The organism is Burkholderia diffusa (genome assembly GCF_902499115.1).
Taxonomy (GTDB): Bacteria; Pseudomonadota; Gammaproteobacteria; order Burkholderiales; family Burkholderiaceae; genus Burkholderia; species Burkholderia diffusa.
In genome coordinates, this window is the sequence record NZ_CABVPN010000019.1 from 1 (window position 1) to 55,396 (window position 55,396).

General features: G+C 68.6%; 53 protein-coding genes and 1 pseudogene. 27 read left to right on the forward strand and 27 right to left on the reverse strand.

What is annotated here, in order from left to right:
• The 3 genes from flgA to BTE28158_RS19730 form a co-directional block, all read left to right on the forward strand.
• Nucleotides 1–870 (forward strand): flagellar basal body P-ring formation chaperone FlgA (gene flgA / locus BTE28158_RS19720; protein ID WP_174920041.1); only part of this gene is annotated, 870 nt, incomplete at its 5' end.
• Between the two features lie 118 nt (nt 871–988).
• Nucleotides 989–1,321 (forward strand): flagellar biosynthesis anti-sigma factor FlgM, encoded by a 333-nt coding sequence (gene flgM, locus BTE28158_RS19725; RefSeq protein WP_059607369.1) that lies wholly within the window; start codon nt 989–991, stop codon nt 1,319–1,321.
• 85 nt (nt 1,322–1,406) lie between these two features.
• Nucleotides 1,407–1,847, forward strand: a complete 441-nt coding sequence (locus BTE28158_RS19730; RefSeq protein WP_039317824.1) for a flagella synthesis protein FlgN — start codon at nt 1,407–1,409, stop codon at nt 1,845–1,847.
• Nucleotides 1,848–1,970: 123 nt separating this feature from the next.
• Here BTE28158_RS19730 and BTE28158_RS19735 read toward each other — a convergent pair whose 3' ends face one another.
• On the reverse strand, nt 1,971–3,821 hold the full coding sequence (locus tag BTE28158_RS19735; RefSeq protein ID WP_151052513.1) for a M24 family metallopeptidase: 1,851 nt from the start codon (nt 3,819–3,821) through the stop codon (nt 1,971–1,973).
• A 454-nt stretch (nt 3,822–4,275) separates the two neighbouring features.
• Here BTE28158_RS19735 and BTE28158_RS19740 point away from each other — a divergent pair, with 454 nt between their 5' ends.
• The gene (locus BTE28158_RS19740; protein ID WP_174920043.1) at nt 4,276–5,094 is read left to right on the forward strand and encodes a helix-turn-helix domain-containing protein; all 819 of its coding nucleotides are present in this window, start codon (nt 4,276–4,278) and stop codon (nt 5,092–5,094) included.
• 45 nt (nt 5,095–5,139) lie between these two features.
• Here BTE28158_RS19740 and BTE28158_RS19745 read toward each other — a convergent pair whose 3' ends face one another.
• Genes BTE28158_RS19745 through BTE28158_RS19760 form a run of 4 tightly spaced genes read right to left on the reverse strand, consistent with a single transcriptional unit; the run spans nt 5,140 to nt 10,049 of the window.
• Nucleotides 5,140–6,381: a multifunctional CCA addition/repair protein gene (locus BTE28158_RS19745; protein WP_124626953.1), complete on the reverse strand. Its 1,242-nt coding sequence runs from the start codon at nt 6,379–6,381 to the stop codon at nt 5,140–5,142.
• On the reverse strand, nt 6,378–7,025 hold the full coding sequence (locus tag BTE28158_RS19750) for a glutathione S-transferase family protein (RefSeq protein ID WP_059607377.1): 648 nt from the start codon (nt 7,023–7,025) through the stop codon (nt 6,378–6,380). Before BTE28158_RS19750 ends, BTE28158_RS19745 begins: the two co-directional genes overlap by 4 nt.
• A 54-nt stretch (nt 7,026–7,079) precedes the next feature.
• Entirely contained in the window at nt 7,080–8,039 is a 960-nt protein-coding gene (locus tag BTE28158_RS19755; RefSeq protein ID WP_174909397.1) for a complex I NDUFA9 subunit family protein, read from the reverse strand.
• Between the two features lie 57 nt (nt 8,040–8,096).
• Nucleotides 8,097–10,049 (reverse strand): lytic transglycosylase domain-containing protein, encoded by a 1,953-nt coding sequence (locus tag BTE28158_RS19760; RefSeq protein WP_124902957.1) that lies wholly within the window; start codon nt 10,047–10,049, stop codon nt 8,097–8,099.
• Between the two features lie 8 nt (nt 10,050–10,057).
• Between BTE28158_RS19760 and BTE28158_RS19765 the strand changes: the two genes are divergently transcribed.
• Nucleotides 10,058–10,666: a 5-formyltetrahydrofolate cyclo-ligase gene (locus BTE28158_RS19765; protein WP_059607382.1), complete on the forward strand. Its 609-nt coding sequence runs from the start codon at nt 10,058–10,060 to the stop codon at nt 10,664–10,666.
• Nucleotides 10,667–10,734: 68 nt separating this feature from the next.
• Here the strand turns inward: BTE28158_RS19765 and BTE28158_RS19770 are convergent, their stop codons facing one another.
• Nucleotides 10,735–11,247, reverse strand: coding sequence for a winged helix DNA-binding protein (locus BTE28158_RS19770; protein ID WP_059607383.1), 513 nt, complete (start codon nt 11,245–11,247; stop codon nt 10,735–10,737).
• Nucleotides 11,248–11,395: 148 nt separating this feature from the next.
• On the opposite strand from BTE28158_RS19770, the gene pxpB reads away from it, so the two are divergent.
• Genes pxpB through pxpA form a run of 3 tightly spaced genes read left to right on the forward strand, consistent with a single transcriptional unit; the run spans nt 11,396 to nt 13,936 of the window.
• On the forward strand, nt 11,396–12,052 hold the full coding sequence (gene pxpB, locus BTE28158_RS19775; protein WP_059607384.1) for a 5-oxoprolinase subunit PxpB: 657 nt from the start codon (nt 11,396–11,398) through the stop codon (nt 12,050–12,052).
• Nucleotides 12,049–13,116, forward strand: a complete 1,068-nt coding sequence (locus BTE28158_RS19780) for a 5-oxoprolinase subunit C family protein (RefSeq protein ID WP_151049584.1) — start codon at nt 12,049–12,051, stop codon at nt 13,114–13,116. The genes pxpB and BTE28158_RS19780 overlap by 4 nt, the downstream gene beginning before the upstream one ends.
• 55 nt (nt 13,117–13,171) lie before the next feature.
• Nucleotides 13,172–13,936 carry a 5-oxoprolinase subunit PxpA gene (gene pxpA, locus BTE28158_RS19785; protein ID WP_124626961.1) on the forward strand — a complete coding sequence of 255 codons (765 nt, stop codon included), beginning with the start codon at nt 13,172–13,174 and terminating at the stop codon, nt 13,934–13,936.
• A 569-nt stretch (nt 13,937–14,505) separates the two neighbouring features.
• On the opposite strand, the gene BTE28158_RS19790 is transcribed toward pxpA, so the two are convergent.
• The 10 genes from BTE28158_RS19790 to BTE28158_RS19835 all read right to left on the reverse strand — a co-directional run bounded on the left by BTE28158_RS19790 (nt 14,506) and on the right by BTE28158_RS19835 (nt 25,837).
• Nucleotides 14,506–15,651, reverse strand: a complete 1,146-nt coding sequence (locus BTE28158_RS19790) for a TraB/GumN family protein (protein WP_151049582.1) — start codon at nt 15,649–15,651, stop codon at nt 14,506–14,508.
• The gene (locus BTE28158_RS19795) at nt 15,644–16,657 is read right to left on the reverse strand and encodes a peptide ABC transporter ATP-binding protein (protein WP_124626963.1); all 1,014 of its coding nucleotides are present in this window, start codon (nt 16,655–16,657) and stop codon (nt 15,644–15,646) included. The genes BTE28158_RS19790 and BTE28158_RS19795 overlap by 8 nt, the downstream gene beginning before the upstream one ends.
• Nucleotides 16,654–17,652 (reverse strand): ABC transporter ATP-binding protein, encoded by a 999-nt coding sequence (locus BTE28158_RS19800; RefSeq protein ID WP_059607392.1) that lies wholly within the window; start codon nt 17,650–17,652, stop codon nt 16,654–16,656. Before BTE28158_RS19800 ends, BTE28158_RS19795 begins: the two co-directional genes overlap by 4 nt.
• Nucleotides 17,653–17,654: 2 nt before the next feature.
• Nucleotides 17,655–18,572, reverse strand: coding sequence for an ABC transporter permease subunit (locus BTE28158_RS19805; protein WP_059607393.1), 918 nt, complete (start codon nt 18,570–18,572; stop codon nt 17,655–17,657).
• Nucleotides 18,573–18,576: 4 nt separating this feature from the next.
• A complete protein-coding gene (locus BTE28158_RS19810; protein WP_151049580.1) occupies nt 18,577–19,587 on the reverse strand; it encodes an ABC transporter permease subunit in 1,011 nt (336 codons plus the stop codon).
• 116 nt (nt 19,588–19,703) lie between these two features.
• Nucleotides 19,704–21,332: an ABC transporter substrate-binding protein gene (locus tag BTE28158_RS19815; RefSeq protein WP_151049578.1), complete on the reverse strand. Its 1,629-nt coding sequence runs from the start codon at nt 21,330–21,332 to the stop codon at nt 19,704–19,706.
• Between the two features lie 312 nt (nt 21,333–21,644).
• Nucleotides 21,645–22,952, reverse strand: a complete 1,308-nt coding sequence (locus tag BTE28158_RS19820) for an MFS transporter (protein ID WP_059607399.1) — start codon at nt 22,950–22,952, stop codon at nt 21,645–21,647.
• A 187-nt stretch (nt 22,953–23,139) separates the two neighbouring features.
• Nucleotides 23,140–23,451, reverse strand: a complete 312-nt coding sequence (locus BTE28158_RS19825) for a high-potential iron-sulfur protein (protein ID WP_059508331.1) — start codon at nt 23,449–23,451, stop codon at nt 23,140–23,142.
• Between the two features lie 172 nt (nt 23,452–23,623).
• The gene (locus BTE28158_RS19830; RefSeq protein WP_151049577.1) at nt 23,624–24,733 is read right to left on the reverse strand and encodes an NAD(P)/FAD-dependent oxidoreductase; all 1,110 of its coding nucleotides are present in this window, start codon (nt 24,731–24,733) and stop codon (nt 23,624–23,626) included.
• A 123-nt stretch (nt 24,734–24,856) separates the two neighbouring features.
• Entirely contained in the window at nt 24,857–25,837 is a 981-nt protein-coding gene (locus tag BTE28158_RS19835; RefSeq protein ID WP_059607402.1) for an AAA family ATPase, read from the reverse strand.
• Between the two features lie 227 nt (nt 25,838–26,064).
• On the opposite strand from BTE28158_RS19835, the gene BTE28158_RS19840 reads away from it, so the two are divergent.
• The 9 genes and pseudogenes from BTE28158_RS19840 (at nt 26,065) to BTE28158_RS19880 (ending at nt 34,284) form a co-directional block, all read left to right on the forward strand.
• The gene (locus tag BTE28158_RS19840) at nt 26,065–26,784 is read left to right on the forward strand and encodes a nitroreductase (protein WP_124902938.1); all 720 of its coding nucleotides are present in this window, start codon (nt 26,065–26,067) and stop codon (nt 26,782–26,784) included.
• A 146-nt stretch (nt 26,785–26,930) separates the two neighbouring features.
• Nucleotides 26,931–27,419, forward strand: coding sequence for a hypothetical protein (locus tag BTE28158_RS19845; protein WP_151049575.1), 489 nt, complete (start codon nt 26,931–26,933; stop codon nt 27,417–27,419).
• Between the two features lie 5 nt (nt 27,420–27,424).
• Nucleotides 27,425–28,240: an endonuclease/exonuclease/phosphatase family protein gene (locus BTE28158_RS19850; RefSeq protein ID WP_059607406.1), complete on the forward strand. Its 816-nt coding sequence runs from the start codon at nt 27,425–27,427 to the stop codon at nt 28,238–28,240.
• A gap of 71 nt (nt 28,241–28,311) precedes the next feature.
• Nucleotides 28,312–28,443 (forward strand): annotated as a pseudogene (locus BTE28158_RS19855) (LysE family translocator); the annotation flags it as partial.
• A 226-nt stretch (nt 28,444–28,669) separates the two neighbouring features.
• The gene (locus tag BTE28158_RS19860; protein WP_059535031.1) at nt 28,670–29,440 is read left to right on the forward strand and encodes a ferredoxin--NADP reductase; all 771 of its coding nucleotides are present in this window, start codon (nt 28,670–28,672) and stop codon (nt 29,438–29,440) included.
• Nucleotides 29,441–29,855: 415 nt separating this feature from the next.
• Complete coding sequence (rqpS, locus tag BTE28158_RS19865) at nt 29,856–30,671, forward strand: quorum system sensor histidine kinase RqpS (RefSeq protein ID WP_151049573.1); 816 nt, start codon at nt 29,856–29,858, stop codon at nt 30,669–30,671.
• 7 nt (nt 30,672–30,678) lie between these two features.
• A complete protein-coding gene (rqpR, locus tag BTE28158_RS19870; RefSeq protein WP_059607410.1) occupies nt 30,679–31,335 on the forward strand; it encodes a response regulator transcription factor RqpR in 657 nt (218 codons plus the stop codon).
• Between the two features lie 197 nt (nt 31,336–31,532).
• Nucleotides 31,533–32,939, forward strand: coding sequence for a branched-chain amino acid transporter BcaP (gene bcaP / locus BTE28158_RS19875; RefSeq protein WP_151049572.1), 1,407 nt, complete (start codon nt 31,533–31,535; stop codon nt 32,937–32,939).
• A 319-nt stretch (nt 32,940–33,258) separates the two neighbouring features.
• Entirely contained in the window at nt 33,259–34,284 is a 1,026-nt protein-coding gene (locus BTE28158_RS19880) for an XdhC family protein (RefSeq protein WP_059607548.1), read from the forward strand.
• A 79-nt stretch (nt 34,285–34,363) separates the two neighbouring features.
• Here BTE28158_RS19880 and BTE28158_RS19885 read toward each other — a convergent pair whose 3' ends face one another.
• From BTE28158_RS19885 to fliE, 6 genes are all read right to left on the reverse strand, one after another.
• A complete protein-coding gene (locus BTE28158_RS19885) occupies nt 34,364–35,098 on the reverse strand; it encodes a PepSY-associated TM helix domain-containing protein (RefSeq protein WP_151049570.1) in 735 nt (244 codons plus the stop codon).
• A 264-nt stretch (nt 35,099–35,362) separates the two neighbouring features.
• Nucleotides 35,363–35,683 carry an EscU/YscU/HrcU family type III secretion system export apparatus switch protein gene (locus BTE28158_RS19890; protein WP_151049569.1) on the reverse strand — a complete coding sequence of 107 codons (321 nt, stop codon included), beginning with the start codon at nt 35,681–35,683 and terminating at the stop codon, nt 35,363–35,365.
• Nucleotides 35,680–37,035, reverse strand: coding sequence for a flagellar hook-length control protein FliK (gene fliK, locus BTE28158_RS19895; RefSeq protein WP_174920044.1), 1,356 nt, complete (start codon nt 37,033–37,035; stop codon nt 35,680–35,682). The genes BTE28158_RS19890 and fliK overlap by 4 nt, the downstream gene beginning before the upstream one ends.
• 75 nt (nt 37,036–37,110) lie before the next feature.
• Nucleotides 37,111–37,443: a flagellar protein FliT gene (locus BTE28158_RS19900; RefSeq protein WP_151052763.1), complete on the reverse strand. Its 333-nt coding sequence runs from the start codon at nt 37,441–37,443 to the stop codon at nt 37,111–37,113.
• The gene (gene fliS / locus BTE28158_RS19905; protein ID WP_059535013.1) at nt 37,440–37,874 is read right to left on the reverse strand and encodes a flagellar export chaperone FliS; all 435 of its coding nucleotides are present in this window, start codon (nt 37,872–37,874) and stop codon (nt 37,440–37,442) included. The genes BTE28158_RS19900 and fliS overlap by 4 nt, the downstream gene beginning before the upstream one ends.
• A 208-nt stretch (nt 37,875–38,082) precedes the next feature.
• On the reverse strand, nt 38,083–38,427 hold the full coding sequence (gene fliE / locus BTE28158_RS19910) for a flagellar hook-basal body complex protein FliE (protein WP_059448462.1): 345 nt from the start codon (nt 38,425–38,427) through the stop codon (nt 38,083–38,085).
• A 250-nt stretch (nt 38,428–38,677) separates the two neighbouring features.
• Between fliE and fliF the strand changes: the two genes are divergently transcribed.
• Genes fliF through BTE28158_RS19940 form a run of 6 tightly spaced genes read left to right on the forward strand, consistent with a single transcriptional unit; the run spans nt 38,678 to nt 45,497 of the window.
• Entirely contained in the window at nt 38,678–40,441 is a 1,764-nt protein-coding gene (fliF, locus tag BTE28158_RS19915) for a flagellar basal-body MS-ring/collar protein FliF (protein WP_151052444.1), read from the forward strand.
• Nucleotides 40,431–41,426 (forward strand): flagellar motor switch protein FliG, encoded by a 996-nt coding sequence (fliG, locus tag BTE28158_RS19920; protein ID WP_059468597.1) that lies wholly within the window; start codon nt 40,431–40,433, stop codon nt 41,424–41,426. Before fliF ends, fliG begins: the two co-directional genes overlap by 11 nt.
• Entirely contained in the window at nt 41,419–42,102 is a 684-nt protein-coding gene (gene fliH, locus BTE28158_RS19925; RefSeq protein WP_059607427.1) for a flagellar assembly protein FliH, read from the forward strand. Before fliG ends, fliH begins: the two co-directional genes overlap by 8 nt.
• On the forward strand, nt 42,096–43,655 hold the full coding sequence (gene fliI, locus BTE28158_RS19930) for a flagellar protein export ATPase FliI (RefSeq protein WP_174920046.1): 1,560 nt from the start codon (nt 42,096–42,098) through the stop codon (nt 43,653–43,655). The genes fliH and fliI overlap by 7 nt, the downstream gene beginning before the upstream one ends.
• A gap of 5 nt (nt 43,656–43,660) precedes the next feature.
• Entirely contained in the window at nt 43,661–44,119 is a 459-nt protein-coding gene (gene fliJ / locus BTE28158_RS19935) for a flagellar export protein FliJ (RefSeq protein ID WP_059607431.1), read from the forward strand.
• A 31-nt stretch (nt 44,120–44,150) separates the two neighbouring features.
• Entirely contained in the window at nt 44,151–45,497 is a 1,347-nt protein-coding gene (locus BTE28158_RS19940; protein ID WP_174920048.1) for a flagellar hook-length control protein FliK, read from the forward strand.
• Between the two features lie 33 nt (nt 45,498–45,530).
• On the opposite strand, the gene BTE28158_RS19945 is transcribed toward BTE28158_RS19940, so the two are convergent.
• Complete coding sequence (locus BTE28158_RS19945; protein WP_151051094.1) at nt 45,531–47,174, reverse strand: GMC family oxidoreductase; 1,644 nt, start codon at nt 47,172–47,174, stop codon at nt 45,531–45,533.
• 720 nt (nt 47,175–47,894) lie between these two features.
• On the opposite strand from BTE28158_RS19945, the gene BTE28158_RS19950 reads away from it, so the two are divergent.
• A complete protein-coding gene (locus tag BTE28158_RS19950; protein ID WP_151051092.1) occupies nt 47,895–49,337 on the forward strand; it encodes a coniferyl aldehyde dehydrogenase in 1,443 nt (480 codons plus the stop codon).
• Nucleotides 49,338–49,409: 72 nt separating this feature from the next.
• On the opposite strand, the gene BTE28158_RS19955 is transcribed toward BTE28158_RS19950, so the two are convergent.
• A complete protein-coding gene (locus BTE28158_RS19955) occupies nt 49,410–50,432 on the reverse strand; it encodes a serine/threonine protein kinase (RefSeq protein WP_124626999.1) in 1,023 nt (340 codons plus the stop codon).
• Nucleotides 50,433–50,490: 58 nt separating this feature from the next.
• Nucleotides 50,491–50,703, reverse strand: coding sequence for a hypothetical protein (locus BTE28158_RS19960; RefSeq protein ID WP_011886311.1), 213 nt, complete (start codon nt 50,701–50,703; stop codon nt 50,491–50,493).
• Nucleotides 50,704–51,330: 627 nt separating this feature from the next.
• Between BTE28158_RS19960 and BTE28158_RS19965 the strand changes: the two genes are divergently transcribed.
• The gene (locus BTE28158_RS19965) at nt 51,331–52,212 is read left to right on the forward strand and encodes a DMT family transporter (RefSeq protein WP_151051090.1); all 882 of its coding nucleotides are present in this window, start codon (nt 51,331–51,333) and stop codon (nt 52,210–52,212) included.
• A 302-nt stretch (nt 52,213–52,514) separates the two neighbouring features.
• Nucleotides 52,515–52,700, forward strand: coding sequence for a hypothetical protein (locus BTE28158_RS19970; protein ID WP_014895742.1), 186 nt, complete (start codon nt 52,515–52,517; stop codon nt 52,698–52,700).
• Between the two features lie 119 nt (nt 52,701–52,819).
• On the opposite strand, the gene mgrA is transcribed toward BTE28158_RS19970, so the two are convergent.
• Nucleotides 52,820–53,863: an L-glyceraldehyde 3-phosphate reductase gene (gene mgrA / locus BTE28158_RS19975; protein WP_151051088.1), complete on the reverse strand. Its 1,044-nt coding sequence runs from the start codon at nt 53,861–53,863 to the stop codon at nt 52,820–52,822.
• A gap of 184 nt (nt 53,864–54,047) precedes the next feature.
• On the opposite strand from mgrA, the gene BTE28158_RS19980 reads away from it, so the two are divergent.
• Nucleotides 54,048–54,254 (forward strand): DUF3185 family protein, encoded by a 207-nt coding sequence (locus tag BTE28158_RS19980; RefSeq protein ID WP_059448449.1) that lies wholly within the window; start codon nt 54,048–54,050, stop codon nt 54,252–54,254.
• 149 nt (nt 54,255–54,403) lie between these two features.
• On the opposite strand, the gene BTE28158_RS19985 is transcribed toward BTE28158_RS19980, so the two are convergent.
• Nucleotides 54,404–55,177 carry a phytanoyl-CoA dioxygenase family protein gene (locus tag BTE28158_RS19985; protein ID WP_151051086.1) on the reverse strand — a complete coding sequence of 258 codons (774 nt, stop codon included), beginning with the start codon at nt 55,175–55,177 and terminating at the stop codon, nt 54,404–54,406.
• Nucleotides 55,178–55,396 lie beyond the last annotated feature (219 nt).

A 55,396-nucleotide genomic window follows, 5' to 3' on the forward strand; every position in this document is an offset into this window, starting at 1 on the left:
CCGCGCCCCGCCTACGCCGCCGCGCGCACGAACGCAGGCGATGACGCGCGGCGCGCCGCCGATCCGGGTGCCGTCGCGACCGTCGTCGCCGGCACGGCCGAACCCGCATCGAATCCCGCGCGAGCGGCCATCGCCGCGCGCATGGCGGCGGCCCGGGCCGCTTCAGCCGCGCCGGCCTCTCGCGCGCCGGGCGCTGCCGTGAACCCGGCCCAGGCCACCACCGCGTCCCAGCCGGCCACGCTGCCCGGCCAGCAGGACCCCGACACGATCCGGCGCACGGCCCTCGCGTTCCTGCAGCAGCAGGTCGCGGGCCTGCCGGGCAAGACCACCGCGACCGTCGCGGCCGCGTTTCCGCGCGGGCTCGCCGCGTGCACGACGCTCGAGCCGTTCCTGCCGACCGGTGCGCGCCTGTGGGGCCGCACGACGGTCGGCGTGCGCTGCGCCGGCGAGCGGCCGTGGACCGTCTATCTGCAGGCGAAGGTCGCCGTGCAGGCCACCTATTACGTCGCCGCTCGGCAGATCGCGCCCGGCGAGCCGCTCACCGCGGCCGACCTCGTCGCGCGCGACGGCGACCTGACGGTGCTGCCGCTGGCGGTGATCACCGATCCCGCGCAGGCGGTCGGCGCGATCGCGCTGGCCCGGATCTCGGCCGGGCTGCCGTTGCGCCAGGACATGCTGAAGAGTGCCGCGTCGGTGTCGGCCGGCCAGACGGTGCGGGTCGTCGCGGCCGGACCCGGCTTCACGATCTCGGCCGAGGGCAGCGCGCTCGCGAATGCGGCGCCGGGCCAGTCGGTGCGGGTCAGGATGGCGGCGGGCCAGATCGTCACGGCGATCGTCAAGGACGCCGGGACCGTGGAAATTCCGCTATAGGGACGGATCGCGCCGCAAGATTGTAAAGAATTGTTTATTCGGAGGATTTCGGGCTCACGATGCTAAAGTTCGGGCCGACCCGGCCGTTATCTGGGTCATACCGTACAGGAAACCCATCGTGAAGATCGATTCCACTCCGAACCCGAGCCCACTCGCGTCGACCGGCAACGGCGCGACCCGCGCGCAATCCGGCGCGGCATCGTCGTCGTCCGCGCAGGTGGCCGACGCAGGATCGACCGGCGGCGACACGACCGTGAACCTGTCGGGTCTGTCCGGCCAGCTGCGTTCGCTGTCGGCCTCCGGCAGCGCCGACATCGACACGGCCCTCGTCCAGTCGATCAAGGACGCGCTGAACAACGGCACGTTGACGATCGACGTGAACAAGATCGCCGACGGCGTACTGAATACCGCCCGCGACCTGCTGCAAAAGCAGCGCCCGCAGGGCAACTGAGCCGGCCCGGGGCCCGTCACGCCCTGACCGGTCCCCTGGTTTGCCGGCATGCGGACACGCGTGCCGGCGCGACGAGCATGACGCGATGAGAGAAGAGCTGCTGGCCACGGTCAACGACGAACACGCGACGGTCGAAGCGTTCGCGTCCCTGCTCGCCTACGAGGAAAAGGCACTGACGACGCCGGAGCCGCTTGAAATGCTGCCCGGCATCGTCGAGAAGAAAAGCGCGCTGATCGACCGGCTCGCGCAGCTCGAGCGCACGCGCGACACGCAGTTGTCCGCGCTCGGCTTTCCGGCCGGCAAGAAAGGGATGGACCAGGCCGCCGAGCGCGATGCCCGCCTCGCCGGCCGCTGGCAGTTGCTGCTGCAGGCCGCCGAACGCGCGCGCCAGGCCAATGCGACCAACGGGATGCTGATCCGGATCCGGATGGACTACAACGAGCGCGCGCTCGCGGTGCTGCGCTCGGCGCCCGCGCCGGCCGGGGTCTATGGCCCGGACGGGCGTGTGTCGGCGCTGATGCGTTGATGCCCCGACTGCACCGACTTCACCGATTGCCCCGATTCCACTGACGTACCGATCACGCCGGCGCACCGACGCGCCGGCTGCGCATCGCGCGACCCTGCCGCGGCCGCGCGCACTTCCCCCGTCTTAAAGCAGCGGACACGCGGTGACCTGCGTGCCGCGTTCCACGCAAAGCCGTTCGTAGTCGCGCAGGTACGCGCGCTCGTCGTCGTTCAGCAGCTCGACGTCGATCAGGTCCCAGTCGTAGCCGACCGTGACGATGTTCTCGAACGCCACGGTGTCCGATGCTTCGTCGTCCGCGCGCACGATCACGATGTTCTCGATCCGCACGCCGCCCTTGCCCGGCAGGTAGATGCCCGGTTCGACCGAAATCACCGCGTTCGGCACCAGCCCGTACTGCGCGCCCGGCGCGAACCGCACACCGCCCTCGTGCACGTGGATCCCGACGCCGTGCCCGGTGCCGTGGCCGAAATCGTAGCCGTGGTCGCGGCACACCTGGCGCACCGTCGCATCGACGTCGCCGCCCGTCGCCGTCTTCGGGAAGCGCGTGACGAGCCCCTTGATGCACGCCTTCAGCGCGACCGTGTAGATCTCGCGCTGCCACGGCTGCGCGACCGTCTCCGGCTGCGTGCGACGCAGCACGACGCGCGTGCAGTCCGTCGCGAAACCGGCGTCGTAGTAAGCGCCGCTGTCGAGCAGCACGAGCTCGCCTTCCGTCAGCTCGACGTCGGCGCTCGCCGCCGTGTAGTGCGCGAATGCGCTGTTCGCGCCGTTCGCCGCGATCGACGGGAACGTCAGCGCGACCGCCGAGCGGGCGCCGTACGCGTCGTTGATCGTGCGGGCCAGGTCGTACTCGGTATGGCGCTGCCCCGGCTCGCCGGCCTTCGCCCAGCGCATCGTTTCGGCGATCGCCGCCGAGCTGCGCGCGAACGCGTCGCGGAACCGGTCGAGCACCGCCGGCGTCTTGCCGGCCCGCAGCGCCTCCACCGGGTTGAAATCGGCGTGGCGCGCATGCGGCCACACGCGGCGCACCGACTCGACGAGCGCCCAGTTGACCGATTCGAACCCGTAGCACACGTGGTCGACCGCGAATTGCGCGAGGAAACGCTCGAGTTCGGCGAAGTCGCGCCGGATCACGTGCAGCGCGGGATACGACGCCAGCTCGACCGGACATCGGTCGCAGCCTTCCGGCAGGAACAGCGCGACCTGCTCGCCGACCGCGAACAGGAAGCCCAGGTGCGACGATGCATTCGGGATGTGATAGCCGCGGCTGTTCAGCAGGTAAGCGAGATCGTCGGACGCGCATGTGAAGAACGCGGTCTTGCCGGGCGCCGCGCCGGTGTGCGCGGCGAGCCGCCGGTTCAGCGCGTCGAGGTTGTCCGCGACGCTCGCGCCGGTCATCGCGTCCGGCAGTTCGAAGATCGGCCGCTCGACCACCCAGCCCGGCAGCCCGATCGCGCGGTCGATTTCGCGCTCGACGAGGCTCGTCCAGTCGAGCGACGCCGCCTGCGTGCGCTCGACCAGCCGGTCGCGCTGCGCGACGCTGATCCGCAGCGCGTCGTAGCCGACGCGCGCGAGCCGGCTCGCGTGCGCGAGCAGCCAGTCGGCCAGCGCCTGCCAGATCGTCACGTTCATCCCGAGCTTTTCGATGCGCACGCGCGCCGGGTCGCACTGCTGTTCGGCCTGCAGGTGATAGCGGCCGTCGACGAACAGCACGAACGGCGGCACGCCGAGCGCCTGCGCGGTCGCCGCGCTCAGGAAAATCCCGCAGCCGGCCGAGCCGTCGAAGCCCGACAGCGCGTAGCGCGGGTTGTTGCGGCGCGGCAGGTATTCGGTGATGTATTCGTCCTGCGACGTGACCACGACCGCGTCGAGCCGGGCGGCGTCGAGCAGTCGCGACAGGCCGGCCTGCGTGTCGGCGACGGACGCGTCGTACGAGGGAAGGCCGGAGAAGCTGTATTTCAGTCGATCGATCATCGGATACCCGTTATTGATTGTTGTCGGCGGCCGGCGGCGTCACGCGCCGGCGCATGCCTGGCGCGGCACGCCGCCCGTGCGGGGACGAAGCGCGGCCCGGCGGGCAGCCGTGCCGCGGTGTCGTTCCGTCGACGGATTTTCGGGGAAATTTTTGTCTCACTTAACTTTGTTTGATGCGAGCGACAGAATCTAGTGCACGCTGAAATCGAGGTCAAGCCAAAATTTTCGTAGGGCTAAAATTGCCGGCACCGCGCGCGACGGCGGCGCGGCCCCGCGCGGCCCTGCATGACGCGGGGCGCCTGGCGTCCTGGCGTCCGGGCGCCGGCGTGCGCGGTACAATGCGCCGGCATCGTCGTCCCGACGGCCGTGCTTCGTGCGATTCGCGGAAAGCCGCATCCCGGCGACGGCACCGCCCCTCCGCTCGCCTTGCGACTCGTTGCCACGAAAGAGATTCATGGATTCAGACATCATGCGTATCGGCCAGCGCATTCGCCGCCTGCGCCGGGAAGCGAAGAAGACGCTGCTGGAAGTCGCGACCGAAGCGAACCTGTCGGTCGGGTTCCTGTCGCAGGTCGAGCGCCACCTCACCGGCATCTCGCTGTCGTCGCTCGTCAACGTCGCGAAGGCGCTGAACGTGCCGCTCGGCACGCTGATCGACCAGCCGCGCCAGGCGCAGCCCGACTCGCACGCGGGACGCCGCGAACCGTACGCGGTCGATGCCGCGTCGCAGTGGTACGAGCGGCTGTCCACCACCTTCGACGGCAGTCAGATCAACGCGCTCAAGGTCCGGATGATGGAGGGCTACCGATCGGAATGGGTCGCGCATGGCGGCGACGAGTTCGTGTACGTGCTGACCGGCCGGCTTTGCTACACGATCGGCAAGAAGGATTACCCGCTGTCTGCCGGCGACTCGCTGCACTTCGACGCGAGGAAGCGCCACCGCGTCGCGAACGTTGGCGACGGGGCCGCCGAAATGATCGCGGTCGGCACGCTGCCGCTCTTCGACGACAACGGCGCCGAGCTGGGATCCGAGGCGATGAAGATCAGACTGCTCGCACGCGATGCCGGCGCGGCGCCGGGCGAACCGCGCGTGAGCCGCCGCAAACCCGCACCGAAGCGCGAGCGCGACGCGGATTCGATCGCGGCCGCGCCCGTCGACACGCCGACCCGCCCGGCGGCCAAGCCAGCGGCCGGGAAGCCGCGCGCGGCCGCCGGCAAACGTCCGGCCGCCGCCACCCCGGCCCGCCGCGCCACCGCCCGCACGAAACAATGACGGCAGCCGGCCGGGCGGCGCACCACGCCACCCGGCGCTTGCGCACTATTCCCCGATCGCCAGTGCCTGCTTGACGGCCTCGATGCGCGCGCGATGCACGGCGTCCTTGATCTGCATCGCATCGTTGGCGAAGCCGCGCGCGATCGCGCCCGCGTCGACGCTGCGCGCCGCCACCAGCGCCACGCGCAGCCGCTCGGCCTGCGGATACGGCTGCGTGTCGAGCCCGAGCCGGCCGCGCGCATCCGATTCGCACGCCTGCAGCATCTCGGCGAAGCGCGCGGGCTTGCGCAACGCGTCGCTGCGCTCGAAGAGCCGCACCAGCGCGGCTGCGCCCATTTCCATCACGCGATGCAGGTTGCCGTGCTCGCGCGCGACCACCAGCGCGAGATCGCGGCACTCGTTCGGCACCCGCAGCCGCTCGCACAACGGCTTGATGAGGTCGACGCTGCGGCCTTCGTGGCCGACATGGCGCGGCAGCACGTCGGCGGGCGTGGTCGCCTTGCCGAGATCATGCGTGAGCGCCGCGAAACGCACCGGCAGCGAGTAGCCCTGCTTCGCTGCGTAGTCGACGACCATCATCACGTGCACGCCCGTGTCGACTTCCGGGTGGTAGTCGGCGCGCTGCGGCACGCCCCACAGCGCGTCGACCTCGGGCAGGATGCGCGCGAGCGCGCCGCACTCGCGCAGCACCGCGAACATCCGCGACGGCTTCACCTCCATCAGCCCGCGCGCGATCTCCTGCCACACGCGCTCGGGTACCAGCGCGTCCGCTTCGCCCGCGTCGACCATCCGCCGCATCAGCGCGAGCGTATCGTCCGCGACCGTGAAATCCGCGAAGCGCGCGGCAAAGCGCGCGATCCGCAGGATCCGCACCGGATCCTCGACGAACGCGTCGCCGACGTGTCGGAACACCCGTGCACGCAGGTCGGCCTGCCCGTCGAACGGATCGATCACCGGGCCGACCAGCGCGCCCTCCGGGCTCACTTCACGCGCCATCGCGTTGATCGTCAGGTCGCGCCGCGCGAGGTCCTCGTCGAGCGTCACGTCCGGCGCGTAGTAGAACTGGAAGCCGTGATAGCCGGCCGCCGTCTTGCGTTCGGTGCGCGCGAGCGCGTATTCCTCCTGCGTATCCGGATGCAGGAACACGGGGAAATCCTTGCCGACCGGCCGGAAGCCCTGCGCGGCCATCTGCTCGGGCGTCGCGCCCACCACCACGTAGTCGCGGTCCTGCACCGGCACGCCGAGCAATTCGTCGCGGATCGCTCCGCCTACTGCGTAGATGTTCATGGCGTCGGTTCGTATTCGGCGATCACGTGGGTTTCGCGGCGCGCGGCATCGATCCAGCGCTGCACCGCCGGCAGCGCCGTCACGCGCGCGGCATACCCGGCCGCCTCCGGCGACAACTCCGGCGCATACGTGTTGAAACGCATCACGACGGGCGCATACATCGCATCGGCAATCCCGAATTCACCGAACAGGAACGGTCCGCCCGATGCCTCGATGCATGCACCCCACAGCGCGTCGATGCGCGCGACGTCGGCAAGCGCATCGGGCGTCGCACCGCGCCCCGGCATCGACGCGCGCACGTTCATCCCCATCTGCGTGCGCAGCGCGGCGAAGCCCGAGTGCATCTCGGCCGAGATGCAGCGCGCATGCACGCGATCGAGCGGATCGGCCGGCCACATCGGGAACTGCGGATAGCGCTCGGCGAGCGTCTCGGCGATCGCGAGCGAATCCCAGATCGCGACGCCGTGGTCGTCGATCAGGCACGGCACCTTGCCGGTCGGCGAATACTCGCGGATGCGCGCGGCCGTGTCGTCGCGGCGCAGCTCGATGGCGATCTCGTCGAACGGGATGCCGAAATGCGCGAGCAGCAGCCACGGCCGCATCGACCACGACGAGTAATTCTTATCTCCAATGATGAGTTTCATGGCGAGGTTCCGAAAAGCGCGAAAGTGAATGACGGAAGCGACGGCCCGCGACGCCTAGCGGCGCGAGCGGAACCAGTCGAAGCGGGAGCGCCGCGCGGCATGGCCGAGATACGCGGGCGCGATGCTCTCGAGACTCGCGGGCGCGATCCCGAGTTCGGGCGCGAGCGGCCCGGACAGCACGTTCGGCACCGACATCGACGCGAGATTGTCGCGCGTGATCACCGGCTCGCCGGGCAGGCATTCGAACACGCTCGCCTGCAGCCGCGCGAGCGCGTCGGGCAGGCGCACGATGCGTGCCTGACGGCCGACCAGCGTGCCGCAATAGCGCACCAGTTGCTCGAGCGTGTAGACGGTCGGGCCGCCGAGTTCGTAGGTCTTGCCGTGCGCGGCCGCGAGATCGAGCGTGTTGACGAACGCGCGCACGACGTCGCCGACGAACACCGGCTGGAAGCGCGCGTCGGGCATCGCGAGCGGCAGCACCGGCAGCGTGCGCTGCAGGTTCGCGAACGTGTTCAGGAACGCGTCGCCGGGGCCGAACACGACCGACGGGCGGAAGATCGTCAGCGCGAGCGAATCGGTCGCCGCGACCGCATGCAGCGCGGCCTCGCCGTCGCCCTTCGAGCGCTGGTACATGCTCGGGCCGTGCGAATCGGCGCCGAGCGCGCTCATGTGCAGCACGCGCCGCACGCCGACTTCGACGCACGCGGCGGCCAGCGCGGCCGGCAGCGCGACGTGCGCGCGCTCGAACCCGGGCCCGTACGGCGTGCCGCGGCCGCCGTGCAGCACGCCGACGAGGTTGACGGCCGCATGCGCGCCGGCAACGAACCGCGCCAGCGTGCGCGTATCGAGATCGTCGAGCTCGACGATCTCGATCGGCAGCATCTGCAGGTGGCGTGCATGCTCGCGCCGCCGCGTGCCGATCCGCACCTGCTTGCCGGCGTCGATCAGCGCATTGACGAGCCGGCTGCCGATGAAGCCGGTGCCACCCAACAGCGCGACGGTCTGACGATCCATGATGGTGACCTCAAAAGCACACTGCCGCGTCTCGCGCGGCAGTGTGAAGATGGCGGATCAGGGCGAGATCATGCCTAGGCGTTTCTTCAACGACTGCGGTTTGCCTTCGAAGAGCGCCGCGTAGTAAACGGTATTCGACAGCACGTTCTTCACGTAGTCGCGCGTCTCGTTGAATGGAATCGTCTCCGCGAAGATCGCGCCTTCGACCGGCTGCGTCAACACCTGGCGCCACTGGCGCGGCCGGCCCGGGCCCGCGTTGTAGCCGGCCGTCGCCAGCACCGGCGAGCTGTCGAAGTTGTTGTAGATGTCCGACAGGTACCAGGTGCCGAGCTGGATGTTCGTATCGATGTCATGCATCTGCGCACGCGTGATCGTGCCCATCCCGAGCTTCTTCGCGACGATCTGCGCGGTGGCCGGCATCAGCTGCATCAGCCCGCCCGCGCCGACCGACGAACGCGCGTTCGTGATGAAGCGCGATTCCTGGCGGATCAGCCCGTACGCCCATTCGACGTCGAGGCCGGTCGACTGCGCGTAGCGCTCGACGATGTCTCGGTACGGCGACGGGTAGCGCAGCGTGAAATCGTGCTCGGCCTTCGTGCGGTCGGCCGTGTTGACCGTGCGGTCGAGCAGGTCGATGCGCTTGCCGTATTCGGCGGCCGCGAGCAGCTGGCGATCGGTCATCCCGCGCAGCGGCCAGTTCCATTCGCGGTTGCCTTCGAGGCGCAGGTTCAGCCCATAGAAGCGTTGCGCGAGCGCGAAGCCCGGGATCTTGCTCATCGCGTCGACGTCGGCGTCGCTCACCTTCGTGCGCGGCGGGATCGACGTGCGCTGGCCGAGCTCCTCGCCGGCGAGCTGTCCGTAGAAGTTGAACTGGCCCGCGACCTGCTCGAATTCCTGGTTCGCCTGCAGCGTGTCGCCGCTCTGCTTGAGCGCGCGTGCATGCCAGTAGATCCACGCCGGATCGCTGCGCAGCGACGGCGGCATCTGTTCGATCGACCAGCGCACCATCGGCCAGTTGCCGACGAGCAACGCGGCGCGCGTGCGCCATTCGTAACCCGGGTTCGACAGCGGCGCGTTCGCGGATTTCGCATACCAGACCGAGGCGAGCGCCGAGCGCTTGATCGCCCCCTGGTAGCCGATCGCACCCCATGCGATCGCCTGCTCCTGCTTCGTCAGCGAGCCGGCGATCGACGTCAGCATTCCCGCCGCGGCGTCCGGATCGTTGCGCGCCATGCGGCCGAGCGCGATCAGCGCGAGCTGGTGCGATGCCGCGTCGGGGCCGACGCCGCGCGCGAGGTACAGCGGCGGCGCGCTGGTTGCCTGGTCGAAGCCGACCGGCCGCGGCCCGAGCGCGTCGACGATCTTCCCGCCGAGTGTCGTGTAGTTCTGCTCGTACGCGAGGCGTGCCTGCAGCCACACGTCGTCGCTCGTGAACTGCTGGTTGACGGTAAGCGCCGTAATCAGGTCGACACAGGCGTCGCCGTAGTATTTCGGCTCGACGAGCAGCGCGCGCGCCGCCTCGGCGACGTTCTCGCCGCGCGCCGCGCGCGATTCGAGCGCGTAGCACTTGACCTGCGTGTCGTCGTCGAGCACGAAGCGCTTGTACTGGTCGTCGAAGCTGCGCCAGTCGTGGCGCGCGCCGAGCACGAGCAGGTAGTCGTTGCGCAGGCGGTCGGCGATTGCCTGGCCGTCGTAGCGCTGCAGGAACGACTGCACGGGGGCGTCGGGAGCGTCGACACGTGCGCGGCCCGTCGAATCGAACAGTTGCGGCTTGATCTGGAAATACTCGACGTAGGACGGGACCGGATAGTTCGGAATCATCGCCGCGAGCTGCGCGGCCTTCGCGGCGTCGTTGCGGCGCGCGGCTTCGCGCAGCTGCACGAAGATCTGGTCGTCCCCGGCGAGCGTGTCGTCGTTCGGTGCGGCGCACGCGGCCGTGCCCGCGACGAGCGCGGCGGCCGAAAGCGCGAACGCGACCGCGCGATATACTCGGAAAAGGCTGTTCGACATCGTTTTGAATGGAGCACGAAGTGAGCGAAAGCATAGCATGCAACCCTGTGCCGAACCCGAAGGTTGCACTGCGCAAAGCGCTGTCCGGCGCGCGTCGCGACGCCGCGTCGCAGCCCGCCGCGAATGCCGCGCTCGACGCGCGGCTGCGCCTGTTGCTCGAACGGCTCGCACCGCGCACGGTCGGCTTCTACTGGCCCCTGCCGGGCGAATTCGACGCACGCGACGCGGTGCTCGCGTGGTCCGCGGCAGGCTCAGGTCGCCGCGCCGCGCTGCCGGTGATCGGCGAGAAGCACACGCCGCTCGCGTTCCATGCGTGGGATGCGCACACGCCGATGCGCGAAGGGCATCACCGGATTCCGGAGCCGGCGTCCGGGGTCGTCGTCGTGCCCGATCTGTTGCTGATTCCGTGTGTGGGATTCGATCTGCAGCGCTACCGGCTCGGCTATGGCGGCGGCTATTACGACCGCACGCTCGCGGTGTGGCCGGGCGAGACGCTGCCGGTGACGGTCGGCATTGCGTATGAAGCGTGCCGCGTGGATGCGCTGCCGGCCGAAGCGCACGATCTCGCGATGCGCTGGATCGTGACCGACGGCGCGCTTTACCCGGCCGCCGGATGACGGGGCGCGCGACGCGGCGTCTGCGGCATGCCGCGCGTCACCGCGTCGACCGTCCTGTCCGCAATCGTTTACAGCGACGCCGCCGCGCGCGCGGCGGTGTCGTAGAGGCCCGATGCGTGGCGCAGCAACTGCGCCGCGTCGCCAATCTGCTCGTTGGTGAGGCCGCTGTCCTTCAGCGTCTCGATCAGGCAATGCTCGCGCACCTCCCGATACTTCATGCACAGCTCGCGGCCCGCGTCGGTCGCGAAGAAGAACACTTCCTTGCCGCTCTTCTCGCTTTTCACATAGCCGCGCGCGATCAGTTTTTTCAGCGCATAGGTCGCGACGTGCGTATCCTCGATATTGAGCACGAAGCAGATGTCGGCGAGCTTCTTCTTGCGTTCGCGATGGCTGACGTGATGCAGCAGCGACACCTCGACCGCCGTCATGTCCTTCGCACCCGCGGCCGACATGCAGCGCACCATCCAGCGGTTGAAGGCATTGCCGGCCATGATGAGCCCGTATTCGAGTTCCGACAGCTCCGCGCTCGAATCGGAAACGAGGTGTTCGGATGACACGATCTTGGTCGGGGGACGCTTCATGGAAAGGCGGCGCAAGCAGGATGTCAGGGTGTGCCGAGTGTACGTCAGAAGCCCGGGTATACGGGCTAGGCGAAAACGCTTATTGGTAAGTTATCGATATGTTATTGACAATGTGCGCTAACATTGCCGTCCGAACCGTGCCAGTCCGATGACGCAACCCCGCATTTATCCGCTCGGCGATGCCGCCCTCGTCTGCGAGGTGCCGCCGCCCGCCACGCTCGATTGCCAGCGCCGCGTCTGGGCCGTCGCCGAGATCGCGCGCGCATGGCCCGACGTGATCGACGTCGTGCCGGGCATGAACAACCTGACGATCGTGTTCGACGCGCTCGCCGCGACGGCCGAGTCGCTCACGCCCGCGCTGCGCGACGCATGGGAAACCGCCGACGTCGAGCATGCGGACGGCCGCGAGATCGAGATCCCGGTCGAATACGGCGGTGCGGCCGGCCCCGACCTGGCGGCCGTCGCCGCGCATACCGGGCTGCCGGCCGACGAAGTCGTCGCGCGACACGCAGCCGGCGAATACGTCGTGTTCTTCGTCGGCTTCCAGCCGGGCTTCGCCTATCTCGGCGGCCTCGATGCGTCGCTGCACACGCCGCGCCGCGCGGCGCCGCGCCTGGAAGTGCCGGCCGGCTCGGTCGGCATCGGCGGTGCGCAGACGGGCATCTACCCGGCCACGTCGCCCGGCGGCTGGCAGCTGATCGGCCGCACGTCGCACGTGCTGTTCGACCCGGTGCGGCCGCAGCCGACGCTGCTGCTGCCCGGCGACCGCGTGCGCTTCACCATTGCCGGAGTCGACCCGACATGAGCCAGAACACCGCACCGGGCACGATCGAGGTGGTCCGCGCCGGCCCGCTGTCGACCGTGCAGGATCTCGGCCGCCGCGGCATGCGCCATCTCGGCGTTGCGCAGGGCGGCGCGCTCGACGGCCTCGCGCTCGAAGTCGGCAACCGGCTGGTCGGCAATCGCCCCGAAGCGGCGGCCGTCGAAATCACGATCGGCCCGGCCGCGTTCCGCTTCACGCGCGCGACGCGCATCGCGATCACCGGCACCGAATTCGGCGCGACGCTCGACGGCAAGCCCGTGTATTCGTGGTGGAGCCTGCCGGTCGACGCCGGGCAGACGCTCGTGCTGCCGGCCGCGAAACGCGGGATGCGCGGCTATCTGTGCATCGCGGGCGGCATCGACGTGCTGCCGATGCTCGGCTCGCGCAGCACCGATCTCGCATCGCGCTTCGGCGGCCTCGGCGGCCGCGCGCTGCGCGATGGCGATCGGCTTCCGGTCGGTGTGCCGCCGGCCGGCGCCGGCTGCCTCGCAGCCGATGCGCCCGAATTCGGCGTGAAGGCGCCTGCGTGGTGCGCGTTCGTGCGCGTCGACGAACCGCCGCGCCGCCACCGGCCCGCGCATGCGCCGTGGGCGATGCCCGTGCGCGTGCTGCCGGGCCCCGACTACGCGTCGTTCGCGGCCGATTCGCAGCAGGCGTTCTGGGACGAGGAATGGCTCGTCACCGCGAACAGCAACCGGATGGGCTATCGTCTCGCCGGCGCCGAGCTGGTGCGCGAGCGGCCGGTCGAGCTGCTGTCGCATGCGGTGCTGCCCGGCACGATCCAGGTGCCGCCGAACGGCCAGCCGATCGTGCTGATGCACGACGCGCAGACCACCGGCGGCTATCCGAAGATCGGCACGGTGATCCGCGCGGATCTCTGGAAACTCGCGCAGGCGCGGCTCAACCTGCCGATCCGCTTCGTGCGCACGACACCCGACGCCGCGCGCGCCGCCCTGACCGCGGAACGCGCCTATCTCCGGCAGATCGACGTCGCGATCGAGATGCGCGAGGAAACCCGCCGCCGCGTTCAATCGCGCGCGGCGTGACAATGGCGGAAGCAGGACGAAGGACGCGCCACGCCATCAGTGGACGAGGAACATCATGGAAATCGATCTGAATGCCGATCTCGGCGAAGGATGCGGATCGGACGAGGCGCTGCTCGACCTCGTCACGTCGGCGAACATCGCGTGCGGCTGGCATGCAGGCGGCGCCAATGCGATGCGCGACTGCGTGCGCTGGGCCGTGCAGAAAGGCGTGTCGATCGGCGCGCACCCGAGCTTTCACGACCCGGAGAATTTCGGCCGCAAGGAGATGCAACTGCCGGCCGGCGACATCTACGCCGGCGTGCTGTACCAGCTCGGCGCGCTGTCGGCGATCGCACAGGCCGAGGGCGGCCGCATCGCGCACGTGAAGCCGCACGGCGCGCTGTACAACCAGGCCGCGCGCGACCCGATGATCGCCGACGCGGTGGTGTCCGCGATCCACGACTTCGATCCGTCGCTTGCCGTGTTCGGGCTGGCGAACAGCGTGTTCGTCGCGGCCGCGCGGCATGCGGGGCTCGCCGCAGTGGAGGAAGTGTTTGCCGATCGCGGCTACCGCGCGGACGGCTCGCTCGTGCCGCGCAGCCAGCCCGGCGCGCTGATCGATGACGAGGAAGCGGTGCTCGCGCGCACGCTCGACATGGTGCGCGATCGGCAGGTGCAGTCGGTGAGCGGCGAGTGGGTGCCGCTCAATGCGCAGACCGTCTGCCTGCACGGCGACGGCCCGCATGCGCTCGCGTTCGCGAAGCGGATCCGCGCGGCGCTCGAAGCGGCCGGTATCGATGTCGTCGCCCCGGGCGCGCTGGAGGCCGACGAAGGCGCCTGACCGGCGCGCAAGCCGCGCTGCCGCCAGATGAAAAACCGCCGCACCAAAGAAAAAAGCGCCCTCGTGGCGCTTTTCTGTTGGCGCAATCGCCGCGGCCTTCGCCGTCTGTCGATTCGCCCCCCGAAACCGTCTTTCGACGGTGACCGGAAAAATGCTCCGGAATAAAAAAACGTCCGCCGCCACCCGATTGCTGCTTCCCCCGGTCGGACGACGGAACGTCGCTTATCCGCAAGTCTGTCGCATGCATTTGTTGTACCGACGATGTTTGGCCCCGCCGTGCATGCAGACACTACGCGGCCGGCACGACATCACGTGCCGGCTACGCTAACCCCGCGCATTGTTTTCTGCTACCCCGTAGAACTTTTTCTATTCTTTTCATTTTTTCAACTTGTGGGATGAAGAATAGAGATCGGCAGAACCGGATGTCAATCGTTTTAAACGCTATTTTCTGAGGATTCAAGGGTTTTCCTTATCGAATCGAGCGGCGGCACGGGCACCCGCCGGCACCTCGCAGCGCGTGCGTGTCGTCGATCAAGCAGGGGAGGATCGGTGCACGGCGCCCGGCGCGATCAGTTCGCGTCGACCTGATACCCTTGCTGGCGCAACAATTCGAGCACCCCGCGCGGGCCGCCCAGATGCAGCGCGCCGATGGCGACGAATACCGGCCGGTTCGGCGCGGCGATTGCCGTCATCCGTGCAACGAAGCGCCGGTTGCGTTCGTACAGGATCTTGTTGTCGATCGACGCCGACAGCGCCTTCGAACGGGCCAGCCGCTCGCTCTTCGCGACCGCCCACGCCGAGATCGCATCGGCGTCGCCAATTTGCCACAGCCGGTGCAGCGCCTTGATGTCGTCGGCGTTCTGCGCCGGCGTCTGCACCATGTCCTGCGCGAGCATCTCGCGCTGCTCGGCGAGCGTCAGCCCGGTGAACGCACGCATCTGCTCGGCGAGCGTCTCGAGCCCGATCACGCGGCCGCCCTTCTTCTTCAGGAACACGTTCTGCAGTTGCGCCTCGGTGCCGTACTCGGTCTGCAGGCCGGCCGACAGCGAGTCGTAGGTTTCGACGACGAGCGCCGCGAGCCACGGCCGCATCTTGCGGATCTCGGCAAGCGCCGCCGGATTGCCGCGCAGGCGCCCCGCGAGGCGCTGCCACAGCGGATCGGGCAACAGGCGCTGCAGGCACGGGTAGCGGCACACGCCGTACTTCGACACGTCGTCCTGCGATTCGAGCAGATCGTCCGGCGACAGTTCGAGCGCGAGCGTCGGCGACGCCGCGAGCGCCCCGAGGATGCGCGGCCGGAACGGCTGCGCGGGCGGATAGTCGGACGGGTCGCCCGTATGCAGCGTGCCGAGCACGTACAGCGTGACCCTGCCCTTGGTCGCAACGTAGAACGGCATGCGCGCGGGCTGCACGCGCACGGTGCCGCGCGACACCGTGCCGTCCGACACGGCGGGCGCGTGGAAGCCCGGCAGGCTCATGCCGGGCGGCGGGACTTGCGACGGATGGATCGGTGAAGTGGCCGGCGCGCGCCCTTCGGCGCGCGCGGATTCGACGGGAACAGCAACGCTGGCCGCCACGCACGCGCCGGCCAGCGCCGCGCCCGTAACGGTACGCACGCTCCAGCGCCGCGCGTAGCGGTACGCGCGCATCACGCGCGCGCTGCTTGCCCCCGCACGGCGCACGCCGGACGCGCGCGCCGCCAACGCTTCAGGCATTCGCCTCCCCTACCTCCTCGGCCCGATGGCAGGCTACACGCCGGCCGTCCACTTCGCGCAGTTGCGGCTCCTCGACGCGGCAGCGCTCGACCGCGTACGGGCAGCGCTGGTGGAACGCGCAGCCCGACGGCGGATTGAGCGGCGACGGCAGCTCGCCCTGCAGCTTGATCTGCACACGGCGGTCTTCCTCGAAGATCGCCGGCGTCGCCGACATCAGCGCGCGCGTGTACGGATGGCGCGGCCGCGCGTAGATCGTCGCCTTGTCGCCGAGCTCGGCGACGCTGCCGAAGTACATCACCATCACGTCGTCGGCGACGTGCTCGACCACCGACAGGTTGTGCGAGATGAACACGTAGCTCGTCTTGAACTGCTCCTGCAGATCCATGAACAGGTTCAGGATCTGCGCCTGGATCGACACGTCGAGCGCGGACACCGGCTCGTCGGCGACGACGATCCGCGGATCGAGGATCATCGCGCGCGCGATCGCGACCCGCTGGCGCTGGCCGCCCGAGAACATGTGCGGATAGCGCTTCGCGTGCTCGGGCCGCAGGCCGACCGTGCGCATGATCTGCGCGATGCGCGACGCGCGTTCGGCGGCCGTCAGGTTCGCGTTGATCTCGAGCGGCTCGGAGAGCGTCTGCTCGACGGTCTTGCGCGGGTTCAGCGACGCGAACGGGTTCTGGAACACCATCTGCACGCGGCGGCGCAGCTCGGCGACCCGGTGGCGGTCGGCGCCCGCGACGTCCTTGCCGTCGATCGACAGATGGCCGGACGTCGGCGTCTCGATCATTGTCAGCTGCCGCGCGAGCGTCGACTTCCCGCAACCGGATTCGCCGACGACGGCGAGCGTCTTGCCGCGCTTGAGCGAAAACGACACGCCGTTGAGCGCCTTCACCGTGCCCTGGCCGAACATGCCGCGCTTCACCGTGTAGTGTTTCGCGAGCTGGTCGGCGACCAGCACGACGTCGTCATCGTGCGGCGCACGCGTTTCGTGGACTGCATTCATCGTGCGCCTCCCGTCAGGTCGAGGTTGGAAACATTAAGTGGCTTGATGCAGCGCGCACGCATCGCATCGTTGGCCGGCACCAGCGTATCGAGCGCCGGCCGCGCCTTGCGGCAGTCGTCGACGACGTACTTGCAGCGCGGCGCGAACAGGCACCCGGACGGGCGATCATCGCGGCCCGGCACCATGCCCGGCAATGCGGCAAGGCGACGCGCCCCCTGATTGTGCTCGGGAATCGCCGCGAGCAGCGCTTCGGTGTACGGATGATGCGGCGCACGGAAGATGTCCGGCACGCGGTTGGTCTCGATGACCTCGCCCGCATACATCACCGCGACGCGCTGCGCGACCTCCGACACCACGGCCAGATCGTGCGAGATCAGCACGAGCGCCATCCCGCGCTCCTTCTGCAGCTTCACGAGCAGGTCCATGATCTGCGCCTGGATCGTCACGTCGAGCGCGGTGGTCGGCTCGTCGGCGATCAGCAGCTTCGGGTTGCACGCCACCGCCATCGCGATCATCACGCGCTGGTTCATCCCGCCCGACATCTGGTGCGGGAACGCCGTGATGCGGTTCTTCGCATCGGGAATGCCGACCTGGTCGAGCAGCTCGAGCGCGCGCCGATGCAGCGCGTCGCCGCGCAGGCCCTCGTGCAGCTTCAGCACTTCCTTGATCTGGTAGCCGACCGTGTAGCTCGGATTCAGGCTCGACAGCGCGTCCTGGAACACCATCGCGATGTCCTTGCCGACGATCTTGCGGCGCGCCTTCGGCGACGCCTTCAGCAGGTCCACGCCGTTGAACGTGACTTCATCCGCCGTCACCTTGCCCGGCGCGTCGATCAGGCCCATCAGCGCCATCATCGTCACGCTCTTGCCCGAGCCCGATTCGCCGACGACGCCCACCACCTCGCCCGGCGCGATCGACAGGTTGATCCGGTCGACGGCGGGCAGGCCGTTGAAGTTCACCGCGAGATTGCGGATGGTCAGAAGATCTTGGCTCATGTTCACGCCATCCGTTTCAGTTTGGGATCGAGCGCGTCGCGCAGCCCGTCGCCGAGCAGGTTGATCGCGAGCACCGAAATCAGGATCGACAGGCCGGGCATCGTCACGATCCACCATGCGTTGTCGATGTAGTCGCGCGCGGAGGCCAGCATCGCGCCCCACTCGGCGGTCGGCGGTTGCACGCCGAGGCCGAGGAAGCCGAGCGCGGCCGCGTCCAGGATCGCCGACGAGAAGCCGAGCGTCGCCTGCACGATCAGCGGCGCCGTGCAGTTCGGCAGCACCTGCGAGAACATCAGGCGCAGCGTGCCGGCACCGGCCACGCGCGACGCCGTCACGTACTCCTTCTGCAACTCGCCGAGCGCCGACGCGCGCGTCAGGCGCACATAGGCCGGCAGCGCGACGATCGCGATCGCGAACATCGTGTTGGTGAGGCCCGGGCCGATGATGGCGACGACCGCGACCGCGAGCAGCAGGGACGGCAGCGCGAGCAGCACGTCCATGATGCGCATCACGGGCGTGTCGGCCCACTTCTGGAAGAACGCGGCGACCAGCCCGAGCACGATGCCGGGGATCAGCGCGAGCACGACCGACACGAAGCCGATCCAGAACGACATCCGCGCGCCGAACATCAGGCGCGAAAGAATGTCGCGGCCCGCTTCGTCGGTGCCGAGGATGAACTGCCAGTTGCCGCCCGCGAGCCATGCGGGCGGGATCTTCACGTAGTCGCGGTATTGCTCGACCGGGCTGTGCGGGGCGATCAGCGGCGCAAGGAGCGCGACCAGGATCAGCACGAGCACGACGATGCCGGCGCCGACGGCGCCGCGGTTGCGCGAGAAGTTGGCCCAGAACTCGCGCAGCGCGAGCGCACGGCCGCCGGCCGGCGCGGATTCGCTCGGCAGGGTGTTTTGCAGATTGCTCATGGAATTACCTCGTGTGGCGGATGCGCGGATTCAGCACGCCGTACAGCAGGTCGACGACCAGGTTCACGACGATCACGAGCGTCGCGATCAGCAGGATGCCGCCCTGGACGACCGGATAGTCGCGACGGCCGATCGCATCGATCAGCCACTTGCCGACACCGGGCCACGAGAAGAGCGTCTCGGTCAGCACGGCGCCCGCGAGCAGCGTGCCGATCTGCAGGCCGATCACGGTGACGACCGGGATCAGCGCATTGCGCAGCGCATGCACGACGACCACGCGCGCGGGCGACAGCCCCTTCGCGCGTGCGGTGCGGATGTAGTCCTCGCGCAGCACTTCGAGCATCGACGAGCGCGTCATCCGCGCGATCACCGCAAGCGGGATCGTGCCGAGCACGATCGCGGGCAGGATCAGGTGGCTGACCGCCGACCTGAACGAGCCTTCGTCCGGCGCGAGCAGCGCATCGATCAGCATGAAGCCCGTCGGGTGCGGGAAGTCGTATTCGACGGCGATGCGCCCCGACACGGGCGTCCAGCCGAGATACGACGAAAACACCATGATGAGGATCAGCCCCCACCAGAAGATCGGCATCGAGTAGCCGGTGAGCGCGGTGCCCATCACGCCGTGGTCGACGACGGAGCCGCGTCGCAGCGCGGCGATCACGCCGGCCGGCAGCCCGACCGCGAGCGCGAACACGAGTGCGCACAGCGACAGCTCGACGGTCGCCGGGAAGCGTGCGAAGAATTCGCCCGCGACGCTCGTGTTGGTGATGATCGACGTGCCGAGATCGCCATGCAGCGCCCGGCCGATGTAGTGGAGGTACTGCATGGGCAACGGCTGGTCGAGCCCGAGGCGTTTCATCGCCTCCGCATGCATCGCGGGATCGACGCCGCGCTCGCCCATCATCACTTCGATGGGGTCGCCCGGTATCAGGTGAATCAGCGCAAACGCCAGGATGGTGATGCCGATGAAGGTCGGGATCACCATCCCCACGCGGCGCAACACGAATGTGAACATGATGCGTCTCGTATTTTCTTGTGGGAAATGTGCGACCGGCGACGGGAAGCTTTTGGCCTCCCGCCGCCGGATGAATTACCGGTCTCGGTCTTCGGGGACAGCTTACGCCGGTCGTATTACTTCACGCCGACACCGTCGAAGCGTGCGTAGCCGAGCGGCTCGATGCGCATGTCGACCACGTTCTTGCGTACCGGCTGGTAGACCGTCGAGTTCGCGATCGGCGAGAACGGCAGCTGCTGCGCGAAGATCTGCTGGGCCTGCGTGTAGATCTTCGTGCGCGCGTCCTGGCCCGTCGTCGTGCGGCCCTTCTGGACCAGCTCGTCGAACGGCTTGTAGCACCAGTGCGAGAAGTTGTTGCCCTTGATCGCCTCGCAGCCGAGCAGCGTGCCGAGCCAGTTGTCGGGGTCGCCGTTGTCGCCCGTCCAGCCGATCAGCATCGTGTCCTGCTCGCCCGTGTGTGCGCGCTTGATGTACTCGCCCCACTCGTACGTGACGATCTTCGCCTTCACGCCGATCTTCGCCCAGTCGGCCTGGATCATCTCGGCCATCAGGCGGGCGTTCGGGTTGTACGCGCGTTGCACGGGCATCGCCCACAGCGTGATCTCGAAACCGTTCGGATAGCCTGCCTTCGCGAGCAGCGCCTTCGCCTTCGCGGTGTCGTTCGGCGCCATCTTCAGGTTCTTGTCGTACGACCATTGGGTCGGCGGCATCGGTGCGGTCGCGGCCTGGCCAGCGCCCTGGTACACGGACTCGAGGATCGCCTTCTTGTTGATCGCCATGTCGAGTGCCTGACGCACTTCGAGCTTGTCGACCGGCTTGTGCTCGACGTTGTACGCCAGGTAGCCGAGGTTGAAGCCCGGCTGCGACGGCATGTCGATGCCCGAGTCGGCCTTCAGCGTCGCGATGTCGGCCGGACGCGGATAGCTCATCACCTGGCATTCGTTGCGCTTGATCTTCTGCACGCGCACGCCCGGGTCGGGCGTGATCGAGAAGATCAGCTTCGAGATCTTCACCGCGCCCTTCTTCCAGTAATCAGGATTGCCGTCGAAACGGATCGTCGCGTCCTTCGTGTAGCTGCGGAAGATGAACGGGCCCGTGCCGACCGGCTTCTGGTTGATGTCGGCGGCCTTGCCTGCCTTCATCAGCTGATCGCCGTATTCGGCCGACAGGATCGACGCGAATTCCATCGCCATGTTCTGGATGAACGGCGCGTTCGGCTCGGCCAGCGTGAACTTTACGGTGTACGGATCGACCTTCTCGACCTTCGTGATCAGCTTGTCGAGGCCCATGTCGGTGAAGTACGGGAACGACACCGGGTAGGCCTTGCGGAACGCCTGGTTCGGATCAAGCATGCGCTCGAACGTGAACACGACGTCGTCCGCGTTAAATTCACGCGTCGGCTTGAAGAAGTCGGTCGTGTGGAACTTCACGCCATGGCGCAGGTGGAAGGTATACACCTTGCCGTCGGACGATACGTCCCACTTCTCGGCGAGGCCCGGCTCGACCTTGGTGCCGCCGCGCTCGAATTCGACGAGGCGGTTGTAGACGGTGAATGTGGCGGCGGTGAAATCGACGCCGGTCGTGAATTGCGCGGAATCGAAACCCGCCGGGCTGCCTTCTGAGCAGTAGACGAGCGTTTTGTTCGGGATCTGTGCGATTGCAGAACCCGCGACGCCGAGCGATGCCGCTGCCACGCCTGCAATGGCGGTAACACGCAGGGTGTGCAACAGACGGTTGTATTCCATGTTTCCTCCAGGTCTCCAGATCGGAACCGGTCCCCCCAGGGGCCGGGTACGCGGATATTACTTGAGCTAGCGATTTTGCAACAAGCTGGAGAAAAAACTCTTCTAGACGCATTCACGCGGGTTTTTGCGGATGTCTCGCGCACGCGAAAAGTGCGTCCGCGCGCACGGGCGACGAATTCGTTCATCCCGCGCGTGTTTCCTTCGACAACTAAACAATTCGTTCGCGGACGCGAACGATCGTTGCACCGATTTCGGGGCCAAGGCCCGCATCGTTGCGGATTTCGAAACGATGATCGCGCTGCAGTGCAGCCGTCAGGCCGGCGCGTCGAGATCCGCGCTGCGCGCGGGCACGAACGCGACCGCGACGATCGACAGCGCGAGCCCGGCCATCACATAGTAGGTCGGCGCCAGCGGCGAACCCGTCGCCTTGATCAGCCACGTGACGATGAACTGCCCGAAACCGCCGAACAGCATCACCGCGACGTTGTACGCGATCGACAGCCCCGTCGAGCGCACGTTGGCCGGGAACAGCTCGGCGATCATCGCGCCGAACGGCCCGTAGTAGCCGGCGAGCGTCACCGACAGCACGGCCTGCACCGCGATCAGCCGCCCGATGCTCGGCGCCGCGTCGAGCCACGCGAACAACGGATACATCAGCGCGAGCGTCAGCACGAGCGACCACAGCGACAGCCCCTTGCGGCCGATGCGATCGGACCACGCGCCCGCGACCGGCGACAGCACCATCAACAGCAGGTTGCCGACGATCACCGCATAGAACGATTCCGCGTACGGCAGCTTCAGCTGCTTCACCGCGAAGGTCGGCAGATAGCTGATCAGCACGTAGATCGTCACCGTCAGCGCGATCACCGAGCCGAGCCCGCACAGCACCTCGCGCGGGTGGCGCGTGAACACTTCGCCGAGCGTCGCGCGGCGTGCGCTTTGCTGCGCATGCAGGAACGCTTCGGAATCCGCGAGATGGCGGCGGATGTAGAAGCCGATCGGGCCGATCACGAGCCCGAGGATGAATGGCACGCGCCAGCCCCAGCTGCGCAGCGCATCGGGCGACAGCCCGCGCGTGACGGCCGCGCCGACGAGCGCGCCGATCAGCAGCGCGGCCGCCTGGCTCGCCATCTGCCAGCTGCCGTAGAAACCGCGCTTCGAGAACGGCGCGGCTTCGATCAAGAGCGCGGTCGCGCTGCCGAATTCGCCGCCCGCCGAGAAACCCTGCAGCAGGCGGCCAAGCACGATCAGGAGCGGGCCGCCGATGCCGATCGCCGCATAGGGCGGTGCGATCGCGAGCAGGAAGATGCCGGCCGTCATCAGCAGGATCACGAGCGACAGCGCGGCCTTGCGGCCCGCGCGGTCGGCGTACAGGCCGAACACGATGCCGCCGATCGGGCGCATGAAGAACGCCACGCCGAACGTCGCGGTGGTCAGCAGCAGCGACGAGTATTCGCTGGTCGTCGGGAAGAACAGCTCGGCGATCACGACCGTCATGAAGCCGAACACCGTGAAGTCGTACCACTCGAGCGCGTTGCCGATCACGGCCGCCACGACCGCGCGCCGGTTCAGCGCACGCTCGGGCCGGATCGTTTTCGTTGAATTCGCAATCGTCGCCATGCGTGCCTCATCCTCGTGAATTCGCCGTGTCGGGCGACGCGGAGCAATGTGCCGCGGCGCGCTGGTTTGCAGCGAGTGTAGAAAGCGACGGAACCGTTTTCAAGCAATAAAAACGCCCGCCATCTTTCGACGGCGGGCGTTTTGCGGTTTTCGCCACATTGCGGCATCGCACGATGCCGCACGGGCCTCAACCCATCTTCGTGAATGCGCTGCACCAGCCCTTCGCCGACACCTGCTTGCCGGGGAAGGCGCCGCACGGGCCCGAAGCCGAACCCTTCTTGCCCTGGTACAGCATGCAGGCCGCGCAATCCTGGCCCGCCGCGTATTTCGGATACTTCGCCTTGTCGACCTTCGTGGCATCGGCCTTGTAGCCGAGTGCCACCGCGGCCGGATCGGTTTCCGACAGCATCGGCGCATCGGCCAGCGCTTCACGCGAAAGCGCCAGCGCGGACACGGCACCAATGCTCGTAATCAGGAAACTCCGACGGGATGTTTTCATGGGGGACTCGCTCCAACGTTATCGGTTTGAAAGCTGTTCTGGCGACAGCCGTTCGACAGAATAACGCTCAAGCGAATGAATGTGCGCGCCGAAATGCCGGAGATAAGGGATTTCACACGGGAGCTCACACGGAATTCACACGGCTGGTCCGCACGAATGCGGGCCGCGTGCGTCACCCATGCGACGTCATGTCGCCGACGCGCTGCGCGAGCGCGAGCGACGCGGTCAGCCCCGGCGACTCGATGCCGAACAGGTTCACGAGCCCGCGCACGCCGTGCTGCGCCGCGCCCTGCACGATGAAGTCGGCCGGCGGCTCGCCGGGCCCCGCGAGCTTCGGCCGGATCCCCGCATAGGCCGGCTGCAGCGCATCGTCGGGTAGCCCTGGCCAATATGTGCGGATCGACGCGTAGAACGCCGGCGCGCGCGCCGGATCGACTTCGTAGCGCAACGCATCGACCCACTCGACGTCCGGGCCGAAACGGGCCTGCCCGGCCAGGTCGAGCGTAAGATGCACGCCGAGCCCGGCGCGGTCGGGCATCGGATAGACGAGGTGCGAGAACGGCGCGCGCCCGGACAGGCTGAAGTAGTTGCCGCGCGCGAGATAGAGCGGCGGCACCCAGCGCGGGTCGAGCCCGCGCGTGCGGCGCGCGAGCGCCTGCGCGCCGAGGCCCGCGCTGTTGATCACGCACGCGGCCTCGATTTCGGTCGGCGCGTCGCCGCCGGTACGCACCACGAAGCGGCCGCCGCGCAGCACGTCGATCGATTCGACCGGGGATTTCACCGCGCACATCGCGCCGTCGCGCTCGGCGTCGCCGAGCAGCGCCAGCATAAGCTGGTGGCTGTCCACGATACCGGTGCTCGGCGAGAACAGCGCCTCCGCGCATTCGAGCGCGGGCTCGAGCGTCTGCGCCTCGGCACGCGTGAGCGGCATCAGGTCGAGCACGCCGTTTTCCGCCGCGCGCGCGGCGATCGCCTTCAACTGCTTCACCTGCGCGGCGCTCGTCGCGACGAGCAGCTTGCCCACGCGCCGGTGCGGCACGTGGCGTGTCTCGCAGAACTCGTACAACAGGTCGCGCCCGTGCACGCACGACAGCGCCTTCAGCGAACCGCGCGGGTAATAGAGCCCCGCATGAATCACCTCGCTGTTGCGCGAGCTCGTGCCCGTGCCGATCGCGTCGGCCGCCTCGAGCACGATGGTTTCGCGCCCGCGCGCGGCCAGTTCCCGCGCAATCGCAAGGCCGACGACACCCGCGCCGATCACCACACAGTCCATCTGCTCCATGGCGTTTCGCGCCGCTTGCGCATCGAGGGGAGAGAAGGGAATTGTACGTCCCGGTCCGCCCGCTTGCCGAACGTCTCCGTATCGGCCTGCACGCGCCACGCGGCGAGGCGCGTGCAGGCCGGCTCAGAATCCGATCGGCCGGCGCTTCGTCGCGCCCTCGTCGGCGCGGATGTCGGACGGCGCGATCACGTCGCGGCCGCCGAGCCGCGCGGCGCCGAACGCATGCAGCAGCGCACGGCGCATCGTGCGCGGCGGCGTCGCGGCCAGCACGTCGAGCGCGTCGTCGTCGAGCGTGTCGGGGAAGCGCCGCCCCCACGCGTGCGACGTGCGGATCTCGTCGTAGATCGTCTGCGCGATACGGCGCGCGCCGGCCGCGTCCGGCGGCGCGATCTCGTACACGTTCATCCGGTTCAGCAGCGGCTCCGGAATCGCCTGCGCATCGTTCGCGGTCGCGACCCAGATCACGTTGCCCGCGTTGATCGGCACTTCGGCGAATTCGTCGACGAACGCGCGCGCGGTGTCGTGCTCGAGCAACGCGTACAGCGCGCCGAGCGGATCGTATTGCGCGTCGCTGCCGGCCTTGTCGATCTCGTCGACCGCGATCACCGGGTTCGCATAGCTGCCGTTGACGAGCGCCTCGAACACCTTGCCGGGCTTCGCGTTCTTCCATTGCGACGACGCGCCCGACAGGATCCAGCCGGCCGTCAGCGAACTCATCGGCACGTAGTGATACGCGGTGCCGAGCAGTTGCGCGAGCGCCTTCGCGAAATGCGTCTTGCCGATGCCGGGCGGCCCGAGCAGCAGGATCGGCATCAGTTCGAGCCGGTCGTCCGTCTCGAGGCACAGCGCGACCTGCTTGCGCACGTCGTCGAGCGGCTCGGTGAAATTGGGCAGCGCGCCGCCGAGTTCGTCGAATGACGGCATCCGGTTCGGCTTCACGCAAAAGCGCAGATTGCCGGTCTTGAGCATCCGCTCGTAGGTGGCGCGCAGTGCGTCGCTCGCGCTCTCGTTCAAGTCGTTCAACGCGGTCTCGACCTGCTCGAGGTCGTACACCGTGCTCAAGGACGCTACCGCCAGTTCCTGTTTCACCATCGCCGTCGTCATACCAACCTCGCTACCGCTGCTGTCACACGATCATCAGACCCTTACGATTTCAGTGTAGCGATGCCGCAGCGGCGTGCAAGCAAGCAGCCGCCCCGGTCTGCTGCTAACACCACGGGCACACTGCAGCGCCGCGCGGTGCGGCGTATGATCGATGATTCACCGGCCGCCGCGCCGGCCATGCCACGGCGCCCGCGCGGCGCCGTGCGCTTCGTTTCGAAGGTATGCCGATGTCCATCCCTGCTGCCGTCCCGCGCGCCGACACCGATGCGATCGACGCCGTCGACTCCGCGCTCAAGTCGCGCCGCGCGATTCGCGCGTTCCTGCCGACGCCCGTGCCGCGCGACACGCTCGAGGCGATCCTCGAAGCCGCGAGCCGCGCGCCGTCGGGCACCAACATCCAGCCGTGGCGCGTGTACGTCGCGACCGGCGCGACCCGCGACGCACTCGCCGCGGCCCTGAGCGCCGCGTACGACGATCCGGCGCGCGACGAGAAATACGTCGCCGAGTACGACTACTATCCGCGCGAATGGGTGTCGCCGTATATCGACCGGCGCCGCAAGGTCGGCTGGGACCTGTATGGTCTGTTGAACATCGGTCGCGACGAAAAAGCCCGCATGCACGCGCAGCATGCGCGCAACTTCCGCTTCTTCGATGCGCCCGTCGCGCTGTTCTTCACGCTCGACCGCGTGATGACGCACGGCGCATGGCTCGACTGCGGAATGTTCCTGCAGGGCGTGATGACGGCCGCGCGCGCACGCGGCCTCGACACCTGCCCGCAGGCCGCGTTCGTGCCGTTCCACCGGATCATCGCCGAGCATCTCGGGATGCCGCCCAATGAGCAGCTCGTCTGCGGGATGTCGCTCGGCCATGCGGACCCGGATGCGATCGAGAACCGTCTCGTCACCGAGCGCGCGAGCGTCGCCGAGTTCGCGCGCTTTTTCGCTTGAAAACGCGTGACGCGGACCTACCTTTCGATCAGGACCGGATCGTGCTGCGAACCTGCGGCGATACGTCCTGTCACACCATCGTCCCGATCCATCGGGCGTAAGATGTGCGTCCGTTCCCCGCTACCCCGCGTTTCCGGAGAAGTTTCATGCTGAAACACGGCCTGGCCGTCCTGCTCGCGAGCGCCGCGCTCGCGGCCCATGCGCAGAGCCCCGCACCGGCCATCGTCGCGTGGGAGATCCAGGTGGTGCGCGACGGTCAGACGATCGACACGTTCCAGCAACGCACCACCGTGGGTCAAACCCGTACCGACACCCATCGCTATCCGTCCGCCGTGCCCGTCGGCTGCGGCAATTCCGCGCGCGTCGTGCCGACCGAGCGCTCGCGCTCGGTGACGGTCGCGCCGCTCACCGTCGACGACGCCGCGCACACGGTGTCGCTCGCGCTCGACGTGCAGGAAACCCTCGACGACGAAAACGCGACGCGCAGCGATCCGTGCCTGCCCGCGTCGCCGCGGCAGATCGTCGCGAGCCATCCGGGCCTGTCGGTCGGCGGCGACGCATGGACCGACTGGACGCTCGTCGAGCAGCGCCCGCATCTCGTCTACCGCGTGCGCGCGCACGTCACGAAGGACTGAGCGCCATGTCCGCCGACGCCCTGTCCTTGCCGTTCGCCGAACCGCACGCCGCGCCCGACGAAATCACCGCGGTCAGCTGGAACCTGCACAAGGGCCGCTCGCCGCTCGGCTTCACCGCATGGAACGCGATGCGCAACTGGATGCAGTCGACGCACGCGGACGTGTATTTCCTCCAGGAGGCGATGGCGCGCCGCATGCCGCGCCCGATGCTCGCCCCCGGCTTCGGCGCGCCGATGGACGACACGGTCGACGACGTGTGGCACTGCCAGGCCACCGAGATCGCGCAGGCGCTCGACTGGCAGATCGCGCTCGGACCGAACGTGTTCAAGCCGTCGTGGCGGCACGGCAACGCGATCCTGTCGCCGCATCCGCTCGACCTCGGCGGCCGCTGGGACATCTCCGCGCACCGCTTCGAGCGGCGCGGGCTGCTGGTCGCGCGCGCGACGCTCGCGGGCGCACGGCCCGTCACGCTGCTGTGCGCGCACCTCGCGCTCACGCGCGCGGCGCGGCTGCGCCAGATGCACTGGATCGCGCACTGGATCGTGCGCAACGCGGGCGACGACCCGCTCGTGCTCGCCGGCGATTTCAACGACTGGCGCAACGATTCGGTCGCGCTGTTCGGCGAGATCGGGCTGTCCGAGGTCGCGACGCTGCTCGGCCAGTCGGGCCGCACGTTCCCCGCGTTCTCGCCGGCGCTCGCGCTCGACAAGATGTTCGTGCGCGGGCTGACGCCGCTCGAGTGGCAGGCGCCGTCCGGCGAAACCGCGTGGCTGTCGGACCACCTGCCGTATATCGCGCGGCTGCGCCTCGATCCGCAGTGACGCGGTAGCGCGGCAGCAGGGCTGCGCGCTAGAGTAGCGATTTGCCGGCCCGCCGCCGCGCCCGCCATGAGTATTCGTGCGTCGCGTTCCTGTTCGCGAGCCCGCGCGCGCAGCGCGGCTATCGCCGCGCGCGGCGTCCACTCGACGCGCTGTGCGGCGCCGCACTCGTCGGCCTGGGCGCGAAGCTCGCGGCCGATCGCTGAAAGCCGGTTGCAAGATTTCGTTGCGCCAAATCCGCGCAGCCGCGCGGGTCAAGCCCGCATCTGCCCCAAGCAGGGTAAAATAACCAGTTCCTCAATCGTCTGTCATCGAGAAGGCGCGTGTCCGACGCGCCGGCCGGCCGATCCGCGATCGGGCCGACGCACTCGGTTTTTTGCCCGTTTTTGGGCCCGTTACACGCGTCCGCTACGCGCGTCCGTTTTCAAAGCCATGAGCAAATACGACACCGCCACCGTCCAATCCGTCCATCACTGGACCGACACGCTTTTCAGCTTCACCTGCACCCGTGAGCCGAGCCTGCGCTTCAACAACGGCGAATTCACGATGGTCGGCCTCGAGGTCGACGGCAAGCCGCTCGCGCGTGCCTACTCGATCGTCAGCCCGAACTACGAAGAGCACCTCGAATTCTTCAGCATCAAGGTCCAGAACGGCCCGCTGACGTCGCGCCTGCAGCACCTGAAGGTGGGCGACTCGGTGCTGATCGGCAAGAAGCCGACCGGCACGCTCGTCGCCGACAACCTGCTGCCCGGCAAGACGCTGTGGATGCTGTCGACCGGCACGGGCCTCGCCCCGTTCATGTCGATCATCCGCGACCCGGACATCTACGAACGCTTCGACAAGGTCATCCTGACGCACACCTGCCGCCTGAAGGGCGAGCTGGCGTACATGGACTACATCAAGCACGACCTGCCGGGCCACGAGTACCTCGGCGACATCATCAAGGAAAAGCTCGTCTACTACCCGACGGTCACGCGCGAGGCGTTCGACAACGAGGGCCGGATCACCGACCTGATCGCGACGGGCAAGCTGTTCACGGACCTCGGCGTGCCGGCGTTCTCGCCGGAAAACGACCGCGTGATGCTGTGCGGCAGCACCGCGATGCTGAAGGACACGACGGACCTGCTGAAGCAGGCCGGCCTGGTCGAAGGCAAGAACAGCGCGCCGGGTCACTACGTGATCGAACGCGCATTCGTGGACTGATCGATCCCCGAATTTGTGCAGCATCAAGAACCGGAGCAAAAGCTCCGGTTTTTTTTCGCCCCTACTTGGCGAATTCGTAACAAACCACGATCATTCCATGGCAAATCGTTACATTTTGATACGCACCATCCAGGTGCTTCCGTGTCAGTGTTTTTCCTACAACAGCTTCACTCGGATTATTCACATTTACCCTTAAATGTCCGCCTGGCATGACGTTTTCCAAATTTTTGAGATATTATTCGCCCCGCGCGGTCGCCGATTCGGCGACCATTGGAGGGTCGGACTCAAACGTTACAAGGTGTAACTTTTGTTACCTCGGTACGGGGCGATTCTCTGGCGGCTGCCGTCATCGAAACGGCAGCCGATCCAGGCAGCCTGCCGGTGTCCGAACCGCTTTCTGATAGCAGGGAGAGTCATGGTTACGTCGCTCAATGCGCCCACGGGCGCTCACGCCCCGTTCCCGTCGCAGCCGCTCGACTGCGACGCAGCCGCGCCCGCGCCCGTGGCCGAAGCCCTGCCCGAACACGACACGTCCGCCGCCCGGATCGCGGCGCTGTCCCTCCAGCTGATGGTTGCCGACGAGGCGGCCCGCCGCCATCTCGCCGGCGAACTGCATGACGGACTCGGCGCCGAACTCACCGCCGCGCGTTTCGCGCTGGCAAACGTTCAAACGTGGCTGCCGGCCGATGCGCCGGACGGCTGCCTGCGCGCGCTCGAGCTGGCCCAGCAGGCGCTCGACTCCGCCACCGACGCCAACCGCCAGCTGATCGACGAGCGCGACACGCCGGCACTCGACGGCGGCGTCGTCGGCGCCCTGTCGGCGTGGGTCGACAGCCACACGGCCCGCACCGGCCTGCGCACGAGCTTCGTCTGCGCGGCCGACGCGCGACTCACGCAACTCGGCGGCGCCGGCGCGCTCGCCATCTTCCGCGTCGCGCAGGAAGCGCTGTCGAACGTCGCGAAGCATGCGCGCGCGACATCCGTCGACGTGCAGATCGACACCGACGACTCGCATATGTCCCTGATCGTCACCGACGATGGGACCGGTCTTGCACGTAGCCGGCGCACCGGCTACGGTCTCGCCGGAATGCGCGCACGCTGCGAGGCGTTCGGCGGCAGCTTCGACGCGAACGCACCGGAAGCGGGCCGCGGCACGCGCGTCACCGCGCGCTTCGCGTGGGACTCGCTGTTCGCGGAGCCGGCGGCCGCGCGCCGCGCATCGCTTTCGTGAGGCCCTCATGAGCCTGAACATCCTGCTCGTGGACGATCACGCGATCGTCCGGCAAGGGATCCGCCATCTGCTGATCGACCGCGGCATCGCGCGTAACGTGACCGAAGCCGAGACCGGCAGCGATGCGGTGGCCGCCGTCGACCGCCAGGCCTTCGACGTGATCCTGCTCGACATCTCCTTGCCGGACACGAACGGCATCGAGGTGCTCAAGCGCATCAAGCGCAAGCTGCCGGGCGCGCCGGTGCTGATGTTCTCGATGTATCGCGAGGACCAGTACGCGGTGCGCGCGCTGAAGGCCGGCGCGGCCGGCTACCTGTCGAAGACGGTGAATGCCGCGCAGATGATCGGCGCGATCCAGCAGGTCGCGGCCGGCCGCAAGTACGTGAGCCCGGCGATGGCCGAGGCGCTTGCCGAATACGTGTCGTTCGAGAACGAACCGCTGCCGCACGAGAAGCTGTCCGACCGCGAATACCAGACGCTCTGCATGCTGGCGTCGGGCAAGCGCCTCACCGACATCGCGAACACGCTGTCGCTGTCGGTGAAGACGGTCAGCGTGTACCGGTCGCGGCTGCTCGAGAAGATGCGGCTGTCGAACAACGCGGAACTGACGTTCTACGTGATGAGCAACCGGCTCGTCGACATGGCGCCCGCGTCGGGCGCCTGATTCATCGTCCTCGCCGCGCCGGCCGGCTCCGCGCCGGGCCCGGTGCGCCGAACGACGCACACAAGCGCTTGTTTTATCGGACGATTCCCGAGCGCGCCGCTGCGCCGCAGCGGGTCTTCCACGCCACATCGGCTAAAATTACGGGTTTTCACTCACTCGGCGCCGCCGCGCTCGCGCGCGCTGGAGACTCATCCGCAATGTCCCTCTTCCGCAAGAAAAACGTCGATCGCATGATCGCCGGCGCACACGGCGCCGGACTCAAGAAAGCGCTCGGCGCAATCGACCTCACCTTCCTCGGCATCGGCGCGATCATCGGCACCGGCATCTTCGTGCTGACCGGCACGGGCGCCGTGCAGGCCGGCCCCGCGCTGATGCTGTCGTTCGTGATCGCCGCGATCGCGTGCGGCCTCGCGGCGCTGTCGTACGCCGAATTCGCGTCGACGATTCCGGTCGCGGGCTCGATCTATACGTACTCGTACGCGACGCTCGGCGAGCTCGTCGCCTGGATCATCGGCTGGGACCTGATGCTCGAATACGGCCTCGCGGCGTCGGCCGTGTCGGTCGGCTGGTCGGGCTACCTGCAGTCGCTGCTGCAGGGCTTCGGGCTCACGCTGCCGACCGTGCTGACGGCCGCGCCCGGCGCGATTCCGGGCGTCGTCACGTGGTTCAACCTGCCGGCGTTCCTCGTGATGGTGGTGATCACGACGCTGCTGTCGATCGGCATCCGCGAGTCGACCCGCATCAACAACATCATGGTGTTCATCAAGGTGTCGGTCGTGCTGCTCGTGATAGCGGTCGGCATCTTCCACGTCACGCCCGCGAACTGGAAACCGTTCATGCCGCACGGCTGGAACGGCGTGTTCGGCGCGGCGGCCGTGATGTTCTTCGCGTTCATCGGCTTCGACGCGGTGTCGTCGGCGGCCGAGGAAGTGAAGAATCCGAAACGCGACCTGCCGATCGGCATCATCGCATCGCTCGCGGTGTGCGCGGTGCTGTACGTGACGGTCGCGGCAGTCGCGACCGGCATCGTGCCGTCGGCGCAGTACGCGAACGTGTCGCACCCGATCTCGTATGCGCTGCAGATCGCCGGCGAGAAGTGGGTCGCGGGCTTCATCGATCTCGGCGCGGTGCTCGGCATGCTGACCGTGATCCTCGTGATGAGCTACGGCCAGACGCGCATCATCTTCGCGATGTCGCGCGACGGGCTGCTGCCGGCGGCGCTGTCGCGCGTGCATCCGCGCTACGCGACGCCGTTCCTGACGACCTGGCTCGTCGGCCTGTTCTTCGGGCTGATCGCCGCGCTCGTGCCGCTCAACGTGCTCGCCGAGCTGATCAACATCGGCACGCTCGCCGCGTTCTCGATGGTGTCGATCGCGGTGCTGGTGCTGCGCCGCACGCACCCGGAACTGCCGCGCGCATTCCGCTGCCCGGGCGTGCCGGTGGTGCCGATCCTCGCGGTCGGCGCGTGCCTGTTCCTGATGCTGAACCTGCAACCCGTCACGTGGGCCGCGTTCGGCATCTGGCTCGTCATCGGCCTCGTGATCTACTTCCTGTATTCGCGGCACCACTCGAAGCTCGCGCACGGTCAGCACGACGCGCATTGACCGCCGTCGCTGCGCGCGCACGCCGCGCGCAGCGGCACGACGCCACGCCGGGTCGTCACCGGCCCCGTGCGCGCCCCCTCCCCGCCCGAACCTGTCCGGCCATCGGCGCCCCTTGAGCGTGGCGCACCACACGCACCACACGCGCCGCCGCGCCCCGCCCGCACCCGATCGCTGTCCGATCGTCGCGATTTCTTGCCCGATCGTCCGGATTTGCCCGCACGATTTGCACGCTGCCAGCACGCGCGCGCCGGGCGGTTCATAATCCGGCCATCGAACGACGGCCCGGCCCGGCGGGCCGTCCGGCAACAGGAACGGAATGATGGAAAGCGTCGATCTCGATGTACTGAAATCCAGCGCGCGCTGGCTCGACGAAGGGCGCCGCGTGCTGCTCGTGACGGTCGTGAAGACGTGGGGCTCGTCACCCCGCCCCGAGGGCGCGATGCTCGCGGTGCGCGAGGACGGCCTCGTGGTCGGCTCCGTGTCAGGCGGCTGCATCGAGGACGACCTGATCGCCCGCGTGCATGCGAGCGGGATCGCGGCCGATGCACGCCCGGAAGCCGTCAAGTACGGCGTGACGGCCGAGGAAGCACACCGCTTCGGGCTGCCCTGCGGCGGCACGATCCAGCTCGTGCTGGAGCCGCTCACGCCCGACAGCGGGATCGCCGCGCTGTGCGCGGAAGTCGAGGCCGGCCGTCTCGTCACGCGCACGATGACGCTCGCGACCGGCCGCGCGTCGCTGTCGCCCGCGCAGGCGACCGACGGGCTCGCGTTCGACGGCGACCGGCTCGTGACGATACACGGGCCGCGCTACCGGATGCTCGTGATCGGCGCGGGGCAGTTGTCGCGCTATCTGTGCCAGATCGCGGTCGGGCTCGATTATCAGGTGACGGTCTGCGATCCGCGCGAGGAGTACACGGATGCGTGGGACGTGACGGGCACGCGCGTCGTACACACGATGCCCGACGACACGGTGCTCGACATGAAACTCGACGCGCGTTCGGCCGTGATCGCGCTCACGCACGACCCGAAGCTCGACGATCTCGCGCTGATGGAGGCACTGAAGACGCCCGCGTTCTACGTGGGCGCGCTCGGCTCGCGGCGCAACAACGCCGCCCGGCGCGAGCGGCTGCTCGAATTCGACCTGAGCGAGGCGGAACTGGCGCGGCTGCACGGGCCGGCCGGCATCTACATCGGCAGCCGCACGCCGCCGGAAATCGCGATCTCGATCCTCGCCGAGATCACGGCCGCGAAGAACAACGTGTCGCTGCCGACGATCCTGCAGGTCGAGGGCGCGAAGGCCGCCCGCGAGATCGCGGCGAACAGCGGCGCGACCTGCGGCCTCTGAAGCTGGTTGCCCCGTGGCGCATGGCCGTGCCGGAGGCCGTCATGCGCCGGCGGACAACCGGCGCACGTCGATGGTCAAGTCAGACGAGACCCGCGGCGAGCGCCGCGGCGACGGAGCCTGCCACCAGCACGACGCCGACCGTGCGGCGCTTGTTCAGCTCCGTCCACAGCAGCACGCCCGTCAGCGACAACAGGATCAGCGAACCGGCGATCGTGTCCATCAGCAGCACCCAGCCGAGATTCATGCCGACGCCGCGATGCAGGTTGTTCAGCGTGGTCAGGAACGTATTGCCGGTGCGCTTCACCGATACGTAGCCATTGCCGACCCAATATTCGGCCTGCAGGCTCTGGTGCGGACCGAACAGGCCCATCTGCCAGTGCTCCGGCTGCATCACGCGCTTGTCGCCCCAGGCGACCGGCTGCGCAGGCTCCTTGCGCACGCGGCCCGGCCGGCCGTCGAAGTGCAGTTCGTGCTGCAGCCACTTCGTCATCGCGGCCGGCGACTTCGGCGCCGGATCCGGCAACGCGATCTGCATCTGCTCGACCTGCGGTTCGCCGGTCGGGATCTTCAGCGGCGGCGCACGGTGGTTGAGCAGCACGCCCGTCACGCCGAACAGCAGCCCGAGCACCGCGCCCCAGAGCCCGACCCAGCCATGCACCTTGCGCAGCCATTTGATGAAGGTCGCGCGGCGCGAGCGCTGGCGGCGCGTCGCCAGTTCGGCGTCGCTCAGGGGCCGTGCGGCCGGATGCAGCACGGTGACGCCCGCTGGGGGCCTGCCCGCCTGCGGCGGGGCGATCGTTTCGGGCGCGTTCACGCGAGAGTATCCATTCGTTCAAAGCAACGGGCAGCGCACGAAAAACGCGCGCCGCCCGGATAACATGAAAATGAGAATGGATATCATTACACAAATGACGCGCCCGCTCAATCCCACGGCGAACGTCGGCCGACAAGAATATCAGGCGATAACCGACGAAGCGCGCGGATTGCACGCCAATCCAGGTCAATAGAAGGAAATGCCAGCGAAATTATTGTGAAAGACTGTGACAGCATCTCGCAAGGAAAACGGGCCGGCGAACGATCAGCGGCGCAGCGGCGGTAGCGGAAAGTGCGGGGTGACGTTGCCCGGCCCGGGCTCGGTCCGATCGAGCGCGTACAGCCATGCCAGCAAATCCGCGACGGCCTGGTAAAGCTGCGGCGGAATCCGGTCGTCGAGATCGACCTGCATCAGCAGCGACACCATCTCCGGCGCGGTATGCACGTACAGCCCGGCATCCCGCGCACGAGCGACGATCATCTCGGCGAGCAGGCCGTACCCCTTCGCAACCACGCGCGGCGCGGTATCGCCCCCCTTTGGATCGTAGACGAGCGCGGTCGCGCGCTTGCGGGACGCCATGCTCATCGCGGCACCTCGTCGTCGGCGCCCGGCGTGCCGCCCGCCGCGCTGCGCGCATACGCGGCGGCTGCCGCCTGCGCGACGAGCGGGTCGAAGCCGTCCGGTTCGTCGCCGACCGCACGGATCGACAGTCCGCCGAGCTGCAGCCCCGATCCCTCGAACCGCTGCCGCAGCGCGGCCTCGTTCCGCGTGAGCCGGTCGGCGCCGGCCGAATTCGCGCGCAGTCGCGCGACGAGTTGCGCGCCATTGAGCACCAGCTCCGCGTCGACCGTGCCGAGCGACGGTAACGTGAGCGTCAGCCGCGTGCGCCATGCGATCCCGCTTCCTGCATCGTCGCCGCCGCGCGACGCGGAGCCGCCCGGATCGTCGGGCTCGATCGTCCAGTCGAGGCGCGCCCCGGGCCACGCCTCGCCCGCCCAGCGGAACTGGTCGGTCGCGAGCGCATCGAGCTGCTGCCGGACGATCGGCACGGCGGCCGGATGCACGGGAGCCGGTGCCTGCGCCTGCGGATCGGCCGACGCGGCGGCCAGTTCGGCGCGCGCAGGCGTCCAGCGCGTGTCGGGGCGGTCGCCGAGCGGGTCGGTCGTCGCGGCCGTGACCGACGCCGCACCTTGCCGAGCGGCGGCAGCCGCGTTCTGTGCAAGCTCGCGCGGCACCGCACCGCCGGACGCGGGCGTGCCCGGCTGCGTGGCCGTTCGCGCTGTCGTCGGTAGCGGCAGGCGCTGCGCGAGCAGTTCGTCGAGCACGTCGGGTGCGTCCTGCTGCGCGGCATCCGGGGCGGGCTGCACCGGCGCGGTCGTGAGCCGCGCCTGCGGTTCGCGCATCAGCGCGGCGAGCGGGCGCTGGCCGGCCAGCCACTGCGCGAGATGGGATTCGTAAAAGAGGCCGCTTTCGCTCACGGCCTGCGCGAGCGCCGCACGCAGCGCCGCGACGGGCGACGCGGCCGCCGCATCGCGCGCGGCCGCGACGTCTGACGCAGGCGTTGCGGTGGAAGGCGCGGCGGCGGACGCAGCCGGACCGGCGGCCGGCTGCCCGTCGGGCGGCACGGCCGCCGCCGTGCTCAGCAACACGGCAGGATCGGCCAGCAGCGGCGTGCGCCCGGCGATCACGGGCGTCGCGATGCCGCCCGAGCGCGAGATCGCGTCGAGCACGAGCGCGACCTCGGACAGCGCGGTCTGCGCGGATGCCGGTGGTGCCGCCGGCGGGGCCCCTGTCGAAGACGGCGACGACGCGCCGGCGCCCGGCGTGCCGACCTGCGCGGTCGCGCCGCCGCCAGCGGGCGCCGTCACGGAGCCGGTCAGCAGGCTGTCGAGGCGACTTGCCAGCAGGGCGGCCGCAACGGAGTCGATACCGGTCATGATCGGAGCCTGCTCACCTCAGCCACATCGTTGGGAAGCCGGGCAGGCGGCAACCGCCGCCCCGGCAAACGGGCACTACCCGCGAGCGCGGTAGAGATCGGTCAATACCTGGGTCGAGCGCCGCGCCTCGAACAGCGCGGACAGCCGGGCGACTTCCGGGCTCGCGAGATCGCGGATCGCGGCGTCGTCGGCGAGGATGCGGCGGATCAGCCCGAGCTTGCGACCGAGGTCGTCCTGGTCGAGCGCGACGCCCGGATCGGCCTCCTTCAGCCCATCGACGAGACGCAGGAATTCGGCCTGCAACTCCGGCAGCGCGCTCCACTCCGCGCCGCGCGCCGCGGACAGCATGCGGCCCGAAACGGCCGCGAGCGCCTCGTAGCGAGCGAAGTATTCGGCCTTGAGATTCATCGTGCCGCGCCCGCCGCCTGTTGCGCGGCCATGCGCGCGACTTCCGGAGCGATGCCCGTCCACGCTTCCTCGAGCGTCGCGAGCAACCCGTCGACCTCGACCAGCATCGCGTCGCTTGCGTGCATGTTGGCTTCCAGCAGGCGCCGGCCGATATACGTGTACAGCGCGTCGAGGCGCCCGGCGATCTGGCCCCCCGCGTCGCGGTTCAGCGATGCCTGCAGGCCGCTCTCGACGATCCCGATCGCCTTGCCGATCGCTTCGCCGCGTGCGGGCACGTTGCCCTGCTGCAGATGCATGCGCGCGAGCGCGATGGCTTGACGCGCGCCCTGGTACAGCATCGCGATCAGCCGGTGCGGGGAGGCGCCCATCACCCCCGTCTCGACGCCGACACGCGCGTATGCACTGGCTCCAGCGTGTCCTGGGGAAAACATGCGCTTCTCCTTGTGTTGCGTTGGCTATGCGGTGGCCGCCTCCCTGCAATGCATGACGCGGCCTTCTTCCAGAGTTATCGGAAGGGAATTGAAAAGCTTTAGGCGCACGGGCCGCCGGCCGGACCGGCAGGCCGCTCACCGGGCGCGTCGCCGGTCGGCCGCCCGCGGCTGCCCGTCGCCGGCTGGCCGTCCCGGGTTGCCGGGCCCGTCACACGGACATCTGCATGATGTCGTTGTAGGCGCTCACGAGCTTGTTGCGGACCTGGAGCCCGAACTGGAAACCGATGTTGGCCTTCTGCATGTCGACCATCACGTCGTTCAGCGACACGTTCGCCGCGCCGACCTCGAACGCCTGCGCCTCGCCGAGCGCGTGCTTCTGGTCGCCGCTGATCTTGTCCAGCGACGCCTTCATCGCGCTCGCGAACGTGCCGGCCGTCGCCGCGCCCGAACCGGCGAGCGCCGCCGTCGGGCTCGCGACCCCGCCGCTCGCCTGCGCGGCCATCGCCTGCATCTGTTGCAACACCGAACCGATTCCGCTGACGTTGGCAGCCATGCTGTCCCCAGACATATGAGAGTAGAGACCCGGACGCACCGGGCGCTCCGACGGCGCCGCACGACGCGCACCATGCCGGATCGCGAAAAAGGATAGCAGCGCGGCGCGCGCCAAAGCCGCGAAAGTACGGGGGAAACCCCGCTCTTTTCAGTCGATCGGAGTCGGGCCCCGGTCCCGATAATCGCATCGTGTCATTGTCCGTCCGCTCGTCCGAGCGGCTCAGTCGTCCCGCTCCGGAGAAATTCCACGCATGGATTCGCAGGCCAACTCGCTGATCAACCCCGACGCCCGCACGGGCCTCGCCAGCCCGGTGCCAGGCGCCACCGCGGCCGCCGCGTTGCCGGGAGCAGGCGGCGCCGGCGCGGACTTCGGGTTCGGCGGCTTCGCGGAACGCATCCCCGGCATCACGCGGATGAAGGGCAACCCGAAACTGCCGTTCGTGATCGCCGTCGCGCTCGCCATCGCCGCGATCACCGCGCTCGTGCTGTGGAGCCGCGCGCCCGACTATCGCGTGCTGTACAGCAACCTGTCGGACCGCGACGGCGGCGCGATCATCACCGCGCTCCAGCAGGCAAACGTTCCCTACAAGTTCGCTGACGCCGGCGGCGCGATCCTCGTGCCGTCGAACCAGGTACACGAAACGCGCCTGAAGCTCGCCGCGATGGGCCTGCCCAAGGGCGGCTCGGTCGGCTTCGAGCTGATGGACAGCCAGAAATTCGGCATCAGCCAGTTCGCCGAGCAGGTGAACTACCAGCGCGCGCTCGAAGGCGAGCTGCAACGCACGATCGAGTCGATCAACGCCGTGAAGACGGCGCGCGTGCATCTGGCGATCCCGAAGCCGTCGGTGTTCGTGCGCGACAAGGAAGCGCCGAGCGCATCGGTGTTCGTCGATCTCTACCCGGGCCGCGTGCTCGACGAGGGCCAGGTGCAGGCGGTCACGCGGATGGTGTCGTCCGGCGTGCCCGACATGCCGGCCAAGAACGTGACGATCGTCGACCAGGACGGCAACCTGCTGACGCAGACCGCGTCGGCCACCGGCCTCGACGCGAGCCAGCTCAAGTACGTGCAGCAGGTCGAGCACAACACGCAAAAGCGCATCGACGCGATCCTCGCGCCGATCTTCGGCACCGGCAATGCACGCTCGCAGGTCAGCGCCGACATCGATTTCTCGAAGCTCGAGCAGACCTCGGAAAGCTACGGCCCGAACGGCACGCCGCAACAGGCCGCGATCCGCAGCCAGCAGACCAGCAGCGCGACCGAACTCGCGCAGGGCGGCGCATCGGGCGTGCCAGGCGCGCTGTCGAACACGCCGCCGCAGCCGGCCTCCGCGCCGATCGTCGCCGGCAACGGCCAGAACGGGCCGCAGTCGACACCCGTCAGCGACCGCAAGGACCAGACGACCAACTACGAGCTCGACAAGACGATCCGCCACGTGGAGCAGCCGATGGGCAACGTGAAGCGGTTGTCGGTCGCCGTCGTGGTCAACTACCAGCCGGTCGCCGACGCGAAGGGCCACGTGACGATGCAGCCGCTGCCGCCCGCGAAGCTCGCGCAGATCGAGCAGCTCGTGAAGGACGCGATGGGCTATGACGAGAAGCGCGGCGACTCGGTCAACGTCGTGAACAGCGCGTTCTCGACCGTCAGTGACCCGTACGCCGACCTGCCGTGGTGGCGCCAGCCGGACATGATCGCGATGGCGAAGGAAGCCGCGAAGTGGCTCGGCATCGCGGCGGCCGCGGCGGCACTCTATTTCATGTTCGTGCGCCCGGCGATGCGCCGCGCGTTCCCGCCGCCCGAGCCGGCCGCACCGGCACTCGCGGCGCCGGAGGATCCGGTCGCGCTCGACGGCCTGCCCGCCCTGGAACAGGCGGACGAGCCCGATCCGCTGCTGCTCGGCTTCGAGAACGAAAAGAACCGCTACGAACGCAACCTCGACTACGCGCGCACGATCGCCCGCCAGGATCCGAAGATCGTCGCCACCGTCGTGAAGAACTGGGTGTCCGATGAACGCTGAAGGCCTGACCAAGAGCGCGCTGCTGCTGATGTCGATCGGCGAGGAAGAGGCCGCTGAAGTATTCAAGTTCCTCGCGCCGCGCGAGGTGCAGAAGATCGGCGCCGCGATGGCCGCGCTGAAGAACGTCACGCGCGAGCAGGTCGAGGGCGTGCTGCAGGAGTTCGCGAAGGAAGCCGAGCAGCACACCGCGCTGTCGCTCGATTCGAGCGAGTACATCCGCTCGGTGCTGACCAAGGCGCTCGGCGAGGACAAGGCCGGCGTGCTGATCGACCGGATCCTGCAGGGCAGCGACACGAGCGGCATCGAGGGCCTGAAGTGGATGGACTCGGCCGCCGTCGCGGAACTGATCAAGAACGAGCATCCGCAGATCATCGCGACGATCCTCGTGCACCTCGACCGCGACCAGGCGTCCGAGATCGCGTCGTGCTTCACCGAGCGGCTGCGCAACGACGTGATGTTGCGGATCGCGACGCTCGACGGCATCCAGCCGGCCGCGCTGCGCGAGCTCGACGACGTGCTGACCGGCCTGCTGTCCGGCAGCGACAACCTGAAGCGCAGCCCGATGGGCGGCATCCGCACCGCGGCCGAGATCCTGAACTTCATGACGAGCAATCACGAGGAAGGCGTGCTCGAAAGCGTGCGCCAGTACGACGCCGACCTCGCGCAGAAGATCGTCGACCAGATGTTCGTGTTCGAGAACCTGCTCGACCTCGAGGATCGCGCGATCCAGATGGTGCTGAAGGAAGTCGAGTCGGAAACGCTGATCATCGCGCTCAAGGGCGCGCCGCCCGCGCTGCGCCAGAAATTCCTCGCGAACATGTCGCAACGCGCGGCCGAACTGCTCGCCGAGGATCTCGACGCGCGCGGCCCGGTGCGCGTGTCCGAAGTCGAGACGCAGCAGCGCCGCATCCTGCAGATCGTGCGCAACCTCGCCGAGAGCGGTCAGATCGTGATCGGCGGCAAGGCGGAAGACGCGTATGTCTGATTCCGCGCGCGAGCACGCCGGCACCCTCACCGCATACCAGCGGTGGGAGATGGCGTCGTTCGATCCGCCGCCGCCCCCGCCGCCGCCCGACGATGCGGCAGCGGCGGCCGCCGCGCTCGCCGAGGAACTGCAGCGCGTGCGCGACGCCGCGCATGCCGAAGGCCATGCGGCCGGCCACGTCGAAGGCCAGGCACTGGGTTACCAGGCCGGGTTCGATCAGGGGCGCGAACAAGGCTTCGAGGCCGGCCAGGCCGAAGCACGCGAACAGGCCGCGCAGCTTGCAGCGCTGGCCGCGTCGTTTCGCGAGGCCGTGTCGGGCGTCGAGCACGATCTCGCGTCCGAGCTCGCGCAGCTCGCGCTCGACATCGCGCAGCAGGTCGTGCGCCAGCACGTGAAGCACGATCCGGCCGCGCTCGTCGCGGCCGTGCGCGACGTGCTCGCCGCCGAGCCGGCGTTGTCCGGCGCGCCGCATCTCGTGGTGAATCCGGCCGACCTGCCCGTCGTCGAAGCCTATCTGCAGGACGATCTCGATACGCTCGGCTGGAACGTGCGCACCGACGCCTCGATCGAGCGCGGCGGCTGCCGCGCGCACGCCGCGACCGGCGAGGTCGACGCGACGCTGCCCACCCGCTGGCAGCGCGTCGCCGCCGCGATCGGCAAGGTGAGCGCATGGTGACGCCCACGCCCGAATCGGTGCTGCACGACGGGATGACACCGCTCGAGCGCGAACTCGCACTCGCGTCGTTCGGCCCCGATGCGTCGCTCGACCTCGAAGCGTCGCATCGCGCCGCGCACGGCACGCACGCGCCCGCGACAGATGCCGCCGGCGATGCGCCGCGCGCGCCGCACAATCCGCACCTCGCGCACTGGCGCACGCACCTGAACGGGCTCGCGGCCCGCAGTCACCGCGCGCTGCCGCTGCGCCCGTGCGGGCGCCTCACGCGCGCCGCGGGCCTCGTGCTCGAGGCGATCGGGCTGCGCCTGTCGGTCGGCGCCGAATGCACGATCGAATTGCCGCCCGGCAGCACGCTGCCGCACGCGGAAGCGGAAGTCGTCGGCTTCGCCGGCGATCGCCTGTTCCTGATGCCGACCACCGACGTCGCAGGCGTCTTGCCCGGTGCGCGTGTGTGGCCGCAGGAAAGCGCGCCCGTCGCCGATCCGCTCGCCGGTGCGAAGCGGCTGCCGGTCGGCTGGGAAATGCTCGGGCGCGTGGTCGACGCGTCGGGCCGCCCGCTCGACGGCCTCGGCCCCCTCGCGTCGAAGGTCGACGCACCGCTGTCGGCGCCGTCGATCAACCCGCTCGATCGCGAGCCGATCCATCACGTGCTCGACGTCGGCGTGCGCGCGATCAACGGGCTGCTCACCGTCGGCCGCGGGCAGCGGATGGGCCTGTTCGCGGGTTCCGGCGTCGGCAAGTCGGTGCTGCTCGGCACGATGGCGCGCTACACCAGCGCGGAAGTAATCGTGATCGGGCTGATCGGCGAACGCGGCCGCGAAGTGAAGGAATTCATCGAACAGATCCTCGGCGAGGACGGGCTCGCGCGCTCGGTCGTCGTCGCAGCGCCGGCCGACGTGTCGCCGCTGCTGCGGATGCAGGGCGCGGCCTACGCGACGTCGCTCGCCGAGTATTTCCGCGACCAGGGCAAGCACGTGCTGCTGCTGATGGATTCGCTGACGCGTTACGCGATGGCGCAGCGCGAGATCGCGCTTGCGATCGGCGAGCCGCCCGCGACCAAGGGCTATCCGCCGTCGGTGTTCGCGAAGCTGCCCGCGCTCGTCGAGCGCACCGGCAACGGGCCCGAAGGCGGCGGCTCGATCACCGCGTTCTACACGGTGCTGACCGAAGGCGACGACCAGCAGGACCCGATCGCCGATTCGGCGCGCGCGATCCTCGACGGCCATATCGTGCTGTCGCGCGCGCTCGCCGAAGCCGGCCACTATCCGGCGATCGACATCGAGGCGTCGATCAGCCGCGCGATGACCGCGCTGATCGACGAAACGCATCTCGACCGCGTGCGGCAGTTCAAGCAGATGCTGTCGCGCTACCAGCGCAATCGCGACCTGATCGCGGTCGGCGCCTATGCGCCCGGCCGCGACGCGCAGCTCGACCGCGCGATCGCGCTCTACCCGCGCATCGAATCGTTCCTGCAGCAGGGCTTTCGCGAATGCGCGCCGTTCGCGTCGAGCCTCGGCGCGCTCGATGCGCTGTTCGACGTACACGGAGGCTGACCCCGATGGCACACGGCTTTCCCCTTCAGCTCCTGCTCGACCGCGCGCAGGAAGATCTCGACACGGCCGCGAAGCAGCTCGGCACCGCGCAGCGCGACCGCACCGCGGCCGCCGACCAGCTCGATGCGCTGCTGCGCTATCGCGACGAGTATCACGCGCGCTTCGCGCAGTCCGCGCAACACGGGATGCCGGCCGGCAACTGGCGCAACTTCCAGGCGTTCATCGATACGCTCGACGCGGCGATCGTGCAGCAACGCAACGTGCTGGCCGCAGCCGAAGTCCGCATCGACGAGGCGCGCCCCAACTGGCAACAGAAGAAACGCACCGTCGGTTCATACGAAATCCTGCAGGCGCGCGGCGTCGCGCAGGAAGCGCAGCGTACGGCGAAGCGCGAACAGCGCGACGCCGACGAACACGCCGCGAAGATACTGCGCATGCGGGCCGATGCGGCCCGTTCGGCGTAACCGCTCACCGCTTTCGAACGAGAGAATCGTCATGCCTCCCCTGCCCCTGCTCGGCGTGCTGCTCGACACCGCCGGCACCGCACTCAAGGCGATCCGCGATGCGGGTTCGTCCGCCTCCGCCAAGTCCGCCGGCAACGATGCCGCAAGCAGCCCTGCCGCCATGCCGTTCGCGCAGACGCTGAAGCAAAGCGTCGTCACGCGGCACGACGCGGCAATCGCCGGCAAGCCGGACGTCTCGACGAAACAGGCGTCGTCGACATCCGCCGCCGGCACGAAGTCCGCCGACCACGGCGACGACGACCAGTCGACCGAAGACGCCATCGCGACGCTCAACCCGGACGCTGCCGCGCTCGCCGCGGCAGCCGCCGTGCAGGCGCAACTGCAGACGCGCGCGAACGACGCGGCGCCGGCCGGCGCCGATAGCGCTGCCACCGCCGCGCAAACGACGGCCGTGTCCGGCCAGCCCGACGCCACGGCCGCGCTGACGAACCACGCAAGCAAGGATGCGGCCGCCGAGCCTGCCGTGCCGGTGTCGGGTCGCGACACGCTGCAGGCGGCACTTGCGAAGCTGACCGGCGGCGCGGGCGCAATCGCGATGCCCGCGACGGCGGCAGCACCCGCGGCGGCGACGTCCGCCTCGGCTGCCGCTACGCCGCCGACGCCGAAAGTCCCGACCTTCGACCGCACGCTCGCCGACGCGAAAGGCGCGCTCGCGACGCAGCAGGCGCCCACGCAAGCCACCGCACCGGCGCTGCAGGCCGGCGCAACGGCCCAGCCCGCCGCGCAGCACGCATTCGCGGCCGCCGAGGAAACCGCCAGCCCGGCCGCCGACGCGACGGTCGCTGCCGCCGCAACGGCTGCGGCAGCCGCACAGGCGAACCTCCAGGCATCGCCCGCCGCAAGCTCGATCGCCGCGGCCAACGCACACGTGCTGGCGCCGCACGTCGGCACCGCCGACTGGACCGATGCGCTGAGCCAGAAAGTCGTGTTCCTGTCGAATGCGCACCAGCAGAGCGCCGAGCTGACGCTGAACCCGCCGGACCTGGGCCCGCTGCAGGTCGTGCTGCGCGTCGCGGACAACCACGCGCACGCGCTGTTCGTGTCACAGCACGCGCAGGTGCGCGACGCGGTGGAAGCCGCGCTGCCGAAACTGCGTGAAGCGATGGAAGCGGGCGGGCTCGGCCTGGGCAGCGCGAGCGTCAGCGATGGCGGCTTCGCGTCGCAGCAGCAGAACCCGCAGCAAAGCTTCGCCGGCGGCCGGCCGTCGCCGCGCGCGCGCGCCGGATCGTCAGCCGTCGACGCACCGGTCGACGCCGTGCAATCCGCAGCGGCCGGCGCGACCGTGAGCCGCGCGGGCCTCGTCGATACGTTCGCCTGAGCATCGCGTCGGTCGTGTGCCGGTGCGCGCCGCTCAGCGGCCGTGCGCCGCCGCGGCCGCCTCGTTGCGCGGCATGCCGCCGCCCCGGCGTGTCGCGACGATGAAGTCCGCCGCGCGTTCGCCGATCATCACCGACGGCGCATTCGTGTTCCCGCCGATCAGCGTCGGCATCACCGACGCATCCACCACCCGCAGCCCTTCGACGCCGCGCACGCGCAATTGCGGATCCACGACCGCGCGCGCATCCGAGCCCATCCGGCAGGTGCCGACCGGGTGATAGATCGTGTCGGCATGCTCGACGATCGTCGCGCGCAGCTCGGCTTCGCTCTGGTCCGCCCGCGTGTAGAGCTCGCGCCCGCCCTGCGACGCGAGCGGCGCCTGCGACAGGATCCGGCGCATCGCCTGCGCGCCGCGCACGAGCAGGTCGAGATCGCGCGTATCGCTGAAGAAGCGCGGATCGATCAGCGGTGCGTCGCGCGCATCGCCGCTCGCGAGCGCGACCGTGCCGCGGCTGAACGGGCGCAGCGCGCACACGTGCAGCGAATAGCCGAAGCCCCAGTGCATCTTGCGGTTGTGGTCGTCGACGAGCGCCGTGCAGAAATGCAGCTGCAGGTCCGGACGATCGAGCGACGGGTCGCTCTTGATGAAGCCGCCGGCCTCCGCGACGTTGCTCGTCATCATCCCCGTGCGGCTCGAGAAGTAGCGCACGAGCGCCGGCGTCATCTTCGCGATCCCGCGCAGGCAGACGCCGACCAGCTCCGACGAATTCACGCGCGTGTTGATGATGAAATCGATATGGTCGATCAGGTTCGTGCCGACGTCCGGCGCGTCCTGCACGACGGCGATCCCGTGCCGGCGCAGCTGTTCCGCCGGACCGATCCCCGAGCACATCAGCAGCTGCGGCGAATTGAACGCGCCGGCCGACAGGATCACTTCCGCGCGTGCACCGAGCGTCTCCACGCGTCCGTCGCGCGACACCACGACCCCGACCGCGCGCTTGCCGTCGAAGCCCACGCGCAGCACCGTCGCGTCGGTGATCACGTGCAGGTTCGGCCGCTCGCGGCCGTAGATGTATGCGCGCGCGACGCTGCAGCGCGAGCCGTCGCGATGCGTGACCTGATAGAAGCCGACGCCTTCCTGCGTCGCGCCGTTGAAGTCGTTGTTGAGCGGATAGCCGGCCGCGTGCGCCGCCTGGATGAATCGTTCGGAAAACGGATTGCGAAAGCGCAGATCGGACACCGTCAGCGGGCCGTCCGCGCCGTGCCACGCATCGGCACCGCGCGCGTTGCCCTCCGCGCGGCGGAAATACGGCAGCACGTCCTGCCAGCCCCAGCCCGTCGCGCCGAGTTGCGCCCATTCATCGTAGTCGCCCGGGTGGCCACGCGTGTAGATCATCGCGTTGATCGCGCTCGAGCCGCCCATTCCACGCCCGCGCGGCTGATATCCGCGGCGGCCGCCGAGGCCCGGCTGCGGCACCGTCTCGTAACCGTAGTTCGTGCCGAGCTTGAACGGCACGAGCGCCGCGATTCCCACCGGCATGTTGACGAGCAGGTTGCGCTCCGTGTGCGAGCCGGCCTCGATCAACGCGATCGTCGCGTCGGGGCATGCGTCGGCGAGGCGGCTGGCGAGGCTCGAGCCGCCCGACCCTCCGCCTACGATGATGTAGTCGTATTGCATGTCACGTCTCCTTCGTGTCATGAACGGCGCCCGGCGCGGCCGGCTCCCGCTTGTAATGTTCGGGCATTGTAGGAATGGCCGCCGCGCGCGCGGCACGCCGATTCAAGAGCGATTCCTCTAAACGCCCGCGTGAACTAAATTTAAGATGTATCGATTGATGCGACGCGATGCACCGGCCGCCAGAAGCCGCGCCGTCGCGAAACTGGGGAGACGACGATGCAGCGCGACGCTCTGCAGGCCGCGTGCCGACCGGGTTGTCCGGACGCACCGCGCGCGGCCCGCATTTCATTTCAAACGGATGCCAGGACGGTGACGTGCAACACCGTGCGCGCGGCCGGTCGAAATCGAACGACGCGACGTATCGCCGACCGTTTGGACGGCTCGTCGCACGCGCGGCACGACCTGCCGGTGCGCACGTCGCCGCACGCACCGCGCTGCCCTGCTTCGGTGCGCCGGCAAGTACCCGCCGCGCGCCATCGCACACCGGCCGGACATCGCGTCCGGCCGTACGCGCGGACCGCGCAATCCCGTTTTCGGACACGAACACCGTCGCGCGGATGCGACGCTTGCCGCACGCTGCACCCTGTTTTCGACCGTGCATCGCATCCGGCACCCTGCCGGGCGACGCGCGCCATCCTGCCCCGCCCCGCCACGCTCGCCGAGCGGGTACGTGCGGCCTGACTGCTGGCCGACGTGCCACGCCCAACTGGAGGAGACGAAATGAAGAACGATTTGCCCGAACTGGCCCCGCAAGCGCTGCCGTCGGTCGATGCCTTGACGTCGCTGCTGCGCGACCAGCGCGCGGCCTACCTGCGCGCGCCATACCCGGAGTGGGACACCCGCGCGCAGCACCTGCGCGCGCTGCGCACGATGCTGATCGATCACGCGGATGCGCTCGCCGATGCGATCAGCGCCGACTTCGGGCATCGCGCGAAGCAGGAAGTGCTGCTGTCGGAAATCTGGATGGCGAAGGAAGAGATCGACGACGCGCTCAAGCACGGCAAGCGCTGGATGAAGCCGATCCGCAAGCCGATGAACAAGTGGCTACGACCGGCGCGCGCGAAGGTGCTGCCGCAGCCGCTCGGCGTGGTCGGCATCGTCGTGCCGTGGAACTATCCGGTCCTGCTCGCGGCCGGGCCGCTGATCTGCGCACTCGCCGCCGGCAACCGCGCGATCGTCAAGATGTCCGAACTAACGCCGCGCACGTCGGCGCTATTTGAACAGCTGATCGCGAAGACCTTCTCGCGTGACCATGTCGCGGTCGTGAACGGCGATGCGGAGATCGGCGCCGCGTTCACCGCACTGCCGTTCGATCACCTGCTGTTCACCGGCTCGACGCACGTCGGCCGCCACGTGATGCGCGCCGCGGCCGACAATCTCACCCCCGTCACGCTCGAGCTCGGCGGCAAGTCGCCGGCGATCGTCGGGCCGAATGCGCGCTTCGACGCGGCCGTCGATGCGATCATCGGCGGCAAGACGTTGAACGCGGGCCAGACCTGCATCGCGCCCGACTACGTGCTGCTGCCGCGCGGGATGGAAGCCGCGTTCATCGAGCGCGCACGGGAGCGCTTCGCGAAGCTGTATCCGGACCTGTCGGCCAACGGCGACTACACGACGATCGTGTCGCCGCGCCATTACGCCCGGCTGCAACAGCTCGCGACCGACGCGCAGGCCGCCGGCGCGCAACTGCATCCGCTGTCGGATGCGCCGTCCGATCCCGCGTCGCGCCGCTTCGTGCCGTGCGCGGTCACGCACGTGCCGGCCGCGTCGCAGCTGATGCAGGAGGAAATCTTCGGGCCGCTGCTCCCGCTCGTGCCGTACGAGCGGCTCGACGAGGCGATCGCGTACGTGAACGCGCGCCCGCGGCCGCTCGCGCTGTACCTGTTCGACGAGGATGGGGGCACGATCGACCGCGTGATGCGCGAAACGATCTCCGGCGGCGTGACGGTCAACGATGCGTTGCTGCACATCGCGTGCGGCAGTTTGCCGTTCGGCGGCGTCGGCGCGAGCGGGATGGGCGCGTATCACGGCTACGACGGCTTCGTGACGTTCTCGAAGATGAAGCCCGTGCTCACGCAGGCACGCCTGAATACCCGCGGGCTGATCGCACCGCCCTATGGCAAGCGCTTCGCCGCGGTGATCAAGATGATGTTGAAGTTCTGAGCGGCGCGGGCCGCGAGCAACGCGCGTCGGCCCACCCGAAAATGCCGCGCGGCGAGGTTGCCGCGCGCGCCGTCACACGGGCCAGAGCGGCCCTTCCTGCATCGCGCCGATCTGCTCGCGCAGTTCGAGCACGCGTGCTTCCCAGTATCGATGCGTGTTGAACCACGGGAACGCGGCCGGAAACGCCGGATCGTCCCAGCGGCGTGCGAGCCATGCCGCGTAGTGGATCAAGCGCAGCGTGCGCAGCGCTTCGACCAGATGCAGTTCGCGCGGCTCGAATTCGCAGAAGTCCTCATAACCGGCGAGCAGGTCCGCGAGCGCGCGCGACGCGCCTTCGCGATCGCCGGGCAGCAGTAGCCACAGATCCTGGACCGCGGGCGCCATCCGGCTGTCGTCGAAGTCGACGAAATGCGGGCCCGCGTCGGTCCACAGCACGTTGCTCGGATGACAGTCGCCGTGCGTGCGCAGCAGGCGAATCTCGCCCGCGCGCTCGAATGCGGCCTCGACGCCTTCGAGCGCGAGCGTCACCGCCGTCTCGTAGGCGGGCCTTACGTCGTCGGGAATGAAATCGTGCGCGAGCAGGTAGTCGCGCGGCTCGTAGCCGAACGCGCGGATGTCGAGCACGGGACGCGCGACATACGGCCGCGTCGCGCCGACCGCGTGAATCCGGCCGATGAAGCGGCCGAGCCATTCGAGCGTGTCGCTGCGGTCGAGGTCGGGTGCGCGGCCGCCGCGCCGCTCGAAGATCGAGAAGCGGAAGCCGTCGAACGCGTGCAACGTGCGGCCGTCGACGACGCGCGCGGGCACCGCCGGAATCTCGCGCGCGGCGAGTTCGGCGACGAACGCGTGTTCTTCCAGAATCGCTTCGTCCGACCAGCGCGCGGGCCGGTAGAACTTCGCGACGACGGGCGGGCCGTCCTCGATGCCGACCTGGTAGACGCGGTTTTCGTAGCTGTTGAGGGCGAGCAGGCGCCCGTCGGTGCGCAGCCCGGCCGGCATCAGCACGCTGTCGAGCGCATCGAGCACGCACTCGGGCGTGAGGCCGGCGAACGGCGGGCCGGCGGGAGCTGCGGAGGCGGAAGTGACGTCTTTCATGCCCCGCATTGTGCCGTCAGCCGCGCCGAAACACGAGCGTCCGATACGGCACGCGCGCTCAGTGGATCGCGGCGCCGGCCGGCAGCACGGATTCGCCGGTGTCGATCAGGTCCTCGAGAAAGAACGGCTCGGTGTTGAGTTCCTTCGACTCGCCTGGCACGCCCGCGTACCAGGTCACCATGGCCATGTCGCCCAGAACGCGCTGAACGATGCCGCGCGCGCCCTTCGGCACGGCGATATGGGTAGTGCAGACAATCGACCCGACATGCATGATGGTTCCCCACTCTTGAAACTTGAAACCCGGCTCGCTGGCGAGCCGGCAAATGCACGATCCGCGCCGCCCTCGTCGGGGTGTTGCGCGTAATCCCATTGTTCACGGTTTATCGAAGCGCGAAAAGAAGAAGAAGCAGGCGAAGTGCCGCGAATTCGTCGAATGTCTCCAATCAACCACTGCGCCGCGCGTGCGCTTGCACGGACGGATACCCCCATCATACCCTGTAGAATGTGACCGTCCGCCGAAACCGGCCACACGCGCGGCGCCGGCCTCCCGCCGACGGCGGTTGCGCCCGGCGGCCGCCTTGCGTTACCTTTGTCGTTCGTTCGCGTTCAAGCGCATTTCGACCCGATGCAACCGCTCACGTCCGCTCTCGCAACATCCCGGCCGCAGTTCGACTCGCGGCCGCAGGCGTGCGCGCATCCATCCGTCCTCCCTCCTCCTGTCGCACCGCCGCTCGTCGGCGCTGCGCCGCCCCCGCCGGCGGCACGCGTCGGCTGACCAGCCGGCTTTCGGTTTCCGTTTTCCATTCGCCCGTTTGCGGCCGTTCGTGCGTCATTGCGCACGGCGCGTTGCCACGTGCGCGACTTGGGACGTTTCGATCCGTTCGACAGGTGGATTCACATGATTTCGTTCAAACGCGCGCTCGCCGCGCATGGCGTGACGTCGCTCTTCGTCTTGCTGTGGAGCAGCGGCGCGATCTTCGCTGAACTCGGTCTGCGCCACGCATCCGCGTTCGTCTTTCTCGCCGCACGATTCGCGCTCGCGTCACTCGTGCTGCTCGTGCCGGCCATCATGCGCGGACGCTGGCTGCCGCCGCGCGGCGAGCGGCGCATGGCCGCGCTGACCGGCCTGCTGATGGTGGGCGGCTATTCGATCTTCTACCTGCTCGCGCTCGAGCGCGGGATCGCGCCGGGCGTGCTTGCGACGATCCTCGGCGTGCAGCCGATCCTCACACTGGCGATCATCGAGCGGCGCTGGCAACCGATGCGCGTCGCGGGGCTCGGGCTGTCGCTCGCCGGTCTCGCGCTCGTCGTGTGCCGCGGCGTGGGCGGTGCGGGTCTGCCGATCATGGGCGTCGCCTGCGCGCTCACGGCGCTCGTCGCGCTGACCGCCGGCTCGCTGCTGCAAAAGCACGTGCGCGCGGCGCCTGCCGACGTGCTGCCGCTGCAGAACGCGATCGGCCTCGCGCTGTGCGTGGCGATCCTGCCATTCCGGCCGGTCTCGCTCGAGGTCGGCTGGGCGTTCATCGTCCCGCTGCTGTGGCTCGGCATCGTGATCTCGGTGATCGCGCAGTTGCTGCTCTACCGGTTGATGCAACGTGGCGATCTCGTCAACGTGACGAGTCTGTTCTATCTCGTGCCCGTCCTCACCACGCTGATGGACGCGGTCTGGCTCGGCAACCGGCCCGAACCGCTCGCGCTCGCCGGCATGGGCGCGATCGTGGCGGGGCTCGCGCTCGTGTTCCGCACCCCGGCCGCTCGCGCGCGCCCCGATCGCGCGTAGGCGGACGGGCCGCCGCACCCGCGGGTGCGGCGGCCCGTATCGAACATGTACGACGTTTCAGCGCGAATCGAAAGGGGCGGGAAAGAATGGTGCAAGGCATTCGTCCGACTCGCCGGAAAAATGCAGATTCTCCGGGGTTTTCCGCATACTTTTAATGGTTCGGATAGCGAAAAACGCAGCGAGGTTGCCTATACTCGAACTGACCGCCCCGTTCGCAATCGGGGTCGGCCCAACACGAGAAATGCCCGGCATGGGGCTGGAAGACGCGCGTGCGCCTGTTCCGGCCGGCTCTGGAGACACGCATGACCACCTATTTCACGATCGGCGACTTCATCCTGTTGATTCCGATGGCGCTGGCCGGCGCGCTGTTTCTCGGCGCGGTGCCGTGCGCAACCGAATTCCGCCACAACCTGCTGCGCGTGCTCGGCGTCATCCTCGGCGTCGGCGTTGCGGTATTGCTCGTCGAAGGCCTGCCTGCGCTGCTCTAGCGACGCGTTGGCGCGCGCCGGTCACGCCGCGGCATCGCAGCGACGTAGCCGTTTGTGTGCGTGCGCAGCGATACGGCATGCGATGGTTCGCATCCCGTATCGACCGTCCTTGATGCCGATCAGATCGCCTGATCGGTGGACGGTTTTTCCCACAGATTGATGCCACCCTCGGTCGCGTAGCGATCGATCTCCGCGAGTTCGTCGGCCGAGAATTCGAGATTCTTCAGCGCGCCGACGTTTTCGCGCACCTGCTCCGGACGGCTTGCGCCGATCAGTGCGGACGTCACGCGGCCATTGCGCAACACCCAGGCGAGCGCCATCTGCGCGAGGCTCTGCCCGCGCCGCTGGGCGATGCCGTTGAGCTTGCGCACGTGCTCGAGGTTGTCCGCGCTCAGGTGATCCTGCTTCAGCGAGCCGCCGCCCGGCTTGTTCACGCGCGCATCGGCCGGCACGCCGTTCAGGTATTTCGACGTCAGCAGCCCCTGCGCGAGCGGCGTGAACGCGATGCTGCCCGTGCCAATGTCGTCGAGCGTGCCGAGCAGATCCTGCTCGACCCAGCGGTTCAGCAGGTTGTACGACGGCTGGTGGATCAGCAACGGCACCTTGTATTGCGCGAGCAGTTCGGCCATCTCGCGCGTCTTCGCGGCCGAGTACGACGAAATGCCGATGTACAGCGCCTTGCCCTGCTGCACGGCCGATGCGAGCGCGCCGGCGGTTTCCTCGAGCGGCGTGTGCGCGTCGAAGCGGTGCGAATAGAAGATGTCGACGTAGTCGAGCCCCATCCGCTGCAGGCTCTGGTCGAGGCTCGCGAGCACGTACTTGCGCGACCCGCCGCCGCTGCCGTAAGGCCCCGGCCACATGTCCCAGCCGGCCTTCGTCGAGATCAGCAGCTCGTCGCGGTACGGCCGGAAATCTTCCTTCAGCAGCCGGCCGAAGTTGGTTTCGGCGCTGCCGTACGGCGGCCCATAGTTGTTCGCGAGGTCGAAATGATTGATGCCGAGGTCGAACGCGGTGCGCAGGATGTCGCGCTGCGTCGCGATCGGCGTCGAGTCGCCGAAGTTGTGCCACAGGCCGAGCGACAGGGCGGGCAGTTTGAGCCCGGATTTGCCGCAGGTGCGGTATTGCATGTCGGCATAACGTTCGGAAGCTGCTTCGTAGGCCATGAGTCGGTTCCGTGAAGACGTCGGGGATGGGACGCGCGCCGCGCGCGAACATCGCGCGCCGGCGGCGAGGGAAACGTACGACGGTTATGGTATCGAACGTGGGCGAAGCGCGCACGGCAATGGACGCAGCCGCGTGCGTCGCCTACACTGCGGCGTCTCGAATCACCGTTACAGCGAGGTTGGTATGTCCCGGGTCATTTCGGTTGCGCTGCTCGTCGGCGGCGTCGTGCTGCTGTATTTCGGCGGCCAGTCGTTCCATTCGATCAACGACAACGTGTCGCGCTTCTTCACCGGCTCGCCCGCCACGAAGACGATCCTGCTGATCGCCGGCGGCGCCGTCGCATCGCTGATCGGCCTGATCGGCCTCGCGATGCCGGCCAACAAGCGCTGATCGCGCAGCCGCGCGATGGCGGCCCGCATTGCGGAGCGGGCTGCACGAAATGCAACGGGCGGCCCAGGCCGCCCGTTTGTTCATCCGCCCGCGCGGCCGCAGTGCCCCATCGGACAAGCGGCGCGGCTGCATCGCCGCCCGAACCGCCGCTAGAACTGCACCTCCGGCTTCGCCGCCGAACGCGTGCCCGGCGTCGGCCGGTTGCTCACGCCGTGGTACGTATAGACGAGCGAGAACTTCACCTGGTCGGAGCGGTTCTGCCCCGCCGAATGCAGCGTGTTGCAGTGGAAGAACACGACGTCGCCCGTCCGGAGCGACGGGCAGGTTGCCGCGTCGATCATCTTGCGGTTTTCCGGCAGGTCGCTGCGGAAGAACTTCGCGTCGTCGAACGCTTCCGGCCCGAATTCGGCCGTGTGCGAACCCGGCACCAGCCAGAGCGCACCGTTTTCATTCGTTTCCGGCCCGAGCGCGAGCCACACCGACACCATGTCCGCGCGTTCGAACGACCAGTAGCGGAAGTCGCGATGCCAGCCCGTCAGGCTGCCGTACGCGGGGTGCTTCGTCATCATGCAGTTGTGATGCGCGCGTGACAGCACTGGCTGCTCGCCGAAATACTCGCGCATCCACTCGCCGATTTCGGGTGCGATCGCGCGCGCGGCGAACGCCGGATCGCGCGTGTAGGCGTCCAGCAGCCGTCGCACCGTATGCCCGCCCGGCGCATGCTTCGACTCGGGCGCGCCCGGGTAGCGCAAATCCGCCTCGAACTCGATCGGCTCCGCCGCTTCCTGCAACTGGCGCGCCGCGATCTGCTTGAGCGCCGCGCACTGCGCCTCGTCGACAAGGCCGCGCGCGACGACGAAGCCGCGTTCGCGCAATTCCGCGACTTGCGCGCGGATCGATTCCAACTGCAATGGAGACGACATGGGATGCCAGACGTTTATCGTGTGAATGTGACGATTGTAAATCGGCGCCGGATGCCGCGAACAGCGCCATTGTCGTGCGCAGGGGCATGCCAATCGTCGTTTTGATCTGGCGCAAGGGAACTGTGCGGCGCGGCGCGAGCCTCAGCGACAGGCGGTATGCAGCGACACGCTTGCGGCACAAGGGTTTATCGCGACTTTTGCACGTCACGAATCCCTTGT

What these genes read in the sequence shown, in the direction of transcription:
- BTE28158_RS19730 (WP_039317824.1), top strand. Translation starts at nt 1,407, where the DNA reads ATGAGAGAAGAGCTGCTGGCCACGGTCAACGACGAACACGCGACGGTC.
- BTE28158_RS19735 (WP_151052513.1), bottom strand. Translation starts at nt 3,821, where the DNA reads ATGATCGATCGACTGAAATACAGCTTCTCCGGCCTTCCCTCGTACGAC.
- BTE28158_RS19740 (WP_174920043.1), top strand. Translation starts at nt 4,276, where the DNA reads ATGGATTCAGACATCATGCGTATCGGCCAGCGCATTCGCCGCCTGCGC.
- BTE28158_RS19745 (WP_124626953.1), bottom strand. Translation starts at nt 6,381, where the DNA reads ATGAACATCTACGCAGTAGGCGGAGCGATCCGCGACGAATTGCTCGGC.
- BTE28158_RS19750 (WP_059607377.1), bottom strand. Translation starts at nt 7,025, where the DNA reads ATGAAACTCATCATTGGAGATAAGAATTACTCGTCGTGGTCGATGCGG.
- BTE28158_RS19755 (WP_174909397.1), bottom strand. Translation starts at nt 8,039, where the DNA reads ATGGATCGTCAGACCGTCGCGCTGTTGGGTGGCACCGGCTTCATCGGC.
- BTE28158_RS19760 (WP_124902957.1), bottom strand. Translation starts at nt 10,049, where the DNA reads ATGTCGAACAGCCTTTTCCGAGTATATCGCGCGGTCGCGTTCGCGCTT.
- BTE28158_RS19765 (WP_059607382.1), top strand. Translation starts at nt 10,058, where the DNA reads ATGGAGCACGAAGTGAGCGAAAGCATAGCATGCAACCCTGTGCCGAAC.
- BTE28158_RS19770 (WP_059607383.1), bottom strand. Translation starts at nt 11,247, where the DNA reads ATGAAGCGTCCCCCGACCAAGATCGTGTCATCCGAACACCTCGTTTCC.
- pxpB (WP_059607384.1), top strand. Translation starts at nt 11,396, where the DNA reads ATGACGCAACCCCGCATTTATCCGCTCGGCGATGCCGCCCTCGTCTGC.
- BTE28158_RS19780 (WP_151049584.1), top strand. Translation starts at nt 12,049, where the DNA reads ATGAGCCAGAACACCGCACCGGGCACGATCGAGGTGGTCCGCGCCGGC.
- pxpA (WP_124626961.1), top strand. Translation starts at nt 13,172, where the DNA reads ATGGAAATCGATCTGAATGCCGATCTCGGCGAAGGATGCGGATCGGAC.
- BTE28158_RS19790 (WP_151049582.1), bottom strand. Translation starts at nt 15,651, where the DNA reads ATGCCTGAAGCGTTGGCGGCGCGCGCGTCCGGCGTGCGCCGTGCGGGG.
- BTE28158_RS19795 (WP_124626963.1), bottom strand. Translation starts at nt 16,657, where the DNA reads ATGAATGCAGTCCACGAAACGCGTGCGCCGCACGATGACGACGTCGTG.
- BTE28158_RS19800 (WP_059607392.1), bottom strand. Translation starts at nt 17,652, where the DNA reads ATGAGCCAAGATCTTCTGACCATCCGCAATCTCGCGGTGAACTTCAAC.
- BTE28158_RS19805 (WP_059607393.1), bottom strand. Translation starts at nt 18,572, where the DNA reads ATGAGCAATCTGCAAAACACCCTGCCGAGCGAATCCGCGCCGGCCGGC.
- BTE28158_RS19810 (WP_151049580.1), bottom strand. Translation starts at nt 19,587, where the DNA reads ATGTTCACATTCGTGTTGCGCCGCGTGGGGATGGTGATCCCGACCTTC.
- BTE28158_RS19815 (WP_151049578.1), bottom strand. Translation starts at nt 21,332, where the DNA reads ATGGAATACAACCGTCTGTTGCACACCCTGCGTGTTACCGCCATTGCA.
- BTE28158_RS19820 (WP_059607399.1), bottom strand. Translation starts at nt 22,952, where the DNA reads ATGGCGACGATTGCGAATTCAACGAAAACGATCCGGCCCGAGCGTGCG.
- BTE28158_RS19825 (WP_059508331.1), bottom strand. Translation starts at nt 23,451, where the DNA reads ATGAAAACATCCCGTCGGAGTTTCCTGATTACGAGCATTGGTGCCGTG.
- BTE28158_RS19830 (WP_151049577.1), bottom strand. Translation starts at nt 24,733, where the DNA reads ATGGAGCAGATGGACTGTGTGGTGATCGGCGCGGGTGTCGTCGGCCTT.
- BTE28158_RS19835 (WP_059607402.1), bottom strand. Translation starts at nt 25,837, where the DNA reads ATGACGACGGCGATGGTGAAACAGGAACTGGCGGTAGCGTCCTTGAGC.
- BTE28158_RS19840 (WP_124902938.1), top strand. Translation starts at nt 26,065, where the DNA reads ATGTCCATCCCTGCTGCCGTCCCGCGCGCCGACACCGATGCGATCGAC.
- BTE28158_RS19845 (WP_151049575.1), top strand. Translation starts at nt 26,931, where the DNA reads ATGCTGAAACACGGCCTGGCCGTCCTGCTCGCGAGCGCCGCGCTCGCG.
- BTE28158_RS19850 (WP_059607406.1), top strand. Translation starts at nt 27,425, where the DNA reads ATGTCCGCCGACGCCCTGTCCTTGCCGTTCGCCGAACCGCACGCCGCG.
- BTE28158_RS19860 (WP_059535031.1), top strand. Translation starts at nt 28,670, where the DNA reads ATGAGCAAATACGACACCGCCACCGTCCAATCCGTCCATCACTGGACC.
- rqpS (WP_151049573.1), top strand. Translation starts at nt 29,856, where the DNA reads ATGGTTACGTCGCTCAATGCGCCCACGGGCGCTCACGCCCCGTTCCCG.
- rqpR (WP_059607410.1), top strand. Translation starts at nt 30,679, where the DNA reads ATGAGCCTGAACATCCTGCTCGTGGACGATCACGCGATCGTCCGGCAA.
- bcaP (WP_151049572.1), top strand. Translation starts at nt 31,533, where the DNA reads ATGTCCCTCTTCCGCAAGAAAAACGTCGATCGCATGATCGCCGGCGCA.
- BTE28158_RS19880 (WP_059607548.1), top strand. Translation starts at nt 33,259, where the DNA reads ATGGAAAGCGTCGATCTCGATGTACTGAAATCCAGCGCGCGCTGGCTC.
- BTE28158_RS19890 (WP_151049569.1), bottom strand. Translation starts at nt 35,683, where the DNA reads ATGAGCATGGCGTCCCGCAAGCGCGCGACCGCGCTCGTCTACGATCCA.
- fliK (WP_174920044.1), bottom strand. Translation starts at nt 37,035, where the DNA reads ATGACCGGTATCGACTCCGTTGCGGCCGCCCTGCTGGCAAGTCGCCTC.
- BTE28158_RS19900 (WP_151052763.1), bottom strand. Translation starts at nt 37,443, where the DNA reads ATGAATCTCAAGGCCGAATACTTCGCTCGCTACGAGGCGCTCGCGGCC.
- fliS (WP_059535013.1), bottom strand. Translation starts at nt 37,874, where the DNA reads ATGTTTTCCCCAGGACACGCTGGAGCCAGTGCATACGCGCGTGTCGGC.
- fliE (WP_059448462.1), bottom strand. Translation starts at nt 38,427, where the DNA reads ATGGCTGCCAACGTCAGCGGAATCGGTTCGGTGTTGCAACAGATGCAG.
- fliF (WP_151052444.1), top strand. Translation starts at nt 38,678, where the DNA reads ATGGATTCGCAGGCCAACTCGCTGATCAACCCCGACGCCCGCACGGGC.
- fliG (WP_059468597.1), top strand. Translation starts at nt 40,431, where the DNA reads ATGAACGCTGAAGGCCTGACCAAGAGCGCGCTGCTGCTGATGTCGATC.
- fliH (WP_059607427.1), top strand. Translation starts at nt 41,419, where the DNA reads ATGTCTGATTCCGCGCGCGAGCACGCCGGCACCCTCACCGCATACCAG.
- fliI (WP_174920046.1), top strand. Translation starts at nt 42,096, where the DNA reads ATGGTGACGCCCACGCCCGAATCGGTGCTGCACGACGGGATGACACCG.
- fliJ (WP_059607431.1), top strand. Translation starts at nt 43,661, where the DNA reads ATGGCACACGGCTTTCCCCTTCAGCTCCTGCTCGACCGCGCGCAGGAA.
- BTE28158_RS19940 (WP_174920048.1), top strand. Translation starts at nt 44,151, where the DNA reads ATGCCTCCCCTGCCCCTGCTCGGCGTGCTGCTCGACACCGCCGGCACC.
- BTE28158_RS19945 (WP_151051094.1), bottom strand. Translation starts at nt 47,174, where the DNA reads ATGCAATACGACTACATCATCGTAGGCGGAGGGTCGGGCGGCTCGAGC.
- BTE28158_RS19950 (WP_151051092.1), top strand. Translation starts at nt 47,895, where the DNA reads ATGAAGAACGATTTGCCCGAACTGGCCCCGCAAGCGCTGCCGTCGGTC.
- BTE28158_RS19955 (WP_124626999.1), bottom strand. Translation starts at nt 50,432, where the DNA reads ATGAAAGACGTCACTTCCGCCTCCGCAGCTCCCGCCGGCCCGCCGTTC.
- BTE28158_RS19960 (WP_011886311.1), bottom strand. Translation starts at nt 50,703, where the DNA reads ATGCATGTCGGGTCGATTGTCTGCACTACCCATATCGCCGTGCCGAAG.
- BTE28158_RS19965 (WP_151051090.1), top strand. Translation starts at nt 51,331, where the DNA reads ATGATTTCGTTCAAACGCGCGCTCGCCGCGCATGGCGTGACGTCGCTC.
- BTE28158_RS19970 (WP_014895742.1), top strand. Translation starts at nt 52,515, where the DNA reads ATGACCACCTATTTCACGATCGGCGACTTCATCCTGTTGATTCCGATG.
- mgrA (WP_151051088.1), bottom strand. Translation starts at nt 53,863, where the DNA reads ATGGCCTACGAAGCAGCTTCCGAACGTTATGCCGACATGCAATACCGC.
- BTE28158_RS19980 (WP_059448449.1), top strand. Translation starts at nt 54,048, where the DNA reads ATGTCCCGGGTCATTTCGGTTGCGCTGCTCGTCGGCGGCGTCGTGCTG.
- BTE28158_RS19985 (WP_151051086.1), bottom strand. Translation starts at nt 55,177, where the DNA reads ATGTCGTCTCCATTGCAGTTGGAATCGATCCGCGCGCAAGTCGCGGAA.